The sequence below is a fragment of the Streptomyces sp. NPDC041970 genome (assembly GCF_055588985.1).
Genome location: NZ_JBVJCD010000007.1, coordinates 37286 through 94956 on the forward strand (window position 1 = coordinate 37286; position 57671 = coordinate 94956).

Here is a 57671-nt window from a genome sequence, read left to right on the forward strand (position 1 = left end):
CCCTGCTCCCACCGCCCTCCCCCCCCCCACCCCCCCCCCACCCGCCCCCCCCCCCCCCCCCCCCCCCCCCCCCCCCCCCCCCCCCCCCCCCTCGGCGGTCCTGCCGGCTACGCGTCCTGCTTGCGCAGGCGGAACGTCAGGGACAGGCCCTCGTCCTCGAACGCCGTGCCGTACGACTCGTCCGCCTCGCCCTGCGCGTAGTCCAGCGCCAGCACCTCGTCCGCGATCAGCGGCGCGTGCTCGGTCAGGGCCTCCGCCGTGGCCGGGGACGCCGAGGTCCAGCGGACGGCGATGCGGTCCGCGACGTCCAGGCCGCTGTTCTTGCGGGCCTCCTGGATCAAGCGGATCGCGTCGCGGGCCAGGCCGGCGCGGCGCAGCTCCGGGGTGATCTCCAGGTCCAGCGCGACCGTCGCGCCCGAGTCCGAGGCCACCGACCAGCCCTCGCGCGGGGTCTCGGTGACGATGACCTCGTCCGGGGCGAGGGTCACCGTCTCGCCGTCCACCTCGACCGACGCCGTGCCCGCGCGCAGCGCGAGGGAGAGCGCGGCCGCGTCGGCCTCCGCGACGGCCTTGGCCACCGCCTGCACGCCCTTGCCGAACCGCTTGCCCAGGGCCCGGAAGTTGGCCTTCGCCGTGGTGTCGACCAGCGAGCCCCCCACCTCGGAGAGCGAGGCCAGCGACGAGACGTTCAGCTCCTCGGTGATCTGCGCCCGCAGCTCGGCCGAGAGCGCCTCGAAGCCGGACGCCGCGACCAGGGCGCGGGACAGCGGCTGACGGGTCTTGACGCCCGACTCGGCGCGGGTGGCCCGGCCCAGCTCCACCAGGCGGCGCACCAGGGCCATCTGGGAGGAGAGGACCGGGTCGACCGCGGCCGGGTCCGCCTGCGGCCAGGAGGACAGGTGCACCGACTCCGGGGCGTCCGGGGTGACCGGGACGACCAGGTCCTGCCAGACCCGCTCGGTGATGAACGGGGTGAGCGGGGCCATCAGCCGGGTGACCGTCTCGACGACCTCGTGCAGCGTGCGCAGCGCCGCCTTGTCGCCCTGCCAGAAGCGGCGGCGCGAGCGGCGGACGTACCAGTTGGAGAGGTCGTCGACGAACGCCGAGAGCAGCTTGCCGGCGCGTTGGGTGTCGTACCCCTCCATCGCCTGCGTCATCTGCTCGACCAGTGCGTTGAGTTCACCGAGCAGCCAGCGGTCCAGCACCGTGCGGTCCGCCGGGGCCGGGTCGGCCGCCGAGGGGGCCCAGCCCGACGTGCGCGCGTACAGGGCCTGGAAGGCGACCGTGTTCCAGTAGGTGAGGAGCGTCTTGCGGACGACCTCCTGGATCGTGCCGTGGCCCACGCGCCGCGCCGCCCACGGGGAGCCGCCCGCCGCCATGAACCACCGCACCGCGTCCGCGCCGTGCTGGTCCATCAGCGGGATGGGCTGGAGGATGTTGCCCAGGTGCTTGGACATCTTGCGGCCGTCCTCGGCGAGGATGTGGCCGAGGCAGACCACGTTCTCGTAGGGCGACTCGTCGAAGACCAGGGTGCCGACGGCCATCAGCGTGTAGAACCAGCCGCGGGTCTGGTCGATGGCCTCCGAGATGAACTGCGCCGGGTAGCGGCTCTCGAAGATTTCCTTGTTCTTGTACGGGTAGCCCCACTGCGCGAACGGCATCGAGCCCGAGTCGTACCAGGCGTCGATGACCTCCGGGACGCGGTACGCCTCCAACTGGCAGTTCTCGTGCGTGCAGGTGAACGTGATCGCGTCGATGAACGGGCGGTGGGGGTCGAGCGAGGACTGGTCGGCGCCCGTCAGCTCCGTCAGCTCGGCGCGCGAGCCCACGCACGTGAGGTGGCCGTCCTCGCAGCGCCAGATCGGCAGCGGGGTGCCCCAGTAGCGGTTGCGGGAGAGCGCCCAGTCGACGTTGTTCTCCAGCCAGTCGCCGAAGCGGCCGTGCTTGACCGAGTCGGGGAACCAGTTGGTCTTCTCGTTCTCCGCCAGGAGCCGGTCCTTGACCGCGGTCGTGCGGATGTACCAGGACGGCTGCGCGTAGTAGAGCAGCGCGGTGTGGCAGCGCCAGCAGTGCGGGTAGCTGTGCTCGTACGGGACGTGGCGGAAGAGCCTGCCGCGCGCGTCCAGGTCGGCGGTGAGCGCCTCGTCGGCCTTCTTGAAGAAGACGCCGCCGACCAGCGGCAGGTCCTCCTCGAAGGTGCCGTCGGGACGGACCGGGTTGACGACGGGCAGGCCGTAGGAGCGGCAGACCGCGAGGTCGTCGGCGCCGAACGCGGGGGACTGGTGGACCAGGCCCGTACCGTCCTCGGTGGTGACGTACTCGGCGTTGACGACGTAGTGGGCCTCGGCCGGGAAGTCGACGAGGGCGAAGGGGCGCTCGTAGGTCCAGCGCTCCATCTCGGCGCCGGTGAACGAACGGCCGGTGGCCTCCCAGCCCTCGCCCAGCGCCTTCTCCAGCAGCGGCTCGGCGACGACGAGCTTCTCCGTGCCGTCCGTCGCGACGACGTAGCGGACCTCGGGGTGCGCGGCGACCGCCGTGTTGGAGACGAGCGTCCAGGGGGTCGTCGTCCAGACCAGGAGCGCCGCCTCGCCGGCCAGCGGGCCGGAGGTGAGCGGGAAGCGGACGAAGACCGAGGGGTCGACGACCGTCTCGTACCCCTGCGCCAGCTCGTGGTCGGACAGGCCGGTGCCGCAGCGGGGGCACCAGGGGGCGACCCGGTGGTCCTGGACCAGCAGGTCCTTGGCGAAGATCTGCTGGAGCGACCACCAGACGGAGTCGACGTACTCCGGGTCCATCGTGCGGTAGGCGTCGTCCAGGTCGACCCAGTAGCCCATGCGGGTCGTCAGCTCGGCGAAGGCGTCGGTGTGCCGGGTCACGGACTCGCGGCACTTGTCGTTGAACGCGGCGATGCCGTACGCCTCGATGTCCTGCTTGCCGCTGAAGCCCAGCTCCTTCTCGACCGCCAGCTCGACCGGCAGGCCGTGGCAGTCCCAGCCGGCCTTGCGGCCGACGTGGTAGCCCTGCATGGTGCGGAAGCGGGGGAAGACGTCCTTGAAGACGCGGGCCTCGATGTGGTGGGCGCCCGGCATCCCGTTGGCGGTGGGCGGGCCCTCGTAGAAGACCCACTCGGGGCGGCCCTCGGACTGTTCGAGGCTGCGGGCGAAGGTCTTGTTCTCGCGCCAGAAGTCGAGCACGGCGTGCTCCAGCGCGGGCAGGTCGACCTGGGCGGGTACCTGGCGGTACTGCGGCGATGTCATGGCGGCTTCCTCCGGCGGACGTCTTCTCGCTTCCGTCGGAGGGACGAGAGCCGACGGCTCCCGCGGTACCACCCTCCTTGGCCGCCGGGCGCGCCCGTGGCCCCCTCATTGGGGTCGCGATGCCGGGTCTAGTGGCCCTGTGCCCGCGGGCGTGACCCGAGGTCCAGGGTGTTCTTCCGGCGGCTCCGGGGTGATCTTCGCGACGCGCTCGCCTCCGGGCTCCCACCGTCCCCGGATCGCTGCTGGCTGCGTACGGCGCTACTCGTCCCGTCCATGCCTTTCGCTGGGCCCAGTGTACGGGCCCGTACGGGCGACGGCCGACCGGTTTACCGGCGGGGTGCGGCGTGACCCGAATGGCCAGTCGGGGTGCGCGGACTTCCCGGCGGGGCGCGCGGGCCGGATTACCCGGCGGGGAGCTGGGAACAACGGATGCAGGCGCGCCGGGGCCGGTCACGGGGAGGGGCGAAACGGCGGCGTGCCCCGTTGCCGCGGAGCTGGGGTCGATTTATCGTCCCAGCACGATTCGCGTGCAAGATCACAATATGTGAAGGGGCCGCGGCCATGGTGGCGAAGAAGACGGCGCGGGAGACCGCGGCCGAGCAGGACGGCGCCCACGAGCCACCGGCCGACCGGGCCGCCGAACCCGCGGCGGCCACGGCGAAGGCGGCCGGCGAGAAGGCGGTCGCCAAGAAGGCGGTCGCCAAGAAGGCGGTCGCCAAGAAGGCCGCCAGGAAGACGGCGGCGAAGAAGACCGCCGCGAAGAAGACGGCGGCGAAGAAGACCGCCGCGAAGAAGACGGCGGCGAGGAAGAGCGCGGCCGGCAAGGCGTCGGAACCGGCCGCGACGGCGGCCACGGAGGCGGTCGAGGCCGCCGAGCAGACGGGAGCCCACAGGGTGGTAGCCAAGAAGAGCGCGAGTCGTCCCGCAGCGGGCGCGCCGACGGTCCCGGTGCCGCCGGCCCGCACCGCCGCCCCCGACGAGCTGGCGGTGCGACCGGGGGAGGACCCCTGGACGCCCGAGGAGGTCACCGAGGCGCGGACGCTCCTGACCGGCGAGACGCTGCGACTGCGCAGCGAGCTGGAGGCCTCGGGCGCGGCGCTCGCGGGGCTCATGCGCGACTCCGGCGACGGGGCGGGCGACGACGAGGCCGACACCGGCACCAAGAACATCACCCGCGAGCACGAGCTGTCGCTGGCCGCCCACGCACAGGAGACGCTGGAGCAGACCGAGCGGGCGCTGGCCCGGCTGGAGGCGGGCACGTACGGGCTCTGCGAGGTCTGCGGCAAGCCGATCGGCAAGGCGCGGATGCAGGCGTTCCCGCGCGCCACCCTGTGCGTGGAGGACAAGCAGAAGCAGGAGCGGCGCGGCTGAACCGCACAGGTGTGTCGTACCCTCGTCCTCAGTCGGCACCTAGGTTGAGGGACTCACGTGGCAGAGGCGGAGCGCATCATCGGTACGCCGGACATTCCCGAGGCCGAGGGGACGGGCGAGAGCGGCGGCACGGCCGCCGGCGGAGGCCGGGGCGAGCGGAAGATCCTCGCGCTCGTGAGCGTCGCCGTGGTGGCCTACCTGCTGGACCTGGCCACCAAGATGATCGTGGTGGCGAAGCTGGAGCACCAGCCGCCGATCGACGTGGTCGGCGACTGGCTGCAGTTCCGCGCGATCCGGAACGCGGGCGCCGCGTTCGGGTTCGGCGAGGCGTTCACGGTGATCTTCACCGTCATCGCCGCCGGGGTGATCGTGGTCATCGTCCGGCTCGCCCGCAAGCTCTACAGCCTGCCGTGGGCCGTCGCCCTGGGCCTGCTGCTGGGCGGGGCGCTCGGCAACCTCACCGACCGCCTGTTCCGGGCCCCCGGCGTGTTCGAGGGCGCGGTGGTGGACTTCATCGCCCCCAAGCACTTCGCCGTCTTCAACCTCGCCGACTCCGCGATCGTGTGCGGCGGCGTCCTCATCGTGATCCTCTCCTTCAGGGGCCTGGACCCCGACGGCACCGTGCACAAGGACTAGCGGGCGCAAGGCATACTCGACCAGGTGAGTACGCACCCCGAGATCCGCACCCTGCCCGTACCGGACGGCCTGGAAGGCGAGCGTGTCGACGCCGCCATCTCCCGCATGTTCGGTTTCTCCCGCACCAAGGCCGCGGAGCTGGCCGCCGCCGGGAAGGTCCAGGTGGACGGTGCGGTGGCCGGGAAGTCCGAGCGGGTCCACGGGGGCGCCTGGCTGGAGGTGGAGATGCCGCAGGCGGCCCCTCCCGTCCAGGTCGTCGCCGAGCCCGTGGAGGGCATGGAGATCGTCCACGACGACGAGGACATCGTCGTCATCGTGAAGCCGGTCGGCGTCGCCGCCCACCCCAGCCCCGGCTGGACCGGCACCACCGTCATCGGCGGCCTCGCCGCCGCCGGATACCGGATCTCGACGTCCGGCGCCGCCGAGCGCCAGGGCATCGTGCACCGCCTCGACGTCGGCACCTCCGGCCTGATGGTCGTCGCCAAGTCCGAGCGCGCCTACACCCTGCTCAAGGCCCAGTTCCGCGACCGGGTCGTCGAGAAGAAGTACCACGCCCTCGTCCAGGGCCACCCGGACCCCATGAGCGGCACCATCGACGCCCCCATCGGGCGCCACCCCAACCACGACTACAAGTGGGCGGTCACCGCCGAGGGCAAGCCGTCGGTGACCCACTACGACCTCATCGAGGCCTACCGCGCCGCCAGCCTCCTGGACATCAAGCTGGAGACCGGCCGGACCCACCAGATCCGGGTCCACATGTCCGCCCACCGCCACCCCTGCGTCGGCGACCTGACGTACGGCGCGGACCCGACGCTGGCCAAGCGGCTCGGCCTGACCCGGCAGTGGCTGCACGCCGTGCGGCTGGGGTTCGAGCACCCGAACGACGGCGGCTGGGTGGAGTTCTCCAGCGGCTACCCCGCGGACCTCCAGAAGGCCCTGGACACCATCTCCGCGGAGAGCCAGTGACCCCCGCGCCCCTCCCGTACGCCACGCGCAGAGCCGTCGAGGAGAGCGACCTCCAGGCCTGCTTCCAGGTCCGCAGGGACGTCTTCGTCGGCGAGCAGCGCGTGCCCGAGGAGATCGAGTACGACGCCCGCGACGCGACCGCGGTGCACGTGCTCGCCGTCGCGGCGGACGGCACGGCGCTCGGCACGGGACGGCTGCTGCACGGCGCGGACGCGGCCGGGAAGGCGGGCGGCGACCCGGCCGTCGGCTCGCTCGGCCGCCTCGCGGTCGCCCGCGAGGCCCGCGGGCTCGGGGTCGGCGCGGCCCTGGTGCGGGCCATCGAGGACGAGGCGCGCGGGCTCGGCCTGACCGCCGTCGACCTGCACGCCCAGACGCACGCCCTCGGCTTCTACGAGCGGCTCGGATACGTCGCGTACGGCCCCGAGTTCCCCGACGCCGGCATCGCGCACCGGGCGATGCGGCGGGACCTCCGCCCCGCCTGACCGCCCGTTATAGGGGGGTAGGGGTGGAGACGCGCACCGCGCGTGGCAGGGTGGAAGCCCTGTTCGGCGGCCGACCCGGCCGAACGGAGAACGGCCCGCGCGCCTGACCGCCCCGGCGGCCGGGGGCGGCGCGGACCCCGCACGTTCCGGGGCAGCGCCCCGGACCCGTACGCTCCGGAAGGCGCCCTGGTGGATCAACTCACGCTGCTGCTCCTGCTGCTGCTCGGAGCCCTGGTCACGGTGCCGCTCGGCGCGCGGCTGGGCCTGCCCGCGCCGGTGCTGATGACCGTGGCCGGCATCGCGATGGCGTTCATGCCCTTCGTGCCGAACGTGGACATCCCGCCCGAGATCATCCTTCCCGCGCTGCTCCCGCCCCTGCTCTACGCCACCGTCCAGCGCACCTCCTGGCGGCAGTTCGCCGCCAACAAGCGCCCGATCTTCCTGCTGGCCGTGGCCCTGGTCTTCGTCACCACGGCCGCCGTCGCCGCGGTCGCCAACGCCATCGTGCCGGGGCTGCCCATCGCCGCGGCCGTCGCGCTCGGCGCGCTCGTCGCGCCCCCCGACCCCGTCGCGGCGACCGCCGTGGCCGGGTCCGTGGGGCTGCCGCGCCGGCTCGTGTCGATCCTGGAGGGCGAGGGGCTCTTCAACGACGTGACCGCCATCGTGCTCTACCACGTGGCCATCGCCGCCGCCGTCAGCGGCGCCTTCTCGCTCCCCGAGGCCTTCGGCCTGCTCGTCCTCTCCGCGGTCGTCGCGGTCGCGGTCGGCCTCGCGCTGGGCTGGCTCACCCTCAAGCTGCTGGACCTGCTGGGCGACGCCACCCTCCAGGTCGGCCTGACCCTGCTGGTGCCCTTCGTCGCCTACGTCCTCGCGGAGGAGCTGATGGGCTCCGGCGTGCTGGCCGTGCTGACCACCGCGCTCTTCCTCGCCGAACGCACCGCCGACGCCGACGACGTCCTGGGCCGGCTCACCGGCCGCTCCTTCTGGGACATCGTCGACACCCTGGTCACCGGCGTGGCCTTCGGGCTCATCGGCCTGGAGCTGCACAACGTGTTCGGCACCGCCGACGGGAGCGTGCGGGAGATGGTCGGCTGGGGGCTCGCCGTCGTCGCGGTCGTCGTCGGCGTACGGCTGCTGTGGCTGCTGCCCGCCACCTGGCTCGCCAAGCGGCTGCACAGCCGGCGGAACGTCAGCGAGGAGATCCCCACCGGCTGGCGGGAGACCGTCGTGATGTGGTGGTCCGGGATGCGCGGTGTGGCCTCGGTCGCGCTGGCGCTGGCGATCCCGCTGGAGACGGACGACGGGCGGCCTTTCCCCGGACGCGACGAGATCGTCTTCATCGCGTTCTGCGTGATCATCGCCACCCTGGTCTTCCAGGGCCTCACCCTGCCCTGGCTGGTGCGCAAGCTGAACGTCCGCGCCGACACCGAGGCCGAACGGGCGCTGGAGCGGGAGCTCGCGGTCCGGGCCGCCAAGGCCGCCAAGCAGCGGCTCAAGGAGGTCCAGGAGGTCGAGGACTTCCCCGACGACGTCCTGGAGCGGCTCCAGCGCGCCGCGTACGACATCGGGGCCCGGATCAGCCCGGACATGGTCGACGAGGAGCGGCGCGCGACGTACGCCGCACGCACCGAGCGGCTACGGGCGGTGAGCCGCGTGCAGCGCGAGATGATGTCGGCCGCCCGCCACGAGGTGCTGTCCGCGCGGAGCGAGGCCGGGTCCGACCCGGAGGTCGTGGACCGGGTGCTGCGCTACCTGGACGTCCGCTCCCTGCGCTGAGGCCCGGCCGCCTCCCGTACGCCGACGGCTCAGCCCCGGCCGGTGCGCGGGGCCTTGGCGCCGGCGAAGGCGTCGAAGCCGTTGCGGGCGGGCGGTATCTCCGCCCCCGTCAGCTCCGCCCACTGCTCGCCGGGGGGCAGCGAGGCCGGCGAGGTGGCGATCTTCGGCAGCGCGTACGGGTGGTGGTCCCGCAGCCAGCCGATCAACTGTTCGCGCACCGCGCACCGCACCGTCCACACGTCGTCCGCGTCCTTCGCCGTGACCACGGCCCGCACCTGGATCGTGGACGGCGTGGTGTCGGTGACGGCCAGCGACCAGTCCCGGCCGTCCCACGCGGCGATGTCGCCCAGGAGGTCCCGCAGCTTCTCCCGCATCGCGGCCACCGGCGCCGAGTGGTCCAGGTGGAAGAAGACCGTCCCGGTCATCTGGACCCCGCCGCGCGACCAGTTCTCGAACGGCCTGCTGGTGAAGTAGGAGACCGGCATGGTGATCCGCCGCTCGTCCCAGGTCCGTACCGCGAGGAACGTCAGCGTGATCTCCTCGACGGTGCCCCACTCGCCGTCCACCACCACGGTGTCGCCGATGCGGACCATGTCGCCGAACGCGATCTGGAGCCCGGCGAAGAGGTTGCCGAGGGTGGACTGGGCGGCGACGCCCGCGACGATGCCGAGGACGCCGGCCGAGGCCAGCATCGAGGTGCCGACCGCGCGCATCGCGGGGAACGTCAGCAGCATCGCGGCGAGCGCGACGACCGTCACGATCGCTATGACCACCCGCTGGATCAGCGTCACCTGCGTCCTGACCCGCCGCACCCGCGCCGGGTCGCGGGTCGCCGTCGCGTACCGCGCGTAACTGGCCTGCACGATCGTCGTCGCGATCCGCACCACCAGCCACGCGGACGCCCCGATCAGCACCAGGCTGAGCACCCGGCCGATCCCGGTCCGGTGCGAGGCCACCAGGTCGATCCCCGTCTGGCGGTAGCTCCCCCGCAGCAGCGCTGTGATGAGCACCACCTGCATCGGGGGGCGGCAGCGCCGCAGCAGCCCCCAGAGCGGGGTGTCGTGATGACGGCTGTCGGCCCTCCGCAGCAGCAGGTCGACCAGCCAGCCGACCAGCAGGGTGACCGCCACGGAACCGCCGACCACGGTCAGCGGGCGCAGCACGTTCTCCATCGCCTCGTCCTCCAAGCTGTGGGGCGTGAATGGCACCATGGGCCTCATGGACATCATGCTTTTCCACTCGACCTGCGGGCTCCGGCCCGCCGTGCACGCGGCGGCCGCGCGGCTGAGAGCCGCCGGCCACGAGGTGCGCGTGCCCGATCTGTTCGAGGGGCACACCTTCGACACGGTGGAGGAGGGCATGGCCCACCAGAAGGAGGTCGGCAAGGAGGAGCTGCTGCGCCGTGCCGTGCTGGCCGCCGCGCCCTATTCCGACCAGGGGCTCGTCTACGCCGGCTTCTCCTTCGGCGCGGCGACCGCGCAGACCCTCGCCCTCGGGGACGAGAAGGCGCGGGGGCTGCTGCTGTTCCACGGCACCTCGGACATCGCCGAGACCGCGACGGTGGACGAGCTCCCCGTCCAGTTGCACGTCGCGGACCCGGACCCCTTCGAGTCCCACGACTGGCTGAACGCCTGGTACCTCCAGATGCGGCGGACCGGCGCGGACGTGGAGGTCTACCGCTACCCCGGAGCCGGGCACCTGTTCACCGACCCCGACCTGCCCGACTACGACCGGGCGGCCGCCGAGCAGACCTGGAAGGTCGCGCTCGGCTTCCTGGCCACCCTCCGGGACTGACGGACCGGCGGCCGGGGGCGGCTCAGCGCACCGGGCGGTCGGCCCGCTCGACCCGCTGGGCGCCCCGGCGGGTGCGGTAGGAGCGCGCCCAGGCGGTGGTGGCGTCGGGCCGCGTCCGGTCGGAGATGACGTAGTAGTCCATCTGCGCCCGCTCCGCGGTGACGTCCAGGACCCCGTAGCCGTGCGAGTCCATGTCGACCCACCGCACATGGCGGTTGGCCGCCTGCACGGCGCCCGCCGCGACCAGGGACACGGTCTGCGGGGCGACCCGCAGGGTGTCGTCGAGGTTGTCCGAGGTCACCGACGTGACCACGAACTCCGTCGCGGCCGACGGCGACAGCGGATACGTCGCCGCCCGCACCGGCACGTCGTTGGCCCAGGCCATGTGGATGTCGCCGGTCAGGAAGACCGTGTCGGAGACGCCCCGCTCCCGCAGGTGCGCGATCAGCTCCCCGCGGTCGTCGGTGTAGCCGTCCCACTGGTCGACGTTGACCGCCAACCCCTCCTTGGGCAGCCCCAGCAGCCCGGCCAGCGGCTCCAGCAGGTGGGCGGGGAGCGAGCCGAAGGCGACCGGGGAGATCATCACCGAGGTGCCCACCAGCTTCCAGGCCGCGTCCGACCCGGCCAGGCCCGCCTTCAGCCAGTCCAACTGGGCCCGCCCGGTGATCGTGCGCTCCGGGTCGTCCACGGTCCCGTCGCCCACGGACGCCTGCCGGGAGCGGAAGCTGCGCAGGTCCAGCAGGTGCAGGTCGGCGAGCCGGCCGAAGCGCAGCCGGCGGTAGACGGTGCCCTCGGTGGAGGCGCGGACCGGCATCCACTCGAAGTACGCCCGCTTGGCCGCCGCCACCCGCTCCGCCCACGCGCCCTCCGTGCCCGGCGTGTGGTTCTCCGCCCCGCCCGACCAGGCGTCGTTGGCGATCTCGTGGTCGTCCCAGATCGCGATCACCGGGTGGGCGGCGTGCAGCGCCTGGAGGTCGGCGTCGGTCTTGTACTGCCCGTGCCGGGTGCGGTAGTCGGCCAGGCTCAGGATCTCGTGGGCGGGCTGGTGCCGGCGCGGGACGACGGGCCGCGCCGGGTACTGGCCCGCGCCGTACTCGTAGAGGTAGTCGCCCAGGTGCAGGACCGCGTCCAGATCGGGCCGGGCGGCGAGATGGCGGTACGCGGAGAACCAGCCGGCCTCCCAGTTGGCGCAGGACACCACGCCGAGGCGGAGCCGGTCCGGGTCGGCCCCGGTCGCGGGCGCGGTGCGGGTGCGGCCGACGGGGGAGAGGACGTCCGAGCCGCCCTCCGCGCCCACCGCGAAGCGGTAGTAGTACGCGGTGGCCGGGCGCAGCCCCCGGACGTCGGCCTTCACCGTGTGGTCGCCCGCCGCCGAGGCGACCGTCGTGCCGCCGGCGGTTATGCGCTCGAACGCCCGGTCCTCCGCAACCTCCCAGCGCACGGCCACGTCGGGCCCGACCCCGGAGCCGGGGACCGCCTCGGGCGAGGGGGTGACGCGCGTCCACAGCAGGACGCCGTCCGGCAGCGGGTCGCCGGAGGCGACGCCGTGCGCGAAGACGGGCGCCCGGTCCGCGCGGGCGGTGGCGAAGGAGGCCGAGGCGGCGGTGGCGAGCACGGGGACGGCTGCGGCGCTCGCGGCGGCGGCACGGACGACCGTGCGGCGGCTGGGCGCGGGAAGGTGTCGAGGGGTCACGGCCCATCACCTTACGGGCGCGTACGGCCGACGGGCGGGCGGAGTGGGGAAGTTCGCCCGCCCGTCGGCAAACCGTCGCCGGCCGGCGGCCCGCCGGTCGACGGCGGACCGCCCAGAGGCGTTACGCCTTGAGCGCCTTGTCGACGGCCGCCGTGAACTCGGCCGCCGTCATCGGGGCGTTCTCGCTGCCCTCGCCGGTGACCTTCTCGCCGTCCATCTTCAGCGTCGGCGTGCCCTGGACGCCGCTCTTGTCGAACGCCTTGGACATCTTCATCGCCCACGCGTCGTACGTGCCGTCCTCGACGGCCTTGCGGAAGGCCTCGTTGCCCTTCAGGGCGTCCACCGTCTCCGCGATCTCGAGCAGGTAGCCGTCCTCGGCGAACTTGTCGTCGCTCTCGGCGGGGTGGAACTTCGCGGAGTACAGCGCGGCCTTGTAGTCGAGGAACGCCTCGGGGCTGACGTCGAGCGCCGCGCCCAGCGCGCTGAGGGCGTTCTTGGAGCCCTCGCCGTTGTCGGTGTTGTCGATGAAGGTCGCGCCGACGTACTTGACCTTGTACTTGCCGGCCTCGACGTCCTTGGCGAGCGTCTCGCCGACGCCCTGCTCGAACGTGGCGCAGACCGGGCAGCGCGAGTCCTCGTACAGCTCCAGGGTCTTCTTGGCGCCCGGCTCGCCGATCACGACGGTGGTGCCGTCGGCGCCGGAGGTGTTCTTCGGCGCGGTGACGTTCTTGGCGTCGGCGGCCGTCTCCCAGGCGCCGGGCTTGTTGAGCTGCGTCACGCCGTAGGCGACGCCGCCGACGACGGCCAGGGCGGCGACGACCGACCCCGCGACGACGAGCTGCTTGCGGGTGCGGTCCTTCTTCGCCTGGCGCTCGCGCTCGGCGCGCAGCCGATCGCGTGCCGCCGCCTTGCTGGCCTGGGTGTTGCGCTTGCTCATGATCGTTCTCCGTGGGTCACGTGTGCGGGGTGAGGGGTGGTGCCGCGGGCGCGCCGCCGCTCAGGCAGCGGCGTACGCGGTGAGCGGCGGCGGCCCTCGGCGGCCCACGCAGTGCACGAGGAAGCGGGCGGTCGGCAGCGGGTGCGGACGCCCGGCGGCGAGGGGGCGGCGGACCGTGCGGCGGGCGCCCGCGCGGACCGCGGCGACCGCGATCAGCAGCGGCCGGAACGCCGTCAGCGCCGCCGCGCGCAGCAGCCCGGCCAGGGCCGCCTCGCCGCGTCGCAGCCAGGCCGCGGCGAGCAGCCCGAGGGCCACGTGGGCGGCGAGCAGCAGCCACGGCACGGCGGGTCCGGGCTGGGCCAGCAGGGCCGCGGCGTGGTCGCCCGCCCCGGCCACCTCGGCGAGCGGGGCGCCCACGGGGCCGATCCGGGCCGACCCCGCGCCGGCCTCGCCGCCGCAGAGGACGTCGAAGCCCACCGCGCGCAGCGGACCGGCGACCGGGCCGCCGGCCGCCCCGTAGCAGAGGTGCTGGCCCGTGGTGAAGAGCGTGTCGGCGGCCAGCTCCAGCGGGACCAGCAGGCCCGCGATCTCCCCGAAGCCGCGCTCCCGTCCGGCCAGCGCGTACGCCGCCGCGAAGACCGCGGCGGCGAGCGCGGCCACCGCGGTCAGCGGCAGCGGAACGCGGGAGAGCAGCACATGGGACGCGGTGGACAGGGTGACGACGAGCGCGGTGAAGAGCGCCGCGCGCACCGCCCTGAGCTGCGTCCCTGAGATGTCCATCGCCGGAAAGTGTGCCATGGGCCGGGGTAAGCGCCTCCTAAGAGAGCCTGAGAGCCCAGGGGGGCGTCCGGCGGATCAGGGCCGGGTCCGCGGCGCCCGGCACGGCGCCTCGCGGCGTTGCCGAAACGCCCGCATCGCTCCGCGGCGAGGGCATTCCAGCGCCTTGCACCGCACCGGACACCGCGGCCTGTCCGGCCCCGATCCGCCGGACACCCCCTAGAGGCCCGGAATGCGGCCGTTGCGGAAGAGGTCCACGAAGATCTGGTGGTCCGCGCGGGCCCTGGCCGCGTAGGCGTGGGCGAAGTCGACCAGGAGCGGGGCGAAGCCCTCCTCGTCGGCCGCGATGGCCGCGTCGATCGCCCGCTCCGTGGAGAAGGGCACCAGCGAGTGGCCGCTCTCGTCGTCCGCCGCGCTGTGCATCGTGGCGGCGGCCCGGCCCAGGTCGGCGACGACCGCCGCGATCTCGGCCATCTCGTCGATGTCGGACCAGTCCAGGTCGACCGCGTACGGCGAGACCTCGGCGACGAGCTGCCCCGCGCCGTCCAGCTCGGTCCAGCCCAGCCACGGGTCCGCGTGCGCCTGGAGGGCGCGCTGGGAGATCACGGTGCGGTGCCCCTCGTGCTGGAAGTACCCCCGCACGGCGGGGTCGGTGATGTGCCGGGAGACCGCCGGGGTCTGCGCCTGCTTGAGGTAGATCACCACATCGTTCTCCAGGGCGTCGCTGTTGCCCTCCAGGAGGATGTTGTACGAGGGGAGGCCGGCGGACCCGATGCCGATGCCCCGGCGGCCCACGACGTCCTTGACCCGGTAGGAGTCGGGCCGGGTCAGGCTGGAATCCGGCAGCGTCTCCAGATAGCCGTCGAACGCGGCCAGCACCTTGTAGCGCGTCGCGGCGTCCAGGTCGATCGCCCCGCCGGCGTCGGCGAACCGGCGTTCGAAATCGCGGATCTGGGTCATCGAGTCCAGCAGCGCGAAGCGGGTGCGCGAGCGGGCCACGCGCAGCGCGTCCAGCAGCGGGCCCTGCGCCGTGTCCAGCGTGAAGGGCGGCACCTCGTCGTTCTTCGCGCCGGTCGCCAGCGCGTGGATGCGCCGGCGGTAGGCCCCGGCGAGGATCTGGACCAGCTCGGTGATCTGCTCGTCCGACAGCGCCTTGGCGTAGCCGATCAGCGCCACGGAGGCGGCCAGGCGCTTGAGGTCCCAGGTGAAGGGGCCGACGTACGCCTCGTCGAAGTCGTTGACGTTGAAGACGAGGCGGCCGTTGGCGTCCATGTAGGTGCCGAAGTTCTCCGCGTGCAGGTCGCCGTGGATCCAGACCCGGCCGGTGCGCTCGTCCACATACGGGCCGCCGTGCCGCTCGCGCTCCAGGTCCTCGTAGAAGAGGCAGGCCGTGCCCCGGTAGAAGGCGAAGGCCGAGCCCGCCATCTTGCGGAACTTGACTTGGAAGGCGGCCGGATCGGCGGCCAGCAGCTCCCCGAAGGCGGTGTCGAAGATGGCGAGGATGTGCTCCCCGCGTCGCGCCGCGCCGGTCTGCGTCTCCGACATGTGCTGCTGCCTCCTGGTATCTGGCGGATGGGACGGGTCTATGACCGAGTGCATGACAAAGCGGACACGTCTCCCGCCCTCTCCAACGCTCGGCGGAAGCCGGTAGTGCCCGTCGGCGCCCGTCGGCGGAGGGCGTCACGTCGTAGACTTCCACGCTGTCCCCCCGCCCGTCATCGCCCGACTTCCCGGAGGCCCGACGCCGTGACAAAGCCGCCCTTCACGCACCTGCACGTCCACACCCAGTACTCGCTGCTGGACGGTGCCGCGCGGCTCAAGGACATGTTCGAGGCGGCCAACGAGATGGGCATGTCGCACATCGCGATGACCGACCACGGCAACCTCCACGGCGCCTACGACTTCTTCCACTCCGCGCAGAAGGCGGGCGTCACGCCGATCATCGGCATCGAGGCGTACGTCGCCCCGGAGTCGCGCAAGCACAAGCGCAAGGTGCAGTGGGGGCAGCCGCACCAGAAGCGCGACGACGTGTCCGGTTCCGGCGGTTACACCCACAAGACGATCTGGGCGGCGAACAAGACCGGGCTGCACAACCTCTTCCGGCTCTCCTCCGACGCGTACGCCGAGGGCTGGCTCCAGAAGTGGCCGCGGATGGACCGGGAGACCATCTCCCAGTGGTCCGAGGGCCTGATCGCCTCCACCGGCTGCCCCTCGGGCGAGGTGCAGACCCGCCTGCGGCTCGGCCAGTTCGACGAGGCGGTCCAGGCGGCCTCCGACTACAAGGACATCTTCGGCGAGGGCCGGTACTTCCTGGAGCTGATGGACCACGGCATCGAGATCGAGCGCCGGGTCCGCGACGGGCTGCTGGAGATCGGCCGGAAGCTGAACATCCCGCCGCTCGTGACGAACGACTCCCACTACACGTACGCCCACGAGGCCGCCGCCCACGACGCCCTGCTCTGCATCCAGACCGGCAAGAACCTCTCCGACCCCGACCGCTTCCGCTTCGACGGCACCGGCTACTACCTCAAGACGACGGAGGAGATGTACGCCGTCGACTCCTCCGACGCCTGGCAGGAGGGGTGCGCCAACACCCTCCTGGTCGCCCAGCAGATCGACACCTCCGGCATGTTCGAGGCGAAGAACCTCATGCCGAAGTTCGACATCCCCGAGGGCTTCACGGAGGTCACCTGGTTCCAGGAGGAGGTCCGCCGCGGCATGGAGCGCCGCTTCCCCGGCGGCATCCCGGACGACCGGCAGAAGCAGGTCGAGTACGAGATGGACATCATCATCCAGATGGGGTTCCCGGGGTACTTCCTGGTCGTCGCCGACTTCATCATGTGGGCCAAGAACAACGGCATCGCGGTGGGCCCCGGCCGCGGCAGCGCCGCCGGCTCGATCGTGGCGTACGCCATGGGCATCACCGACCTCGACCCGATCGAGCACGGGCTGATCTTCGAGCGGTTCCTCAACCCCGAGCGCGTCTCCATGCCCGACGTCGACATCGACTTCGACGAGCGCCGGCGCGTCGAGGTGATCCGGTACGTGACCGAGAAGTACGGCGCGGACAAGGTCGCCATGATCGGCACCTACGGCAAGATCAAGGCCAAGAACGCGATCAAGGACTCCGCCCGCGTCCTCGGCTACCCGTACGCCATGGGCGACCGGCTCACCAAGGCCATGCCCGCCGACGTCCTCGGCAAGGGCATCGACCTCAACGGCATCACCGACCCCAAGCACCCGCGCTACAGCGAGGCGGGCGAGATCCGGGGGATGTACGAGAACGAGCCGGACGTCCGCAAGGTCATCGACACCGCCAAGGGCGTGGAGGGCCTGGTCCGCCAGATGGGCGTCCACGCCGCCGGCGTCATCATGTCCAGCGAGCCCATCGTCGACCACGCCCCGGTCTGGGTCCGGCACACCGACGGCGTCACCATCACGCAGTGGGACTACCCGCAGTGCGAGTCGCTCGGCCTGCTGAAGATGGACTTCCTCGGCCTGCGCAACCTGACGATCATGGACGACGCCATCAAGATGGTGAAGTCCAACAAGGGCGTCGACCTGGAGATGCTCTCCCTGCCGCTGGACGACCCCAAGACGTACGAACTGCTCTGCCGGGGCGAGACCCTCGGCGTGTTCCAGTTCGACGGCGGGCCGATGCGCTCCCTGCTGCGCCAGATGCAGCCCGACAACTTCGAGGACATCTCCGCCGTCTCGGCCCTCTACCGGCCGGGCCCGATGGGCATGAACTCGCACACGAACTACGCCGAGCGCAAGAACGGCCGCCAGGAGATCACGCCGATCCACCCGGAGCTGGAGGAGCCCCTCAAGGAGGTCCTCGGGCTCACCTACGGCCTGATCGTCTACCAGGAGCAGGTCCAGAAGGCCGCCCAGATCGTCGCCGGGTACTCGCTCGGCGAGGCCGACATCCTGCGCCGCGTGATGGGCAAGAAGAAGCCCGAGGAGCTGGCGAAGAACTTCGTCCTCTTCGAGGCGGGCGCGAAGAAGAAGGGCTTCTCCGACGAGGCGATCAAGGCGCTGTGGGACGTCCTGGTGCCGTTCGCCGGATACGCGTTCAACAAGGCGCACTCCTCCGCGTACGGGCTGGTCACCTACTGGACGGCGTACCTCAAGGCGAACTACCCGGCCGAGTACATGGCGGCCCTGCTGACCTCGGTCAAGGACGACAAGGACAAGTCCGCGGTCTACCTCAACGAGTGCCGCCGCATGGGCATCAAGGTGCTGCCGCCCAACGTCAACGAGTCGCTCTCCAACTTCGCCGCCCAGGGCGACGACGTGATCCTCTTCGGCCTGACCGCCGTCCGCAACGTCGGCCAGAACGTCGTCGACTCGATCATCCGCACCCGCAAGGCGAAGGGGAAGTTCAGCAGCTTCCCCGACTTCCTGGACAAGGTCGAGGCGATCGTCTGCAACAAGCGCACCGTCGAGTCGCTGATCAAGGCCGGCGCCTTCGACGAGATGGGGCACACCCGCAAGGGCCTCGTCGCCCACCACGAACCGATGATCGACAACGTGGTGCAGGTCAAGCGCAAGGAGGCCGAGGGGCAGTTCGACCTCTTCGGCGGCATGGGCGAGGAGGAGAGCGACGAGCCGGGCTTCGGGCTCGACGTGGAGTTCTCCGACGTGGAGTGGGAGAAGTCCTACCTGCTCGCCCAGGAGCGCGAGATGCTCGGCCTGTACGTCTCCGACCACCCCCTGTTCGGGCTGGAGCACGTGCTGTCCGACAAGGCCGACGCCTCGATCTCCCAGCTCATCGGCGGGGAGCACGCGGACGGCGCGATCGTCACCGTGGGCGGCATCATCTCCGGCCTCCAGCGCAAGATGACCAAGCAGGGCAACGCCTGGGCCATCGCCACCGTGGAGGACCTGGCGGGCTCCATCGAGTGCATGTTCTTCCCCGCCACCTACCAGCTCGTCTCCACCCAGCTCGTCGAGGACACCGTCGTCTTCGTCAAGGGCCGCCTCGACAAGCGCGAGGACGTGCCCCGGCTGGTCGCCATGGAGATGCAGGTGCCCGACATCTCCAACGCGGGGACCAACGCGCCCGTCGTCCTCACCATCCCCACCGTGAAGATCACCCCGCCCATGGTGACCCGCCTCGGGGAGGTGCTGAGCCACCACCGCGGCGACACCGAGGTGCGCATCCGGCTCCAGGGCCCCCGCACGACCACGGTGCTCCGGCTCGACCGGCACCGGGTCAAGCCCGACCCGGCCCTCTTCGGGGACCTGAAGGTGCTGCTCGGCCCGGCCTGCCTGGCCGGCTGACGGCCCCCGCTCCCGGCCGCGCGGCCGGGGGACACGTACGACAGGGGCGTCCCGCACCGGCGGGGGCGCCCCTGTCGCACTCGTCGCACGTGCCTCACCGCGCGGGGTGCGCCGGGCTCGCGGTTGAGCGGCGCGACACGCGCCTCACCGCGCGCGGTCCGCGCCCCGGCGCACGCCTCAGTTGTGGCCGAAGCGCCGCTGGTGCTTGCGCGCCACGTCGGCGGGGCTGCCCTGGGCCTGCGTCTGCGACGGGGTCTGCGACTCGTACGCCGTCGACTTCGCCTGCTCCGCGCCGCGCTCGGACGCGCGGTCGTGCTGGCTGCCCTGCTTGCGGTTCTTGTTCTTGGCCATGGTGAACGCCTCCTGTGGGGAATCCTGGGGGGCCAGGACCGCTGTCAGACTCACATGGCACCGCAAAAGCCGCATGTTGGATCATTGCCGTACGTAGTGGATTCCGCGGGGGCCGCTTCCCGCGCTCCCGCCCGACGCACCGCCCCGAACGCCCTTTCCCGACCTTTCCGCCTTCCCGCCGTATTCCCCTCCCGATCCGCCACGCCGATGATCCAGTTCCGGCCGTCAAGCCCCGCGCGGTCGGGCAGACTCGAAGGAAACCCTGGGTAAGCGGACCCGGTCATCGAGGAGCGGCCCGCTGAACCGCTCCCGAATTCTGGAAGAGGGTGGAACGCGTGGACCGATGCGTCGTCCTGGTGGACGCCGGCTACTTGCTGGGCGCAGCCGCGAGCCTGCTGGCCGGGGAACCCGCCCGTTCCCGCATCACCGTCGACCACGCGGCCCTCATCCTCGGCCTGCGCGAGCGCGCCGAGGCCGACACGCAGCAACCCCTGCTGCGCATCTACTGGTTCGACGGCGCCCCGGACCGGGTGCCGCAGCCCGAGCACCGCCGGCTCCGCGTCATGCCGCGCGTGACCGTCCGACTGGGCGCGCTGACCCGCAGCGACGGGCGCTGGGCGCAGAAGGGCGTCGACGCCGCGATGCACGCCGAGCTGACCGAACTCGCCCGCAACAGGGCCTGCTCCGACGTGGTCCTGGTCACCGGGGACGGCGATCTGCTGCCCGGCCTGATGTCGGCCAAGGAGCACGGGGTCGCCGTCCACCTGTGGGCCGTCCAGGCCGCCGACGGCGACTACAACCAGTCCGAGGACCTGGTCGCCGAGGCCGACGAGCGCCGGGTCCTGGACCGCGCGTGGATCACCAAGGCCGTGCGCGCCAAGGACATCGGCGGCGTCTGCGCCCCCTCGCCCGTGCCGCGCCCCGAGATCGCCGCCATCCTCTCCGCGCCGCTGCCCGAGGCGGCCCTCGCCGCCTCCGCCGAACGGGCCTCCGAGGCCCAGGCCGCCGCCGCCCGCAACGGCGGCGCCCCCGCCGGGGACGCCGACCCCGCCACCTCGCCGGCCCCCGCCGACACGCCGCCCGCCCCCGGCCACAAGGGCGTCCCCACCCCCAAGGACCTGGCCGCCCTGCGCGCTCCCGCCGCCCACCCGGAGCGCCAGCAACCGGCCCCGCCCGGCGGAGCGACCCTGCGCTGGTCCTCCGACAAGGGCTGGGTGGAGCGCGGCGGGCCCCTCGGCGAACCGGCCGAGACCGCGTCCCTGCCCACCCTCGCCCAGGTCACCAGCGCCGAGCAGCGCTGGGCGGACCGGGAGGAGGACATCACCACGGTGGGCGGCGACCCCTTCGAGGTGGGCCAGGTCTTCGCCCGGCGCTGGATGGAGCGCCTCCCGGAGACCGTCCACCTCCAGAAGCTGTCCACCATGTACCCGCGCATCCCGCACCGCATCGACGGCGAACTCCTCCGGTACGCCGCCCGCTTCGGACTCCTGGCCCACAAGGACGACCAGATCGACGAGCACGACCGCTACGCGATCCGGGCGGGCTTCTGGCGCGAGATCGACGTGCGCGCGGCAGCCGAGCACGTGCCGGCCGCGGAGTAGCCGGCCGCGCCGGGAGGCGGCGCGGGGCGGCCCCGAGCGCGAACCGGGACGGGCGACCCCGTACCCTCGTACCTCGTGAGCACGGGCACAGCACAGGCGCAGCGGGACACCGGCACCGTGTGCGCGGTGCGCGATCTGGTGAAGACCTACCCAGCCGTCCGCGGCCGCCGGGGCGCTCCCGCCGCCCCCGAGATCCGTGCCACCGACGGGATCCGCCTCGACGTCGCGCGCGGGGAGATCTTCGGACTGCTCGGCCCCAACGGCGCCGGCAAGTCCACCCTGGTCCGCCAGCTCACCGGGCTGATGCGGCCCGACTCCGGCAGCGTCGAGGTGCTGGGCCACGACCTCGTGCGCCACCCCGAGCGGGCCTCCCGGCTGATCGGCTACCTGGGCCAGGAGTCCACCGCCCTCGACGAACTCACGGTCTCGCTGGCCGCCGAGACCACCGGGCGGCTGCGCGGCCTCGCCCTCCGCGACGCCCGCGCCGAACGCGACGCCGTCCTGGAGGAGCTGGGCCTCACCCCGCTCGCCGGGCGGCCCCTGAAGAAGCTCTCCGGCGGGCAGCGCCGCCTCGCCTGCTTCGCCGCCGCCCTGGTCGGGGACCGGCCCGTCCTGGTCCTGGACGAGCCGACCACCGGCATGGACCCGGTCGCCCGCCGCGCCGTCTGGGCCGCCGTCGACCGCCGCCGGGCCGAGCGCGGGGCCACGGTCGTCCTGGTCACCCACAACGTGATCGAGGCCGAGACCGTCCTCGACCGGGTCGCCGTCCTCGAACGCGGCCGGGTCATCGCCTGCGACACCCCCGCCGGGCTCAAGGAGCGGGTGGCCGGCGAGGTCCGGGTCGAGCTGATGTGGCGCGAGCGGGCCCCGCTGGAGGTGCCGGAGGTCGCGGCCCTGCGGCCCTCGGCCCAGGAGTCGGGGCGGCGCTGGGTGCTGCGGCTCGGCCCGGACGAGGCGCGGGCCGCGGTCGCCGCGGTGACGGGCGGCGCGGCGTTCGCCGCGCTCGACGATTTCACCCTGGCCACGCCCAGCCTGGAGGATGTCTACCTCGCGCTCGGCGGCGACGCGGCCAATGCGACCAAGGGGCTGGTGAAGGCATGAGGGACCACGCGGACACGGGCGGCGCGCGGAGCGCGGCGGGTGTCGAGGACAGGTATCGGGGGAGCGGCCGCAGGTGACGAGCATCATCCCGGCCAGGACCGCGCCCGCGCGCGTCCGGCCCGCGCCCGGCCCCTCCGGCGCCGCGGACGCCCGTACCGTCCCCGGACCGCTCGCGCCCCGCGCCCGGCTGCTGCCGTCGCTGGCCGCGGTCTACCGCGCCCAGCTCTCGCGGGCGCGCGTCGCCCGGATCCCGCTGCTCTTCGTGGCGACCTTCCAGTCCGTCGGGATCATGGTCCTGATGCGAGGGGTGGTGGACGGCGGGGCGGAGGCGCGCGCCGTGGTCGCCGGCTCCAGCGTCCTGGTCGTCGCCTTCGTCGCGCTCAACCTGCTCGCCCAGTACTTCGGCCACCTGCGGGCGGGCGGCGGGCTCGACCACTACGCCACCCTGCCCGTGCCGCCCGCGGCGGTCGTGCTCGGGGCGGCGGCCGCGTACGCCTCGTTCACCGTGCCCGGCGCGGTGTTCACGGCGGTCGCCGGCAGCGTGCTGTTCCACCTGCCGATGACCCACCTGTGGGTGCTGGCGGCCGTGATCCCGCTCTCCGGGGCCGCGCTGGCCGGGCTGGGGGCCGCGCTCGGCCTGCTCGCCCCGCGCCAGGAGCTGGCCACCCTGCTGGGCCAGCTCGGGATGTCGGCCGCCCTGCTGCTCGGGGTGCTGCCGGCCGACCGGATGCCGGAGCCGGTGCGGTGGGCGCGCGACCTGCTGCCCTCGACGTACGGGGTGGAGGCGCTGGCCCGCTCCTTCGACGCCCGGCCGGACTGGGGCCTGATCGGCCTCTTCCTCGCGGTCTGCGCCGCGGTCGGCGTCCTCTCGCTGGCCGCCGCGACGTGGGCGTACCGGCGCGCGGCCGTACGGTAGCCCCGCCCGGCGCACGCCCGCGGCATCCGGTGAGGCGGCGCCCGGGGGGGCCTGGCACGATGGCACGGTGAACGAACCGTCGACGCCGCCGCCGAACCAGCCGGACCCCCGCGACCCGTGGCCGCCGCCGGGCTCCCACGCCGCGCCCCCGGCCGGCGCGCCGGACGACCCGGACACCGCGACGGAGCTCCGCCAGGCAGCCGTCGTCGCCGTGCTGGTCGCGCTCGCGGGGATCGGGCTCGGGCTGCTGTGGCTGCAGCTCTCGCCGCGCGTCCCCCTGATCTCCGACGAGACGGCCGTCTTCCTGAAGAACAGCGAGGGCGAGGAGGCGATCGGGGCGGACGGCACGTTCGTCCTGCTGGCCCTCGCGTTCGGCGCGCTCTCGGCGGCGGCCGTCGTCTGGCGGCTGCGCCGCGGGGGCGTCCTCGTGGTCGCGGGGCTGGCGCTGGGCGCGCTGCTCGGATCGCTGCTGGCATGGCGGACCGGGGTGTGGCTGGGCCCCTCCTCCGACGTGGTGGGCCGGGCCCGCGAGGCCGGCCGCGGCGTGGCGTTCGACGCGCCGCTGGAGCTGCACGCGGTGTGGGCGGCGGTGCTGGCCTGGCCGTTCGCGGCGATGGCGGTCCATCTGCTGCTGACCGCCGCGTTCGGGCCGCGGGAGGCCGAGCCGGACTGGGCGGAGCGGTACGCCGGGTACTACGGCGGACCGGAGGCGGCCCCGCCGCCCCCGGCGGGAAGCGCCTCCTAGGGGGTGTCCGGCGGATCAGAGCCGGGTCCGCGGCGCCCGGCACGGCACCTCGCGGCGCTGCCGGAACGCCCGAATCGCTCCGCGACGAGGGCATTCCAGCGCCTTGCGACGCACCGCACCCGACAGCGCGGCCTTGTCCGGCCCTGATCCGCCGGACACCCCCTACCCGCCGCCGCTCAGGCCGCTCAGGCGGCTTTGGCGACGGGCGCGAACGCGGCGCCCGTCAGCGCCGCCAGGTCCGCGGCCGCCAGCTCGACCTCCAGGCCGCGGCGGCCCGCCGAGACGCAGATCGTGGAGTGGGTCAGCGCCGACGCGTCCAGCACCGTGCGCAGCCGCTTGCGCTGGCCCAGGGGGGAGATGCCGCCGCGCACGTACCCGGTGGCGCGCTCGGCGGCGGCCGGGTCCGCCATCGCGGCGCGCTTGCCGCCCACCGCTGCGGCCAGGGCCTTGAGGTCCAGCGAGCCGGCGACCGGGACCACCGCGACCGTCAGCTCGCCGTCCACGTCCGCCACCAGGGTCTTGAAGACGCGGTCGGGGCCGACCCCCAGGGCTTCGGCCGCCTCCTCGCCGTAGGACGGGGCGGCCGGGTCGTGGTCGTAGGCGTGGACCGTGAACGGCACGCCCGCCGCGGTCAGGGCGACCGTGGCGGGCGTGCCGCCCGCCTGCTTCTTCGGCTTCTTCGCCACCGGGCACGGTCCTCGGTCAGTTGGGGTGGGTGGGGACGCGGGTCAGGTCGGCCGCGGGCAGGGAGGGCAGATGGCGGATGACCGCGGCCTCCCTGCGCAGCAGAGCCAGCTCCTCGCGGAGCCGGGTCGCGGTGTCCGGGGCCTGGAGCAGGCGCTGCTTGGTCGGCACGTCCAGGACCGTGGCCGCCGCGACCAGGTAGGAGACGACGGACGGGTCGTCGGGCAGCTCCGCGCCGGTGGTCAGCGAGCGCTCGCTGGCCCCGGCCAGGCGCTTCTGGTACGAGCGGAAGGCCCGCAGCACGCCCTCGGCGAGCGCTCCCGCCTCGTCGCCCCGGTCCTCGCCGGGCGGCTCGTCGGCCAGCTCCTCCACCTCGGCGGTCAGATACGGGCCGCCGGCGTCCACGGAGAGCAGCCTGATCCGGGTGGTGCCGGTGGCCAGCACCTCGAAGCTGCCGTCGGCGCGCTCGCGGATCGTCGCCGCGTCGGCGACGCAGCCGACCCGGTGGAACGCCTGGATCGGGTCGGGGCCGAAGCCGTCGGCCGGGGCGCGCTCGGCGGACGGGGCGGCCGCGACGGCGTCCGGCATACCGGTGGCCGTGGGGGCCGTCTCGCGGCCGTCGCGGACCGCGACCACGGCGAAGCGGCGGGGTTCGTCCTCGTCGCTCCTGAGCAGTTCGCGCAGCATGGCGCGGTACCGCTCCTCGTGGACGCTGAGCGGCAGCACCAGTCCGGGGAACAGCACCGCGTTGAGGGGGAAGAGGGGAAGGCGTGCGGTGGTCACAACGCTCAAGCGTAATGGCCGCGGGGGCGACCGCGTCCGGCCCGGTCGCGCAAGGGGGTCAGGGAGGCCGCCCGCAGGCGCGCGCCGTCGCGCGCGTCGAGGAAGCGGCCGAGCGCGTCGTCGGACACCGACGACCACGGGAACGAGGTGGCGTAGCGGCCGATCATGGCGAACTGGTCCAGCGCCTCGTCCCAGCGGCCGCGGGCGAGCAGGACGTACGCGAGCAGGTTGCGTACCTCGGCGGGCCACGGGTCGCCGGGCCGGTAGGCCGCCGACAGCCTGATCGCGAGGTCGGCCGCGGCGTCGATCCGCTCCTCCAGTACGGGGGTGGCCCGGCCGGCCGCTCGGGCGTCCAGGAGCAGGGCGAAGGCGGCCCGGACCGGGAGGGCCTGCACCAGGGAGTCGGGCAGGGCGTCCTCGGCGGCCCGCTCGGCGAAGTCGAAGCACTCGCGGTGCGAGCCGTACCAGGCGGCGGAGAGGTAGCGCAGGGCCGCCACATGGCAGCCGTAGTGGTGCGGCGAGCGGCGCACCGCCTGCTCCCACAGCGACTCGAAGGCGGTGTGCGTGGCGTGGGAGCCGCGCGCGTGGTCCAGGGCGAGCCGCCAGGGCACCGGGTCGCGCGGGTCCGCCTCGGCCGCCGCGGTGATCATCGGGACGACCTCGTGGAGCCGTTCCGCGCGGGCGGGCGACTCCCAGGCCCGGTGCACGGCCAGCTCCGCCTTGACGAGGAGGGCGTCCGGGTCGCGGGGGGCGGCGGCGATCCAGTCGACCAGCCAGCCGTCCCGGTTGCGGGCGAAGGCGACGAGCCGGCCCAGGTAGCGGTCCCGGTTCTCCCACTCGGCGCCCTCCCGCGTGGCGGCGAGCAGGCCGGCGGCCGGCCCGTAGTCGCCCAGTGCGGCGGCGACCAGCGCGGGGGAGAGCCGCTCGTCGGGGGCGTCGAGCAGCACCGCGTCGTCCGCCAGGAGCCCGGCGGAGAGCGCCGAGCCGTGCCGGACCATGCGGGCGGTACTGAGCAGAGCGCGAAGGAGTGCCATGGTGCAGACCATTGAAAACCGCTGGTGAGAGGGGCGCCAGGGGCGTGCTGTGAAGCTTCTGTGCCGAGTGGGAGGGTTGTATCGGACCGGGTCAAGAAAGGGCAAAGGAAGGGGCTTTGGGTGGCTTGAACGCGCTCTCTCGCTCCCTCGCGCGCCCCCTGCGGCCGGGGGCCCGGAGCGGCCGGACCCCCGTCCCCGCCCGCCCGAGCGGGGTCCGGAGGGCCCGTGCGGTCACCCCCGGCGCAGCAGCCGGGACGCCCCCGCCGCCACCGTGGTGGCCAGAACCCACCCCACCAGCACCAGACCGGCCGCGGCCCACTGCCAGCCGTCCTCCATCCGCCAGTAGCCGTCCTGGCCGAGGTTGATCACCGGGATCAGCAGATCCAGCGCGTACAGGGCCGGATTCCACTGCGGATGCTCATCCGCCTTGATCGCCGTCGGGTCGTGGCGCGAGAAGGCCGCCGTGCCCGCCGCCCACAGCACCGCCATCCACACCGCGGCCCGCCCCGGCCGGTACCCGTACGCCACCATCCAGTCCTGGAGGTAGCCCCACGCCCGCGCCGCGGGCGGCAGCGTCTCGCGGCGACGGCGCTGCTTGGCCAGCAGCACCTCGCGGGCGTCCGCGTCCTCGCCGCAACTGCGCAGCACCGTCGCGAGGCGCTCGTACGGCTCGGGGACGTACTCCGGGGTCGCCGCCTGCACCCACTCCAGCCGCCGCGAGAGCGGGAAGTGGCCGTAGGGGACGAGGTTCTCGTAGACGAAGCCGCCCATCGCCAGACCGCCCGGACCCGGCCAGCTCGTCGACAGGTCGACCAGCGTGACCACCTTCGCGCCGTTCAGGACGACCCGGCCCTCCTCCGGGCGCTCCGCGTTGAACCGCAGCTCCGGAGTGACGATCCGGCGCAGCGACAGCTCCTCCTGCCGGGTCATCGCGAACCGCGCCTTGTGCAGGTCCACCGCGTCCCCGAACCGGCCGTCGTCCAGCCGCACCCCGCCCCGGCACTCGAACACCTGCGACCGGGTCCCGCGCGCCGGGGTCGGGGCGTAGACCACGCCGTACGGGGGAGTGGCGCCCTGGTTCCCCGTGTCGACGCTCACCCACGCCTCGGTCATGTACAGCGTGCGCTCCACCGTCAACTGCGGGGCGTTCAGCGCGCGGCGGTCCTGCCCGGCGCGCAGCCTGCTGCCGCGCAGGCTCAGCGAACCGCCCACCTTCGCGCCCCGCAGGCTCAGTTCGCCGCGCGTCTCGACCATCTCGGCCTGGAGGTCCTGCGCGACCGCCATCCCGTCCCCGACGAAGGCCCGCCCGTGGCGGTCGGGCCCGACGCTGAGCTGGTTGATCAGCAGGTCCGTGCCGATCTGGGCGTCGGTCAGCCGGATGCCCCGGTCGATCCGGCAGCGCGGCAGATGCAGGTCCCCCTCCGTGTGCAGCCGCGCCGCGTCCAACCGGGGCAGCGCGCAGCCGACCAGCCGCAACGTCGTGAAGTGGCACTCCGGCAGCACCACCTCCTGCTCGAAGCGGCAGCCGGTCAGCTCCACGTACGGGGAGACCCGGCCGCCCGCCAGGTCCAGCTTCCCGGTGATCCGCACCCCGCGGAGCTTCAGCGCCGCCACCCGGCCGGGCCGGGGAGGCGGCCCGCTCAGCAGCAGCCGCGCCACCGTGCGCGCGCCGACGCTGCGCTCAGGGCCCCACACGTGCGGGGAGAACGGGTCGTTGCGGGTCGTGTCGTACGTGCGTAGGTCGTAGGTGGTCCCGTTGCGGAAGGACTGCCACATGCCCAGCTCCGCTGCGCTGAGGCCGTCCGGAATGTCGCCTTCGTGCGGCTCGGTCACTGCCGCTCCCTCCGTGCACACGCCTGACCCTTGTTCTTCCCTCCTGTGTGACGGCGTGAACGCCCGCGGTCAGCAGTGACGGGCGGGACATGGCCGGGGCATGTATCAGCCAGTGATACGGGCGACCGGCGGCCGGCGGCGGTCTGCGAGAATTGCGGTGTGATCTCTCGAATCGATCTGCGCGGCGACGCCCTCCCCGAGGGCGCCGCCCTGCGCGACCTGCTGCCCCGTGCCGAGTTCGACGTGGAAGCCGCCCTGGAGACGGTGCGGCCCATCTGCGAGGACGTGCGCCATCGCGGCTCCGCGGCAGTGATCGAGTGGGGGGAGCGGCTCGACGGTGTCCGGATCGCGTCGGTCCGGGTCCCGGCCGCCGCGCTCTCCCGCGCCCTGGAGTCCCTGGACCCGGCCGTCCGCGCCGCGCTGGAGGAGTCGATCCGCCGCGCCCGCCTCGTCCACCGCGAGCAGCGCCGCACCCCGCACACCACGCGGGTCGTCCCCGGCGGCGCCGTCACCGAGAAGTGGGTGCCGGTCGAGCGCGTCGGGCTCTACGTCCCCGGCGGCCGCTCGGTCTACCCCTCCTCCGTCGTGATGAACGTCGTCCCCGCCCAGGAGGCGGGCGTCGAGGGCATCGCCGTCGCCTCCCCGCCGCAGAAGGACCACGGCGGGCTGCCGCACCCCACCATCCTCGCCGCCTGCGCCCTGCTCGGCGTCGACGAGGTGTACGCGGCGGGCGGCGCCCAGGCCGTCGCGATGTTCGCGTACGGCACCGAGGACTGCCTCCCGGTCAACCTGGTCACCGGCCCCGGCAACATCTACGTCGCCGCCGCCAAGCGCCTGCTCAAGGGCCGGATCGGGATCGACGCCGAGGCCGGGCCCACCGAGATCGCCATCCTCGCCGACGCCACCGCCGACCCGGTGCACGTGGCCGCCGACCTGATCAGCCAGGCCGAGCACGACCCGATGGCCGCCGCCGTCCTGGTCACCGACTCCGCGGAGCTGGCCGCCGCCACCGAGGCGGAGCTGGCCCGGCAGGTCGCCGCCGCCAAGCACGTCGACGACCGCATCCGGCCCGCCCTCGCCGGCCGCCAGTCCGCGATCGTCCTGGTCTCCTCCGTCGAGGACGGCCTCACGGTCGTCGACGCCTACGGGGCCGAGCACCTGGAGATCCAGACCGCCGACGCCGCCGCCGTCGCCGACCGGGTCCGCAACGCCGGCGCGATCTTCGTCGGCCCCTGGTCGCCGGTCTCGCTCGGCGACTACTGCGCCGGCTCCAACCACGTCCTGCCCACCGGCGGCTGCGCCTGCCACTCCTCGGGCCTGTCCGTGCAGTCGTTCCTGCGCGGCATCCACATCGTGGACTACACCCGCGACGCCCTCGCCGACGTCGCCCACCACGTCGTGACCCTCGCCGAGGCGGAGGACCTGCCCGCCCACGGCGCGGCCCTGAAGGCGCGGTTCGGCTGGAAGGTCCCGCAGCGATGACGAACGCCGGCGCCCTCCGCAACGCCTGGGACGACCTCCCCATCCGCGACGAACTGCGCGGCAGGACCCCCTACGGGGCGCCCCAGCTCGACGTCCCCGTACGGCTCAACACCAACGAGAACCCCTACCCGCTGCCCGAAGCGCTCGTCGACCGGATCGCCGAGCGGGTCCGCGAGGCCGCCCGCCACCTCAACCGCTACCCCGACCGGGACGCCGTCGAGCTGCGCACCGAGCTGGCCCGCTACCTCACCCGCACCGCCGGGCACGAGGTCGCGGCGGCCCACGTCTGGGCCGCCAACGGCTCCAACGAGGTCCTCCAGCAGCTCCTGCAGACCTTCGGCGGTCCGGGGCGCACCGCGCTCGGCTTCGAACCCTCCTACTCCATGCACGCCCTGATCGCGCGGGGCACCGGCACCGGCTGGATCTCCGGACCGCGCGGCGAGGACTTCACCATCGACGTGGCCGCCGCCCGCGCCGCCATCGCCGAGCACCGCCCCCACGTCGTCTTCGTCACCTCGCCCAACAACCCCACCGGCACCGCCGTGGACGCCGGCACCGTCCTCGCCCTGTACGACGCCGCGCAGGCCGCCGGGGACACGATGGTCGTCGTCGACGAGGCGTACGGCGAGTTCAGCCACCACCCCTCGCTGCTCCCGCTCATCGCCGGCCGCCGCAACCTGGTCGTCTCCCGCACCATGTCCAAGGCGTTCGGCGCGGCCGGGCTGCGCCTGGGCTACTTCGCCGCCGACCCGGCCGTCGTCGAGGCGGTCCAGTTGGTGCGGCTGCCGTACCACCTCTCCTCCATCACCCAGGCCACCGCGCTCGCGGCCCTGGAGTACACCGATACGCTGCTGGGGTACGTCGCGCAGCTCAAGAGCGAGCGCGACCGGCTGGTGGCCGAACTGCGCGCCGCCGGCTACGAGGTCACCGAGTCGGACGCCAACTTCGTCCAGTTCGGCCGCTTCGACGACAGCCACGCCGCCTGGCGGCGCATCCTCGACCGGGGCGTCCTGGTCCGGGACAACGGCGTGCCGGGTTGGCTGCGGGTCACCGCCGGAACCCCCGCCGAGAACGACGCGTTCCTCGATGCGGCACGCGAACTCAAGAAGGAGCACGACGCATGAGCCCCCGCGTAGGCCGCGTGGAACGCGCCACGAAGGAAACGTCCGTGCTGGTCGAGATCGACCTCGACGGCACCGGAAAGGTCGATGTCGCCACCGGGGTCGGCTTCTACGACCACATGCTCGACCAGCTCGGCCGCCACGGCCTGTTCGACCTCACGGTCAAGACCGAGGGCGACCTGCACATCGACAGCCACCACACCATCGAGGACACCGCCCTCGCGCTCGGCGCGGCCTTCCGGCAGGCCCTCGGCGACAAGGTCGGCATCTACCGCTTCGGCAACTGCACCGTCCCGCTGGACGAGTCCCTCGCCCAGGTCACCGTCGACCTCTCCGGCCGCCCCTACCTCGTGCACACCGAGCCCGAGAAGATGGCGCCGATGATCGGCGAGTACGACACCACCATGACCCGGCACATCCTGGAGTCGTTCGTCGCCCAGGCGCAGATCGCCCTGCACGTCCACGTGCCGTACGGGCGCAACGCCCACCACATCGTCGAGTGCCAGTTCAAGGCGCTCGCCCGCGCCCTGCGCTACGCCTGCGAGCACGACCCGCGCGCGGCCGGCATCCTGCCCTCGACGAAGGGCGCCCTGTGACCGGCCTCAACACCGTCCTGATCGTCGTCGGCCTCTTCCTGGCGGGCGGTGTCTACTCCTTCGCCAAGCAGGGGCTGCCCAGGGGCGTCGTCGTCCTGCTCGCGATCGGCTCCGCGATGTGCCTGGTGGCGGGGGTCCTGCGCATCCAGGGACTGTGGGACTGAGGGAGCGCGCCGTGACACGAGTACGAGAAGAGGGCCGCGCGGTGAGCGGGTTCAGGAAGGACGCGTCATGAGCGCGAGCAAGAAGAAGGTCGTCGTCTTCGACTACGGCTTCGGCAACGTCCGCTCCGCCGAACGGGCCCTCGCCCACGTCGGCGCGGACGTCGAGATCACCCGCGACTACGACCGGGCGATGGCCGCCGACGGGCTGCTCGTCCCCGGTGTGGGGGCGTTCTCCGCCTGCATGGAGGGGCTGAAGCGGGCCCGAGGCGACTGGATCATCGGCCGCAGGCTCTCCGGCGGCCGCCCGGTGATGGGCGTCTGCGTGGGGATGCAGATCCTCTTCGAGCGCGGCGTGGAGCACGGCGTGGAGACCGAGGGCCTGGACGAATGGCCCGGCACGGTCGGCCCGCTGAAGGCCGACGTGGTCCCGCACATGGGGTGGAACACCGTCGAGGCCCCCGAGGACTCCCGGCTCTTCGCGGGGCTCGACCCCGAGGCGCGGTACTACTTCGTGCACTCCTACGCGGCGCACGACTGGTCCCTGGAAGTGACCAACGACAAGATCCGCGCCCCCAGGGTCACCTGGGCCGCGTACGGCGAACGGTTCGTGGCCGCCGTGGAGAACGGCGCGCTGTGGGCCACCCAGTTCCACCCCGAGAAGTCCGGCGACGCCGGCGCCGACCTGCTGACCAACTGGATCGAGACGCTGTAATGCCGAAGCTTGAACTGCTCCCCGCCGTCGACGTCCGCGACGGCCAGGCCGTCCGCCTCGTCCACGGCGAGTCCGGCTCCGAGACCTCCTACGGCTCCCCGCTGGAGGCCGCCCTCGCCTGGCAGAGCGCCGGCGCCGAGTGGCTGCACCTGGTCGACCTGGACGCCGCCTTCGGCACCGGCGACAACCGCGCCCTGATCGCCGAGGTCGCCGGGGCCATGGACATCAAGGTCGAGCTGTCCGGCGGCATCCGCGACGACGCCTCGCTCGCCGCCGCCCTCGCCACCGGCTGCCGCCGCGTCAACCTCGGCACGGCCGCCCTGGAGACCCCCGAGTGGGTCGCGAAGGTCATCGCCGAGCACGGCGACAAGATCGCCGTCGGCCTCGACGTCCGCGGCACCACCCTGCGCGGCCGCGGCTGGACCCGCGACGGCGGCGACCTCTACGAGACGCTGGCGCGCCTCGACTCCGAGGGCTGCGCCCGCTACGTCGTCACCGACATCGCCAAGGACGGCACCCTCCAGGGCCCCAACCTCGGCCTGCTGCGGGACGTCTGCGCCGCCACCGACCGCCCGGTCGTCGCCTCCGGCGGAGTCTCCTCGCTCGACGACCTCCGCGCGATCTCCCTCCTCGTCCCCGAGGGCGTCGAGGGCGCGATCGTCGGCAAGGCGCTGTACGCGAAGGCCTTCACGCTGGAAGAGGCCCTCAAGGCGGTCGCCGCGTGACCGCTTCCCCCGGCGCCGTGCGCCGTATCGCCTCCGGCGCCCCGTGGGAGGAGAAGTTCGGCTACTCCCGCGCGGTCGAGCTGCCCAACGGGCTCGTCCTGGTGGCCGGCTGCACCTCCGTGGTGGACGGCCAGATCGCCGCGGGCTCCCCGTACGAGCAGGCGGTCACCGCCTTCGACGTCGCGTTCGCGGCGCTGGAGCAGGTGGGCCTCGGCCGCGAGGACGTCGTCCGCACCCGGATGTACCTGACCCACGCCCGCGACGTGGACGACGTCGGGCGCGCCCACAAGGAGCTGTTCGACGCCGTGCGCCCCGCCGCCTCCATGATCATCGTGTCCGGGTTCGTGGACCCCGGCCTCGTCGTCGAGGTCGAGGTCGAGGCGTACCGGGGAGGCGCGCGGTGAGCCTCGCCGTACGGGTCATCCCCTGCCTGGACGTGGACGCCGGCCGGGTCGTCAAGGGCGTCAACTTCCAGAACCTGCGCGACGCCGGCGACCCCGTCGAGATGGCCAAGCTGTACGACGCCGAGGGCGCCGACGAGCTGACCTTCCTCGACATCACCGCCTCCAGCGGCGACCGCGCCACGACGTACGACGTGGTCCGCCGCACCGCCGAGCAGGTCTTCATCCCGCTCACCGTCGGCGGCGGCGTCCGCACCCCGGACGACGTCGACAGGCTGCTGCGCGCCGGGGCCGACAAGGTCGGCGTCAACACCGCCGCCATCGCCCGCCCCGACCTCATCCGGGAGATCGCCGAGCGCTTCGGACGCCAGGTGCTGGTCCTCTCCGTGGACGCCCGCCGCACGCCGCGGGGGGGCTTCGAGGTCACCACGCACGGCGGCCGCAAGGGCGCCGGCATCGACGCCGTCGAGTGGGCGCACCGGGCCGCGGAGCTGGGCGCGGGCGAGATCCTGCTCAACTCGATGGACGCGGACGGCACCAAGGACGGCTACGACACCGAGATGATCGCCGCGGTACGCCGCCACGTCACCGTCCCCGTCATCGCCTCCGGCGGCGCGGGCCGGCTCGCGGACTTCGCCCCGGCCGTCGACGCGGGCGCCGACGCGGTGCTCGCCGCCTCCGTCTTCCACTTCGGCGACCTGCGGATCCCCGAGGTCAAGGAAGCCCTGCGGGAGGCCGGCCACCCGGTCCGCTGACCCGCGCGGAGGACCCCGCCCTGGTGACCGGCAGCGCGCCGGTCGTCAGGGCGTCGTGCTTCCACGGCTCTGCGAGCGCCCCGTCCGCCCCGTGCGCACACCGCACGGGGAATCGCGCAAGGAATATTGCGCAAGAAAAGTTGCACGTCTAGGGTGAGGGCCATGCCCCGCAAGGAAACCCTCCGCGTCTCCGACCTCGCCACCCTCAAGGTGTTCGGCCACCCGCTGCGCATGAGGCTCTACCGGGCCCTGTTCGTCGCCCGCCGGGCCACCGCCTCCCACCTGGCCGAACAGGTCGACGAGGCCGTCTCGCTGGTCAGCTACCACCTGCGCAGACTGGCCGACCACGGACTGATCGAACCGGCCGAGAGCGAGAGCGGGGACGGCCGCGAACGCTGGTGGCAGCCCTCCTCCCACGGCTTCAGCTTCCGCGACGAGGACTTCCGGGACGCCCCCGAGAAGGCGGCCGCCTACGCCGCCGTGGGCCGCCTCTCCCTCGACCAGCAGACCGAGCTGTACCGGGGTTTCCTGGACGCCCACCAGAGCTGGCCCGCCGAGTGGCGCGGCGCCGCCTTCCGCTCGGAGTACGTCTCCCGGCTCACCGCCGACGAACTGGACGCGCTCGGCCGGGAGATGCACGCGCTCGTCCGCCGCTACGAGGAGCTGGGCCGCGAGCGCGAGGAGTCCGGCGAGGGCGAGGACCGCGAGAACGTCGCCCTGCACCTGTACGGCTTCCCGTTCCGCGCCTGAGACCCGACGCCCCGGAAGGACCCGCACCATGACCACCGCCACGGCGGCCGAGGCCCCCGAGCGCGTCGCACACCGCGACCCCAACGTCCTGCGCTGGCTCGGCGCGTACACCGCCTCGATGATCGGCGACAGTGTCTACTTCATGGCCCTCGCCTGGGCCGCCGCCCGCACCGGCAGCGCCACCGGCGCCGGCCTGGTGCTCGCCGCCGGATCGGTGCCGCGGGCGGTGCTGCTGCTCGGCGGGGGAGTGCTCGCCGACCGGTGGGGGCCCCGCCGCGTCGTCGTCGGCAGCGACGCCGCCCGCGCGGTCGTCGTCCTCGCCCTCGCCGGCGCCCTGGTCGCCACCGCGCCGACCGCGGGGATCCTGGTGGCCGTCGCCCTGGTCTTCGGCGCGGTCGACGCCCTGTTCCTGCCCGCCGTGGGGGCGCTGCCGCCCCGCATCAGCACCGCCGGGCAGCTCGGCAGGATCCAGGGCCTGCGTGCACTCGCCGCCCGCGGCGCCAGTGTGGTCGGCGCCCCGCTGGGAGGCGTCGCCGTGGCCGCCGGCGGGCCCGCCCTGGCCTTCGCCGCCGCCGGACTGCTGTTCGCCGTGTCCCTGCCGCTGCTGATACGCCTGCGGATCGCACCGCTGCCCGAGCCGGCGAAGCCCGCCGACGGGCGGCCCGCGCCCTCCTCGACCGCGTGGCACGACCTCGTCGACGGCCTGCGCCACATCCGCCGCCACCCGCTGCTCGGCCCGCTCATGCTGGTCATGGCCGTCAGCGAGCTGGGATTCATGGGGCCGTTCAACCTCGGCCTGATCCTGCTCTCCGAGGAGCGCGGCTGGGGCGCCGCCGGCATGGGGTGGATCGTCGCCGGGTTCGCCGCCGGCGCGGCCGCGGCCGCCCTCCTCCTGGCGGTCCGGGGCCGGGCGCCCCGCGCCGGGCTCGTGCTCTGCCTGACCGTCCTCGTCGGCGCGGTGGCGGTGGCGGCCCTGGCCCACGTGCCCTCGGTGGCCCTCGCCACCGCGACCGCCGTCCTCGTCGGCCTCTTCATGGGCCTCGGCGGAGCCCTGGGCGGGGCCCTCGTCCAGACCGCGGCCGACCCGGTGTACCTGGGCCGGGTCACCTCGGTCGCCACGCTCTTCACGTACGCCGCCGCCCCGCTGAGCTACCCCGTCACCGGGGCCGCCGTCGCCCTGTGGGGCACCGGCCCGGTCTTCGGCGTCAGCGCGGCGGTGTGCGCGGCGGGCGGCGCGGCGGGGCTGGCCGTCACCGCGCTCCGCCGCGCCGAACTGCCCGGCTGACCGGCGGGACTACATCCCCAGCTCCGCCGCCCGCAGCCGCTCCACCGCCGCCTCGTCGCCCGCCGTCTCGACGTCCGCCGCCCGCTGCCGGCCGAACGCGAACAGCAGCAGCTCGGCCGGCTCCCCGGTCACCGTCACCACCGGGGCGCCCTTGCGGGCGACCACCGTCCGCCCGTCCGGGCGGCGCAGCACCAGGCCCACCGGCGCCCCGCGGCCCAGCAGGCGGGCCGTCCGCTCCAGCCGCGACCACAGCAGGTCGGCGAAGACCGGGTCCAGCTCGCGGCGCGACCAGTCGGGCTGGGCCCGGCGCACGTCCTCCGCGTGGACGAAGAACTCGACGGTGTTCGCCGCCTCGTCGACCTGCTTGAGGGAGAGGGGGGAGAACCGGGGCGGGCCGGTGCGGAGGAGCTGGACCAGCTCCCCGTACGGCTTCGCCGCGAACTCCGCCTGCACCCGCTCCAGCCGGGCCTTCAGCGCGGGGATGACCAGCCCGCCCGCCGCGTCCGCGCGGCGTTCGCGGACCACCACGTGGGCGGCCAGGTCGCGGGTCCTCCAGCCCGCGCACAGGGTCGGGGCGTCCGGACCGGCGGCCTCCAACAGATCGGCGAGCAGCAGGCGTTCACGTTTGGCATGGGTCGACATGCCCGCCAGCCTACGGCCGCCGGGCGGGGTCCGCCCCATGGACGCCCGCCCCGCGCGCCCCGCCGCCACGGCACAATGGGCCCATGACCAGCACGCCCGGCGCCACCCCGCCCGCCAGCAGCCTCGACCCCGCCATCGCCGCCCGCCTCAAGCGCGGCGCCGACGGCCTGGTCCCGGCCATCGCCCAGCAGTACGACACCGGCGAGGTGCTGATGCTCGGCTGGATGGACGACGAGGCCCTGCACCGCACCCTCACCACGGGCCGCTGCACCTACTGGTCGCGCAGCCGCCGGGAGTACTGGGCCAAGGGCGACACCTCCGGCCACGTCCAGCACGTCAGGTCCGTCGCCCTGGACTGCGACGGGGACACCGTGCTGGTCAGGGTGGACCAGACGGGCGCCGCCTGCCACACGGGCGACCGCACCTGCTTCGACGCCGACGTCCTCCCGCTGGCGGCTCCCGAGCGATCATGACCGGGTCCGGGACGCCTGTAAGGTCACCGGCCATGGATCTCGACACCTTCCGCAAGCTGGCCGTCGACCGGCGCGTCGTCCCCGTCAGCCGCCGCCTCCTCGCGGACGGCGACACCCCGGTCGGCCTGTACCGCAAGCTCGCCGCCGAACGCCCCGGCACCTTCCTGCTGGAGTCCGCGGAGAACGGCCGCACCTGGTCGCGCTACTCGTTCATCGGCGTCCGCAGCGACGCCACGCTCACCGCCCGCGACGGCGAGGCCCACTGGCTCGGCGCCCCGCCCGTCGGGGTCCCGCGCGGCGGCGACCCGCTCGACGCCCTGCGCGCCACCGTCGAGGCCCTGCACACCCCCCGCGACCTGGTCGGCGACGCGGGCCTCCCGCCGTTCACCGGCGGCATGGTCGGCTACCTCGGCTACGACGTCGTCCGCCGGCTGGAGGACATCGGCGAGCACGGCGGCGACGACCTGGGGCTGCCCGAGCTGACCATGCTGCTCACGTCGGACCTCGCCGTCCTCGACCACCAGGACGGCACCGTCCTGCTGATCGCCAACGCGATCAACCGCGACGACCGCGACACCGGGGTCGACGAGGCCCACGCCGACGCCGTCGCCCGGCTCGACGCGATGGAGCGCGACCTGCGCCGCCCCGTCGAGAGCGCCCCCGCCGTCCTGCCGCCGTCCGAGCTGCCCCCGTACACCGCCCGGTGGGGCGGCGCGGCCTACCAGGACGCCGTCGTGGACATCAAGGAGCGCATCCGCGCCGGCGAGGCGTTCCAGGTGGTCCCCTCCCAGCGCTTCGAGACGCCCTGCACCGCGAGCGCCCTGGACGTCTACCGGGTGCTGCGCGCCACCAACCCGTCCCCGTACATGTACCTCTTCCGCTTCGACGGGTTCGACGTCGTCGGCTCCAGCCCCGAGGCGCTGGTCAAGGTCGAGGACGGGCGGGCGACGGTCCACCCGATCGCCGGGACCCGCCCCCGCGGCGCGACCCCGCGCGAGGACCAGGCGCTCGCGGAGGAACTCCTCGCCGACCCCAAGGAACGCGCCGAGCACCTGATGCTCGTCGACCTCGGCCGCAACGACCTGGGGCGGGTCTGCGAGCCGGGCAGCGTCGAGGTCGTCGACTTCATGTCGATCGAGCGGTACTCCCACGTCATGCACATCGTCTCCACCGTCACCGGCCGGGTCGCCGAGGACCGCACCGCCTTCGACGTCCTGACCGCCTGCTTCCCCGCGGGCACCCTCTCGGGCGCCCCCAAGCCCCGCGCCATGCAGATCATCGAGGAGCTGGAGCCGAGCCGCCGCGGCCTGTACGGAGGCTGCGTCGGCTACCTCGACTTCGCCGGGGACTCGGACACGGCCATCGCCATCCGCACCGCCCTGCTCCGCGACGGCACCGCCCACGTGCAGGCGGGGGCGGGCGTCGTCGCCGACTCCGACCCGGCCGCGGAGGACGCCGAGTGCCGCAACAAGGCGGCCGCCGTGCTCCGCGCCGTCCATACGGCCAACCGGCTCCGCGGGCGCTGAACCGGTAGGGGATAGTGGAAGGCGTGAGCGCCGTCCCCGTACCCCAGCCCCGTGCCCGCACCGCCGACCCCGCGGCCGACTCCGCCGGCGGCCGCCGCAGCCTCGCGGCCGCCCTGCTCCTCGGCGCGGCCGGCGCGACCGTCGTCCTCCTCGCCTCCGGGCAGACCTGGGCGACCGGTGAGGCGGCCACCGGCGGCGGCGCGCTGCCGCTGACCGCCGACGGCCGGGACGTCACCGGCCTCCCGGCCGCCCTCGCCGTCGTCGGCCTCGCCGCCCTCGTCGCACTCTTCGCCGTACGCGGCGCGGGCCGCCGCGTCGTCGCCGCCCTGCTGGCCCTCAGCGGCCTGGGGGCGGCGGCCGGCGCCTGGGCCGGGGCCCTCGACGGCACCGCCCTCGACGAGGAGGCCGCCCGGACCACCGGCGACGCGGCGGCCGCCGTCGACGCCCTCCACCACACCGCCTGGCCCTACGTCACCGCCGCCGGCGGCCTGCTGATCCTGCTCGCCGGGCTGCTCGCCCTGCGCTACGGCGGCCGCTGGCCCGCGATGTCCGGACGGTACGAGCGCGACGGCGCGCCCCGCCCCCGCAAGGCCGCCGGCGCCGCGTCCGACCCGGAGCGGCCCGAGGAGCTGTGGAAGGCCCTCGACCGGGGCGAGGACCCGACGCACCCGGTCTGACCCCACGCTCACCCCCGCCCGGCGCGTACGGGACAATGGGCGTGAGCCGTCCCCTCGGGGCGACGGCCCCGACGACAGCGATACCCACAGCGCAACACCAACGAGGAGCAAACTCATGGCGGGCAGCAGCCACGGACACACCCCGGCCGCCTGGACCGGTGTCATCATCTCCTTCATCGGCTTCTGCGTCGCAGGCGTCTTCATGGTGGCGGCCAACCCGCTCGGCTTCTGGGTCGGCATCGCCGTCATCTTCGCCGGTGGGCTCGTGGGCCTCGCCATGAAGGCCGCCGGGCTCGGAATGCCCAAGGAGTCCGCCGAGATGGCGGCCGCCCGCGCTCGGGCCGGACAGGCCCAGACCTCCCACTGAGCCGGCCGCCGGCCCGCCCCGGCGACCGACACGCGGGAAGGCGCGACCCCACAGGGGCCGCGCCTTCCCGCGTGAACGGGGACAATCGCCGGGTGGACGCCTCGCCTGCCCCCGCCGCACCCCCGCCCCCGCCCGCCGGACCGCCCCCGCCCCCGCGGCCGCCGGCGACCCCCGCCGGGCGGCTGCGCGCGCTCGCCACGCCGGCGGGCGTTCTGGCCGCGGTCGCCGCGGCCTTCGCGTACGTCGGCTCGGTCGACCCCAACGAACCGGGCCACTACCCGGTCTGCCCGCTGCTCCGGGTGACCGGGGTGTTCTGCCCCGGCTGCGGCGGGCTGCGCAGCGCCCACGCCTTCATCCGCGGCGACCTCGGCACGGCCCTCTCCGCCAACGCCGTCGCCGTCGCCGGCTACGCCCTCTTCGCCGTGTTCTGGGTCCTGTGGGCGGTGCGGGCTTGGCGCGGGCGGCCCCCGCGGATCGCGGTCCCGCCCGCCCTGCGGTGGGGCGCGGGCGCCGTCCTGCTGGTCTTCACCGTCGTCCGAAACCTGCCCTTCGGCTCCGCGCTCGCCCCCTGAACGTCCGGGCTGTGGGACGGGAAGCGGCCGGATGCGGGGCGCGGGGCCTCCTGCGGATACCATCGGGGTGGCTGATCCTGTTCCCTCATCACCGTTCCGGAAGGGGGCCGCTCACGTGAGTGTGCTCGACGAGATCATCGAGGGCGTTCGCGCCGACCTCGCGGAGCGGCAGGCGCGCGTCAGCCTGGACGAGCTCAAGGAGCGCGCGGCCCGCGCCCCCCGGGCGAAGGACGGGGTCGCCGCCCTGCGCGGCGAGGGCGTGACCGTCATCTGCGAGGTCAAGCGCTCCTCCCCCTCCAAGGGGGCCCTCGCCGCCATCGCCGACCCGGCCGCGCTCGCCGCGGACTACGAGGCGGGCGGCGCGTCCGTCATCTCGGTCCTCACCGAGGAGCGCCGCTTCGGCGGCTCCCTCGCCGACCTGGAGGCCGTCCGCGCCAAGGTCGACATCCCGGTCCTGCGCAAGGACTTCATCGTCACCTCGTACCAGCTCTGGGAGGCCCGCGCCTACGGCGCCGACCTGGCCCTGCTGATCGTCGCCGCCCTCGACCAGGACGCCCTGGTCTCGCTGATCGAGCGCGCCGAGTCCATCGGGCTCACCCCGCTCGTCGAGGCGCACGACGAGGAGGAGGCGGAGCGCGCGGTGGAGGCCGGAGCGAGGATCATCGGCGTCAACGCGCGCAACCTGAAGGACCTCAAGGTCGACCGCTCCACCTTCGAGCGCGTCGCCCCCGAGATCCCCGACCACATCGTCAAGGTCGCCGAGTCCGGCGTGCGCGGCCCGCACGACCTGATCGCGTACGCCAACGCCGGGGCCGACGCGGTCCTGGTCGGCGAGTCCCTGGTGACCGGGCGCGACCCGCGCGCCGCCGTCGCCGACCTGGTCGCCGCCGGCGCCCACCCGGCGCTGCGCCACGGGCGGGGCTGACCCCGGCCGTGACCGACCGTCCCGTGTCCCGCACCCGGCCGGGCCAGCGCCCCGCCGGGGCGCCGGTCCGGGACCCGTACGCCCCGGCGGGGCGCACCTCCCGCCACCCCCGGCCCGGCCCCTGCGCGCCGCCCTTCTGGCACCGCGGCTGCCGCGCGCCCGCCCGGCGCGTGCACGGACGGCGGGTGCGCTACGTGATCGGCGACGAGCCCGGACAGGTCAACGGGATGCGATGGCGTCCGGGGCCCGCGCCCGAGCGCACCCCGTCCGACGCCCCGCAGCCGCCGCCCCGGCACGCCGCCGCCTGACGCGCCCCGGCGGCCGGCTCACCGTACGGACGACCGCACCGCCCCGACCGCCCGCCGGTCGCGGCGGCGCTCCGCCCTCGGCGCACACGGTGCACCCACCCATCGCCCTGCCAAGGAGCACGTCGCATGTCATCCGACTTCTTCGTCCCCGACCCCGAGGGTCTGACCCCCAGCGCCGAGGGCTATTTCGGCGCGTACGGCGGCAAGTTCATCCCGGAGGCGCTCGTCGCCGCCGTGGACGAGGTCGCCGTCGAGTACGACAAGGCCAAGACCGACCCGGAGTTCGCCGCCGAGCTGGACGCCCTGATGGCCCACTACACCGGGCGGCCCAGCGCGCTGACCGAGGTCCCGCGCTTCGCCGGACACGCGGGCGGGGCCCGGATCTTCCTCAAGCGCGAGGACCTGAACCACACCGGCTCGCACAAGATCAACAACGTCCTGGGCCAGGCCCTCCTCACCCGGCGGATGGGCAAGACCCGCGTCATCGCGGAGACCGGCGCCGGCCAGCACGGCGTCGCCACCGCGACCGCCTGCGCCCTGTTCGGCCTCGACTGCACCATCTACATGGGCGAGATCGACACCCGGCGCCAGGCGCTGAACGTGGCCCGGATGCGGATGCTCGGCGCCGAGGTCGTCGCCGTGAAGTCCGGCTCGCGGACCCTGAAGGACGCCATCAACGAGGCGTTCCGCGACTGGGTCGCCAACGTGGACCGCACTCACTACCTCTTCGGCACGGTCGCCGGGCCCCACCCCTTCCCGGCGATGGTCCGCGACTTCCACCGCGTCATCGGCGTCGAGGCCCGCCGCCAGATCCTGGAGCGCGCGGGCCGCCTCCCGGACGCGGCGGTCGCCTGCGTCGGCGGCGGCTCCAACGCCATCGGCCTCTTCCACGCCTTCCTCCCCGACGCCGGGGTCCGCCTGGTGGGCTGCGAGCCGGCCGGGCACGGAGTGGAGAGCGGCGAGCACGCGGCGACCCTCACCGCGGGCGAGCCGGGCATCCTGCACGGTTCGCGCTCCTACGTCCTCCAGGACGACGAGGGCCAGATCACCGAGCCGTACTCCATCTCCGCCGGACTGGACTACCCCGGCATCGGCCCGGAGCACTCCCACCTCAAGGACACCGGCCGCGGGGAGTACCGCGCCGTCACCGACGACGCGGCCATGCGGGCGCTGCTGCTGCTCTCCCGCACCGAGGGGATCATCCCGGCCATCGAGAGCGCCCACGCGCTCGCCGGCGCCCTGGAGCTGGGCCGGGAGCTGGGCGAGGACGGGTTGATCCTGGTCAACCTCTCCGGGCGCGGCGACAAGGACATGGACACCGCCGCCCGCTATTTCGGGCTGTACGACACCGACGCCGAAGTGGCCGCGGACGCGGGCGGCGACCGCGCCGAGATCGAGGGGGACGCCAAGTGAGCGGCAACATCGAGCTGTTGAACACCACCCTGGCCGCCGCGAAGGCGGAGGACCGGGCGGCGCTGATCGCCTACCTGCCGGCCGGCTTCCCCACCGTCGACGGCGCCATCGCGGCGGTCCAGGCCGCCGTGGCGGGCGGCGCGGACGTCGTCGAGGTCGGGCTCCCGCACAGCGACCCGGTCCTGGACGGCCCGGTCATCCAGACCGCCGACGACATCGCCCTGCGCGGCGGCGTCCGGATCGCCGACGTCATGCGCACGGTCCGCGAGGCGCACCGGGCCACCGGCGCGCCGATCCTGGTCATGACGTACTGGAACCCCGTCGACCGCTACGGCGTCGAGCGCTTCACCGCCGAGCTGGCCGAGGCGGGCGGCGCCGGGTGCATCCTGCCCGACCTGCCCGTCCAGGAGTCCGCGCTGTGGCGCGAGCACGCCGACAAGCACGGCCTCGCCACCGTGTTCGTCGTCGCCCCCAGCAGCCGGGACGCCCGCCTCGCCACCATCACGGCGGCCGGGAGCGGCTTCGTCTACGCCGCCTCGCTGATGGGCGTCACCGGCACCCGCGCCTCGGTCGGCGCCCAGGCCGAGAACCTGGTGGAGCGCACCCGCGCCACCACGGAGCTGCCGGTCTGCGTGGGGCTCGGCGTCTCCAACGCCGCCCAGGCGGCCGAGGTCGCCCGCTTCGCGGACGGGGTGATCGTCGGCTCGGCGTTCGTCAAGGCCCTGCTGGACGCCGACGACGAGGCCGCCGGTCTCGCGGCCGTACGCTCCCTCGCGGGCGAACTGGCCGAGGGTGTTCGAAAGCGGTGACCGCCCACGTCACCTGAACGGGTGGATTGTGGTCCGGGGAGGCGCGATGGCGCCTCCCCGGTTCGTTCTGCGGGTGTGAGCGACGAGATCCCTGAGGGAAACAGAAGTGCGCGTGAGCGTCTGGCCCAGCAGCGCGAGCGGGAGAAGGGGCGCGAGCGCCGCCGCCGCACGCTGATCGTCACCTCGGCGGTGGTCGGGGTGCTGGCGCTGGCCGCCGTGGTCGGCCTGATCGCGGCCAACGCCGGCAAGGACGGCGGCGACAGCGCCTCGGGCCCCGCCATCGCCCCGTCCGGCGCGACCGGCGAGGACGCGCTGACCCTGCCGGTCGGCGCCTCCGACGCCCCCTCCACCCTCACGATCTGGGAGGACTTCCGCTGCCCGGTCTGCGCCCAGTTCGAGAACGCGCTGCGCGACACCGTGACGGAGCTGGCCGACCAGGGCCAGATCAAGGTGGAGTACCACCTGGCCACCATCATCGACGGCAATCTCGGCGGCCGCGGATCGCTGCGCGCCGCCAACGCCGCCGCCTGCGCCCAGGACGCCGGCAGGTTCGCCCCGTACCACGACGTCCTCTTCCGCAACCAGCCCCCCGAGCCGGACGACGCCTTCGGGAAGAACAGCCGGCTGATCGAGCTGGCGGGCGAGGTCGAAGGGCTCGACACGCCGGCCTTCCGCCGGTGCGTGGAGGACGGGGAGCACGACGGCTGGGTGAAGAAGTCCGACACGGCGTTCCGCGAGGGCGGCTTCCAGGGCACGCCGACCGTCCTGCTGAACGGGGAGTCCGTCTTCCCGAGCCGGGGCGGCGAGCAGATCTCCGCGGAGAGCCTGAAGAAATGGGTCGCCCAGGCCAACAAGGGCAAGAAGCCGGGCACCGCCACGCCGTCCCCCGCCACGCCGGCCGCGTCGACCGCCCCGGCCGCTTCGACCACCCCGACCGACGGCTCCGGCGCCACGCCGACCGCCCCGTCCCCGGCCCCGCCCTCCTGACCGCGCCGGGCCCCCGTCCGACGTGGTCCCCGTTACGCAGACGTTGCCGGGCGGCTTGCCGTACCCACCGCCCGGCAGGGTAGCGTCGACCCCGTCATGAACCTTGCCTCCATTCCCAGCCCGTCGACGGGCGTGATCGATCTCGGCCCGATCCCGCTCCGCGGCTACGCGTTCTGCATCATCATCGGTGTCTTCGTCGCCGTCTGGTTCGGCAACAAGCGCTGGGTCGCCCGTGGCGGCAAAGCCGGGACCGTCGCCGACATCGCCGTCTGGGCGGTGCCCTTCGGCCTCGTCGGCGGCCGGCTCTACCACGTGGTCACCGACTACCAGCTCTACTTCAGCGACGGTGAGAACTGGGTCGACGCCTTCAAGATCTGGCAGGGCGGCCTCGGCATCTGGGGGGCCATCGCGCTGGGCGCGGTCGGCGCCTGGATCGGCTGCCGCCGCCGGGGCATCCCGCTGCCCGCCTGGGCGGACGCGCTGGCCCCCGGCATCGCCCTCGCCCAGGCCATCGGCCGCTGGGGCAACTGGTTCAACCAGGAGCTGTACGGCAAGCCGACCGACCTCCCCTGGGCGCTGGAGATCAGCGACGGCCCGAACCGGATCGCCGGGACGTACCACCCGACCTTCCTGTACGAGTCGCTGTGGTGCGTCGGCGTGGCGCTGCTGGTGGTCTGGGCCGACCGCCGCTTCCGGCTCGGCCACGGCCGGGCGTTCGCGCTGTACGTCGCGGCCTACTGCGCGGGGCGCGGCTGGATCGAGTACATGCGGGTCGACGAGGCCCACCATGTGCTGGGGCTCCGCCTGAACGTCTGGACCGCGATCGTCGTCTTCGTCCTGGCCGTCGTCTACATCGTGCTCTCCGCGCGGATGCGGCCGGGGCGCGAGGAGATCGTCGAGCCCGACCGGGAGACGGAGCCCGCCGAGCAGGACGAGCCGGCGAAGGACGCCACCGCCGAGGACGGTTCCGCCGAGGGGGCCGCCACGGAGGACGCCCCCGCGAAGGACCGCCTCACGAAGGACCCCCTCACGAAGGACGCCTCCGCGAAGGACGGACCGGACGGCGCCGGCGGCTCGGCCGCGTCGGCCGAAACCGCCGACAAGGGCTGACCGCCCGCACCACCGCAACGCACCCCCGGTCGCCGGGCGGGCCCGACGTCCAGGGCCCCTCCGGCGACCGCGTGCGTTCCGCCGCGGACCGTGGTCACGAGGTCCGGATCTCGCTCCGGCAGGGCATCGAGGCGGACGCGCCGGGCCGCTGGACGCACAGGGCCGCCGCGGCCGACGCCCAGGCCACCGCCTCGGCGACCGGCCGCCCCTCGCCGAGCGCCACGGCCAGCGTGCCGACGAAGGCGTCCTTGGCCCCGGTCGTGTCGACGGCGGTCACCTCGGGCGCCTCGAAGAGCACCGGTTCGCCGCCTCGGGCCGCGTACAGGCAGCCCCGCGCACCGAGCGTGACGATGACCTCGGGCACCTGCCGGAGCAGGATCTGCGCGGCCGCGTGCGGTTCGGCCTGCCCGGACAGCTCGGCGGCCTCGCGCTCGTCGGGGAGCAGCAGGTCGACGTGGTCGAGGAGTTCGTCGGGCAGCCGCCGCGCGGGGGAGGGGGTGAGCAGGGTCCGCACGCCCTGGGCCCTGGCCGCGCGGACGCCCTCGACGACGGCGGACAGCGGCAGCTCGAGCTGCGCCAGCAGCAGGTCGGCGGCGCAGATCGCGGCGATCTCGCCGGGCCCGAGCGAGGTCACCGTGCCGTTGGCGCCGGGGACCACCACGGCGGTCGCGGTCCCGGCGCCGTCCACCACGACGTGTGCGGTGCCGCTGGGCCCCTCGACGGTGTGCAGGAGGTCGGTGTCCACGCCCGCGTGGAGGAGCCCGTCGCGCAGCAGCGTCCCGTACGCGTCGTCGCCGACCGCGCCGATCATCGTCACCTCCCCGCCCGCGCGGGCGGCGGCGACGGCCTGGTCCGCGCCCCGGCCGCCGGGGACCGCGCGGAACTCCTCCCCGGTGGCGGTCGCGCCGCGTTCCGGGACGCGGGCGGTGCGGACGACGAGGTCCATCCGGGTGCTGCCGAGGACCGCGATGCGGGTCATGGGCGCTGAGCCTCCTGGTGGGCGAGGGCGTCGGAGCCGGTCCGTTCGGGGCCGGGCCCGGAGGTGGCGGGGCGCCGGGGCGGCCCCTGCCCCCATCTGTGCCACGTCGAGGACGGCGAGAGGCGTGATCGGCGGGAAAAGGCGACAAACGGGCCACCCGGAGGATGGGGGCAGGAAGCTGAGGCTTGCCTGTCTTCGCAGGTCAGAGCGGTGATAGGGCAGGCTTGCCTTGCTGGCGGGGCTCGCCCGACCGGCGTAGTTTGGACTTCGTCGAAAACTGTACTGAGTGGGAAATCGGCGGGGTGACGGCCCGTCGGGGGACGAGGGAGAGCAGAGCCGTGGCCATCATCGAGACCGACGCCGTACTCCACGAGGCGCACCGGGACAACCACACCCACCGGGACGTGAACGGGGGCTGGCTGCGGCCCGCCGTCTTCGGCGCGATGGACGGGCTGGTCTCCAACCTCGCCCTGATGACCGGCGTGGCCGGCGGCGCGGTCTCCCAGCAGGCCATCGTGATCACCGGCCTCGCGGGGCTGGCGGCCGGCGCGTTCTCCATGGCGGCCGGCGAGTACACCTCCGTCGCCTCGCAGCGCGAACTGGTCGAGGCCGAGCTGGCCGTCGAACGGCGGGAGCTGCGCAAGCACCCCGACGACGAGATGGCCGAGCTGGCCGCCCTCTACGCCTCCCGCGGCGTCGACGCCGAGCTGGCCGCCGAGGTCGCCCGCCAGTTGTCGCGCGACCCGGAGCAGGCGCTGGAGATCCACGCCCGCGAGGAGCTGGGCATCGACCCCAGCGACCTGCCCTCCCCGCTGGTGGCCGCCGGCTCGTCGTTCGCGGCCTTCGCGCTCGGCGCGCTGCTGCCCGTCCTGCCCTACCTCCTGGGCGCGAGCGCCCTGTGGCCCGCCGTGCTGCTCGCCCTGGCCGGCCTCTTCGCCTGCGGCGCGGTCGTGGCGCGGGTGACGGCGCGCACCTGGTGGTTCAGCGGACTGCGCCAGCTCGCCCTGGGCGGCGCCGCCGCGGCGATGACGTACGGGCTGGGCGCCCTGTTCGGCGTGGCGGTCGGGTGACGCCGGCGCGCGGCGCGGACCGGGTCATGCGAACGGCGTAACGCCGCGGAAACCCGTGTGACGTACGTCCCGGCGGCTCCCCCTGGGCCGATCGGGGCCAACGGGCCTAAAATGCGTCTCTATGCAAGGCTATGCATACATAGCCGTTACTCGGTGGTTTCATTTGCTCCGCCGCCGGGCATGAGCCGTAGGCACCGCGGGCAACGACGCCTGTTCTCTGCGACTTCCTCCCGGTCCCGGCCCTCGCGGCCGCGCCCCGCCCCCGGCCGTCCGGTCGCCCCCGATCACGGCGGTGTCCGCATGTTGGAACACGCCTTCCGCTTCTTGAGAAGCGCCCCATCATGTAGCCTGCACCAAATTTCGCAGAGGGCCAACGTCGTCCCTCGGCACTGAACATGCCACGACGACGACGGGAGAGCCGATGCGTATCGACGCCTGGTCGCCCATGGACGGTCGCCCCGCCCAGCAGGGGATGTACGACCCCCGTAACGAACACGACGCCTGTGGTGTCGGGTTCGTGGCCACTTTGACCGGTGTGGCCAGCCATGAGCTGGTCGAGCAGGCGCTGACCGTACTGCGCAATCTCGAACACCGCGGCGCCACCGGCTCCGAGCCCGACTCCGGCGACGGCGCCGGCATCCTCTGCCAGGTCCCGGACGCCTTCCTCCGCGCGGAGACCTCCTTCCCGCTCCCCGACGCCGGCTCCTACGCCGTCGGCACCGCCTTCCTCCCCGCAGGCGACTCCACCGCGGCCGTCGCCCGCATCGAGGACATCGCCGCCGAGGAGGGCCTGACGGTCCTCGGCTGGCGCGACGTGCCGGTCGCCCCGGCGCTGCTCGGCAGCGGCGCCCGCGCCACCATGCCCGTCTTCCGCCAGCTCTTCGTCTCCGACGGCGAGAGCAGCGGCATCGTCCTGGACCGCAAGGCGTTCGTGCTGCGCAAGCGCGCCGAGCGCGAGGCCGGGGTCTACTTCCCCTCGCTCTCCGCCCGCACCATCGTCTACAAGGGGATGCTCACCACCGGGCAACTGGAGCCGTTCTTCCCCGACCTCTCCGACCGCCGCTTCGCCACCGCGGTCGCGCTGGTCCACTCGCGCTTCTCGACCAACACCTTCCCGAGCTGGCCGCTGGCCCACCCCTACCGCTTCGTCGCGCACAACGGCGAGATCAACACGGTCAAGGGCAACCGCAACTGGATGAAGGCCCGCGAGTCCCAGCTCGCCTCCAGCCTCTTCGGACCGGCGCAGCTCGACCGGATCTTCCCCGTCTGCACCCCGGACGCCTCCGACTCCGCCTCCTTCGACGAGGTCCTGGAACTGCTCCACCTCGGCGGCCGCTCGCTGCCGCACTCGGTGCTGATGATGGTCCCCGAGGCGTGGGAGAACCACGCCTCCATGGACCCGGCCCGGCGCGCCTTCTACCAGTACCACGCCACGATGATGGAGCCCTGGGACGGCCCGGCGTGCGTCACCTTCACCGACGGCGTCCAGGTCGGCGCGGTCCTCGACCGCAACGGCCTGCGCCCCGGCCGCTACTGGGTCACCGACGACGGGCTCGTCGTCCTCTCCTCCGAGGTCGGCGTCCTGGACATCGACCCCGCCAGGGTCGTCCGCAAGGGCCGCCTCCAGCCCGGCCGGATGTTCCTCGTGGACACCGCCGAGCACCGCATCGTCGAGGACGACGAGATCAAGGCGTCCCTCGCCGCCGAGCAGCCGTACGAGGAGTGGCTGGAGACCGGCGTGATCGGCCTGGGCGACCTGCCCGACCGCGAGCACATCGTGCACACCCACGCCTCGGTCACCCGCCGCCAGCAGACCTTCGGCTACACCGAGGAGGAGCTGCGCGTCATCCTCGCGCCGATGGCCCGCACCGGCGGCGAACCGCTCGGCTCCATGGGCACCGACTCGCCGATCGCCGCGCTGTCCGAGCGCCCCCGGCTGCTCTTCGACTACTTCACCCAGCTCTTCGCCCAGGTCACCAACCCGCCGCTGGACGCCATCCGCGAGGAGCTCGTCACCTCGCTGCGCTCCTCGCTCGGCCCCCAGGGCAACATCCTGGAGCCGACCGCCGCGGCCTGCCGCAGCGTCACGCTGCCCTTTCCGGTGATCGACAACGACGAGCTGGCCAAGCTGATACACATCAACGCCGACGGCGACATGCCGGGCATGAAGGCCGCCACCCTCGCCGGCCTCTACCGGGTCGGCGGCGGCGCCGAGGCGCTGGCCGCGCGGATCGAGGAGATCTGCGCCGAGGTCGACACCGCCATCGAGGACGGCGCCCGCCTGGTCGTCCTCTCCGACCGGCACTCCGACGCCGAGCACGCGCCGATCCCCTCGCTGCTGCTCACCTCCGCCGTCCACCACCACCTCATCCGCACCAAGCAGCGCACCCAGGTGGGCCTGCTGGTCGAGGCCGGGGACGTCCGCGAGGTCCACCACGTCGCCCTGCTGATCGGCTACGGCGCCGCAGCGGTCAACCCGTACCTCGCCATGGAGTCCGTCGAGGACCTGGTCCGCGCCGGCACCTTCATCGAGGGCGTCGAGCCCGAGCAGGCCATCCGCAACCTGATCCACGCCCTGGGCAAGGGCGTGCTGAAGGTGATGTCCAAGATGGGCATCTCCACCGTCGCCTCCTACCGCGGCGCCCAGGTCTTCGAGGCCGTCGGCCTCGACGAGGCCTTCGTCGCCACGTACTTCAACGGCACCCCCACCAAGATCGGCGGCGCCGGCCTGGAGGTCATCGCCCAGGAGGTCGCCGCCCGGCACGCCAAGGGCTACCCCGCCTCCGGCATCGCGGCCTCGCACCGCGCGCTGGAGATCGGCGGCGAGTACCAGTGGCGGCGCGAGGGCGAACCCCACCTGTTCGACCCGGAGACCGTCTTCCGCCTCCAGCACTCCACCCGCAACCGGCGCTACGACATCTTCAAGCAGTACACCGACCGGGTGAACGAGCAGTCCGAGCGCCTGATGACGCTCCGCGGCCTCTTCGGCTTCGCCCCGGACCGCACCCCGGTCCCCCTCGACGAGGTCGAGCCCGCCTCCGAGATCGTCAAGCGCTTCTCCACCGGCGCCATGTCCTACGGCTCGATCTCCCGCGAGGCGCACGAGACGCTCGCCATCGCGATGAACCAGCTCGGCGGCAAGTCCAACACCGGCGAGGGCGGCGAGGACCCCGACCGCCTCTACGACCCGGCGCGCCGCTCCTCCATCAAGCAGGTCGCCTCCGGCCGCTTCGGGGTGACCAGCGAGTACCTGGTCAACGCCGACGACATCCAGATCAAGATGGCCCAGGGCGCCAAGCCCGGCGAGGGCGGCCAACTGCCCGGCCACAAGGTCTACCCGTGGGTCGCGAGGACGCGGCACTCGACGCCGGGCGTCGGCCTCATCTCCCCGCCCCCGCACCACGACATCTACTCCATCGAGGACCTCGCCCAACTGATCCACGACCTGAAGAACGCCAACCCGCGGGCCCGCATCCACGTGAAGCTGGTCTCCGAGGTCGGCGTCGGCACGGTCGCCGCCGGCGTCTCCAAGGCCCACGCGGACGTCGTCCTGATCTCCGGCCACGACGGCGGAACGGGCGCCTCCCCGCTCACCTCCCTCAAGCACGCGGGCGGCCCCTGGGAGCTGGGCCTCGCCGAGACCCAGCAGACCCTGCTCCTCAACGGCCTGCGCGACCGCATCGTCGTGCAGACCGACGGCCAGCTCAAGACCGGCCGCGACGTGGTCATCGCCGCGCTGCTGGGCGCCGAGGAGTTCGGTTTCGCGACCGCGCCGCTCGTCGTCTCCGGCTGCGTCATGATGCGCGTCTGCCACCTGGACACCTGCCCGGTCGGCATCGCCACCCAGAACCCGGTGCTGCGCGAGCGCTTCTCCGGCAAGGCCGAGTACATCGTCAACTTCTTCGAGTTCATCGCCGAAGAGGTCCGCGAGATCCTCGCCGAGCTGGGCTTCCGCACCCTCGAAGAGGCCGTCGGCCACGCCGAGCTGCTGGAGACCGACCGGGCCGTCACCCACTGGAAGGCCCAGGGCCTCGACCTCGCCCCGATCTTCCACGTGCCCGCGCTGCCCGAGGGCGCGCCGCGCCACCGCGTCGTCGAGCAGGACCACCAACTGGCCAAGGCCCTGGACAACGAGCTGATCAAGCTGGCCGCCGACGCGCTGGCGGCCGACAGCGCCGAGGCCGCCCAGCCGGTCCGGGCCCAGATCGCGATCCGCAACATCAACCGGACCGTCGGCACCATGCTCGGCCACGAGGTGACCAAGAAGTTCGGCGGCGCCGGACTGCCCGACGACACCATCGACATCACCTTCACCGGCTCCGCCGGCCAGTCCTTCGGCGCGTTCGTCCCGCGCGGCGTGACGCTGCGCCTGGAGGGCGACGCCAACGACTACGTCGGCAAGGGCCTCTCCGGCGGCCGGGTGATCGTCCGCCCGGACCGGGGCGCCGACCACCTCGCCGAGTACTCCACCATCGCCGGCAACACCATCGGCTACGGCGCGACCGGTGGCGAGATCTTCCTGCGCGGCCGCACCGGCGAACGCTTCTGCGTCCGCAACTCCGGCGCGCTGGTCGTCTCCGAGGGCGTGGGCGACCACGGCTGCGAGTACATGACCGGCGGCCACGCCGTCGTCCTCGGCGAGACCGGGCGCAACTTCGCCGCGGGCATGTCCGGCGGTGTCGCGTACGTCATCGACCTGGACCGCGACAACGTCAACGCGGGCAACCTCGGCGCGATCGAGGAGCCGGCCGACGCCGACAGGCAGTGGCTGCACGACGTCGTGCGCCGCCACCAGGAGGAGACCGGCTCCACCGTCGCCGCGAAGCTCCTCGCCGAGTGGGACACCGCCGTGACCCGCTTCAGCAAGATCATCCCGTCCACGTACAAGGCAGTGCTCGCCGCCAAGGACGCCGCTGAGCTCGCCGGCCTCTCCGAGCAGGAGACCACCGAGAAGATGATGGAGGCGGCTACCCATGGCTGACCCCAAGGGCTTCCTGACCACCGGACGCGAGGTCGCGCGGACCCGTCCCGTGGCCGAGCGCGTCAAGGACTGGAACGAGGTCTACGTCCCCGGCTCGCTGCTCCCGATCATCAGCAAGCAGGCCGGCCGCTGCATGGACTGCGGCATCCCGTTCTGCCACAACGGCTGCCCGCTCGGAAACCTCATCCCCGAGTGGAACGACTACGCCTACCGCGAGGACTGGACCGCCGCGTCCGAGCGGCTGCACGCCACGAACAACTTCCCCGAGTTCACCGGGCGGCTCTGCCCGGCCCCGTGCGAGTCGGCGTGCGTGCTCGGCATCAACCAGCCCGCCGTCACCATCAAGAACGTCGAGGTCTCCATCATCGACAAGGCGTGGGACAGCGGCGACGTCACCCCGCAGCCGCCCGAGCGCCTCTCCGGCAAGACCGTGGCGGTCATCGGCTCCGGACCCGCCGGGCTCGCCGCCGCCCAGCAGTTGACCCGCGCCGGTCACACGGTCGCCGTCTACGAGCGCGCGGACCGCATCGGCGGCCTCCTGCGGTACGGCATCCCCGCCTTCAAGATGGAGAAGTCGCACATCAACCGCCGCATCGAGCAGATGCGCCTGGAAGGCACCAAGTTCCGCACGGAGGTGGAGGTCGGCAAGGACATCGACGCCGCCAAGCTCCGCCGCCGCTACGACGCGGTCGTCATCGCGGCCGGCGCCACCGTCTCCCGCGACCTGCCGGTCCCCGGCCGCGAGCTGGGCGGCATCCACTTCGCGATGGAGTACCTGCCGCTCGCCAACAAGGTGCAGGAGGGGGACCTGACGGTCTCCCCGATCTCCGCCGAGGGCAAGCACGTCGTCGTCATCGGCGGCGGCGACACCGGGGCGGACTGCGTCGGCACCGCCCACCGCCAGGGCGCGGCCTCCGTCACCCAGTTGGAGATCATGCCCAAGCCGGGCGAGGAGCGGAACGCCGACCAGCCGTGGCCGACCTTCCCCATGCTCTACAAGGTCACCTCCGCGCACGAGGAGGGCGGCGAGCGGGTCTACTCCGTCTCCACCACCCATTTCGAGGGCGACGAGAACGGCGACGTCGCGGCCCTCCACCTGGTCGAGGTCGCGTTCAAGGACGGTAAGCTGGAGCAGAAGCCCGGCACGGAGCGGCGCATCCCCGCGCAGCTCGTCACCCTCGCCATGGGCTTCACCGGAACCGACCAGTCCAACGGCCTGGTCCAGCAGTTCGGCCTGGAGCTCGACCAGCGCGGCAACGTCGCCCGCGACGAGCACTACGCGACCAACGTGGACGGCGTCTTCGTCGCCGGTGACGCCGGACGCGGCCAGTCGCTGATCGTCTGGGCCATCGCCGAGGGCCGCTCCGCCGCCCGCGGCGTGGACCGCTACCTGACCGGGTCCAGCGCCCTGCCGGCGCCGATCCGCCCGACGGACCGGTCCCTGCTGGTCTGACCCCGTCCGGGACCCTCCGGGCCACACGGCCCGCTGCGCGTCCCCCACCACACGTCCCGTACAACGGCGTACGGAACTGAACGCGGCGCCCGCCTGTCCCCGACCGGACCCGGCGGGCGCCGTGGCGCGTCCGGGGCCGCGCTCCCGCCGGGCGGCGGCCGGCCCGTACCCGGACGTGTGAGCGCGCGGCCAATACCGACAGGAGATGTCGGGTATCCGGTGTTCCATGGCGTCCATGACCTCTCTCACCCCCGAGGCCGGCGCCCTGTCCTGGGCCGGCTTCGCCGCCGCCGAACCCGCCTTCGCCGACACCGTGCTCCAGCGCTTCCGGCTCTACCGGCACCACGTCCTCGCCACCCTGCGCAAGGACGGCTCGCCGCGGGTCTCCGGCCTGGAGGCGGACTTCCGCTTCGGCGAACTGCTGCTCGGCATGATGCCCAACTCCCGCAAGCTCCTGGACCTGCGGGGCGACGGGCGCTTCTCGCTCCACGCCAATCCGGGGCCCGACGCGGAGATGGCCGACGGCGACGTCCGCGTCAGCGGCCGGGCCGTGGAGATCACCGACCCCGCGTTCCTGGCCCGCTTCGTCGCGGAGGCGAGCCCCCCGGAACCGTTCCACCTCTTCCGCGCGGAGCTGACCGAGGCCGTCCGCACCGGGCTGGACGGCGAGGCGATCGTCATCCGGTTCTGGCGGCCCGGACACCCCCTGCGCGCCCTGCGCCGCACCGGCGACGCCGCCCCGCCGACCGAGGCGGACCCCTCGGGCCGAGCGCTGCCGGCCGACGGGAGCTGAGGCCGCCCCGCACCCGCCGTACACCGCCCGTACCCCCTCCCGTCAGCCACCTTTCCTCTCCGGCGGCACGGACCGGCCTGCCGCCGGAGCGCGAGACGTGCTACGGTGGTCCCGTTGCAGTTTTGGTACCCATGAACTTTATGTGCGCCTGACGGGAATGCTTCCTCAGGCGCATAATTGTTTTCCGGCTTTCTCCGGATGGGGCTCAATGCGGCGACTTGGAATTCGTGAAGTGCGGATTTCCGGCACTGCACCTCTTTTAGGAGAATGACATGGCTACTGGAACCGTGAAGTGGTTCAACTCGGAAAAGGGCTTCGGCTTCATCGAGCAGGACGGCGGCGGCGCCGACGTCTTCGCCCACTACTCGAACATCGCCACCTCGGGCTTCCGTGAGCTCCAGGAGGGCCAGAAGGTCTCCTTCGACGTCACGCAGGGCCAGAAGGGCCCGCAGGCGGAGAACATCGTCCCGGCCTGATCGCCGGACGCGTACCTCGCTGACCGGGGCCCGCACCTTGACGGTGCGGGCCCCGGTTTGTGCTGTCCGAGCGACAACCCGTCTAGTGCGCACATCCTGGGGGCGCACCGAGAACGGCCGGGCCGGCACATCGCACCACACCCATTCGGCAGTCGCCCAGGAATCCCCCCAGGAGGGCAATTCCCCATGACCCGTTCCGAACGCCAGGACCGCACCCCCCGCAGCCGCCCCGTCCGGGGCCGAGGCCAGGGCGCGGCCCCGGCAGCGTCGAACAACCGCGGCGGCGCCCGCGGCAAGGCCCCGGCCCGCCGGCCCGCCGCTCAGGGCGGCGAGTTCGCCCTGCCGGAGACCATCACCCCGGCGCTGCCCGCCGTCGAGGCCTTCGCCGACCTGGACATGCCCGCCGCGCTGTTGAAGACCCTCGCGGCGCAGGGCGTCACCGAGCCGTTCCCGATCCAGGGCGCGACCCTGCCGAACTCGCTGGCCGGCCGGGACATCCTCGGCCGCGGCCGCACCGGCTCCGGCAAGACGCTCGCCTTCGGCCTGGCCCTGCTGGCCCGCACCGCCGGACGCCGCAGCGCGCCGCACGCCCCGCTGGCCCTCGTGCTCGTCCCGACGCGCGAGCTGGCCCAGCAGGTCACCGACGCGCTCACCCCGTACGCGACCTCGGTGAACCTGCGGCTCACCACCGTCGTCGGCGGCATGTCGATCACCAAGCAGTCCACCGCCCTGCGGCGCGGCGCCGAAGTGCTCGTCGCCACCCCCGGCCGGCTCAAGGACCTCATCGAGCGCGGCGACTGCCGGCTCGACGAAGTCGCCATCACCGTCCTCGACGAGGCCGACCAGATGGCCGACATGGGCTTCATGCCGCAGGTCGTCGCGCTGCTCAAGCAGGTCGAGGCGGACGGCCAGCGGATGCTGTTCTCCGCGACGCTGGACAAGAACATCGACCGGCTCGTGAAGATGTTCCTCACCGACCCGGTCGTGCACTCCGTCGACCCGTCCGCCGGCGCCGTCACCACGATGGAGCACCACGTGCTCCACGTCCTGGACGAGACCGACAAGAAGGCCGTCGCCACGAAGATCGCCGCCCGCGAGGGCCGGGTGATCATGTTCGTCGACACCAAGCGCGCCGCCGACCGCTTCGCCAAGCGGCTGCTGGCCAGCGGCGTACGGGCGGCCGCCCTGCACGGCGGGCGCTCGCAGCCCCAGCGCAACCGGACCCTGGACCAGTTCAAGACCGGCCAGGTCACCGCGCTCGTCGCGACGAACGTGGCGGCGCGCGGCATCCACGTCGACGACCTCGACCTGGTCGTCAACGTGGACCCGCCGACCGACCACAAGGACTACCTCCACCGCGGCGGGCGCACGGCGCGCGCCGGCGAGTCCGGCAGCGTCGTGACGCTGGTGCTCCCCGAGGAGAAGCGGGAGATGACCCGGCTGATGCAGGACGCGGGCATCGCGCCGCGCACCACCCGCGTCACCTCCGGCGACGCGGAGCTGACCCGGATCACCGGGGCGCGCGAGCCGTCGGGCGTCGCGATCGTCATCGAGGTCCCGCAGCCCACCCCGCCCAAGCAGCGGACCCGCTCGGCCGGCGCGGCGGGCGGCTCCGGCAACGGGGGCGCGGTGCGCTCCGGCAGCCGGGGACGCGGACGGCGCGGCGGAACGGGCGCTGCCGGCGGCGGCGCTCAGGGCGGCGGCGAGGCGCGCGGCGCGGGACGCTCCGGCGGGCCCGGCGCACGCGGCGGAGCCGCCCGCTCGGGCGGCGAGTCGCGTGGCACGGGACGCGGCGGCGCGGGCACGCGGGGGCGTCGGGCCGCGTGACCGCGTAGCCGTTCAGCGTTCCGGGGGCACGGGGCCGGGGTGCGGCGGGGTGAGGCCTTCCGAGGCCCGCCCCGCCGCACCCCGGCCCCTTTCGCCGTCCTGGGACGGGCGCGGGCCGCGCACCGGGTCCGCGTCCCCGCCCGGCGCTCAGGCCGGGGCGTGGCCGCCGAGGACCAGCTCCACGTCGTCTCCCACGCGGGCGCACGCGCGGACCAGCCAGGTGCGGTCGCCGATGGACGTGCCCGCGCCGGTGGTGTGCGCCGGCACGT

At 73.7% G+C, this 57671-nt stretch carries 52 protein-coding genes (1 of these 52 cut by a window edge); 38 read left to right on the plus strand and 14 right to left on the minus strand.

Annotated elements, in window-relative coordinates:
* Positions 1-107 precede the first annotated feature (107 nt).
* The gene (gene ileS / locus ACZ6EJ_RS05950; protein WP_469264909.1) at positions 108-3257 is read right to left on the minus strand and encodes an isoleucine--tRNA ligase; all 3150 of its coding nucleotides are present in this window, start codon (positions 3255-3257) and stop codon (positions 108-110) included.
* A gap of 561 nt (positions 3258-3818) precedes the next feature.
* Between ileS and ACZ6EJ_RS05955 the strand changes: the two genes are divergently transcribed.
* The 5 genes from ACZ6EJ_RS05955 (at position 3819) to ACZ6EJ_RS05975 (ending at position 8488) form a co-directional block, all read left to right on the plus strand.
* Positions 3819-4628, plus strand: a complete 810-nt coding sequence (locus ACZ6EJ_RS05955) for a TraR/DksA family transcriptional regulator (protein ID WP_469264910.1) — start codon at positions 3819-3821, stop codon at positions 4626-4628.
* Positions 4629-4685: 57 nt separating this feature from the next.
* Entirely contained in the window at positions 4686-5264 is a 579-nt protein-coding gene (gene lspA / locus ACZ6EJ_RS05960; protein ID WP_469264911.1) for a signal peptidase II, read from the plus strand.
* A gap of 24 nt (positions 5265-5288) precedes the next feature.
* Entirely contained in the window at positions 5289-6230 is a 942-nt protein-coding gene (locus ACZ6EJ_RS05965) for an RluA family pseudouridine synthase (protein ID WP_469264912.1), read from the plus strand.
* On the plus strand, positions 6227-6712 hold the full coding sequence (locus ACZ6EJ_RS05970; RefSeq protein ID WP_469264913.1) for a GNAT family N-acetyltransferase: 486 nt from the start codon (positions 6227-6229) through the stop codon (positions 6710-6712). The genes ACZ6EJ_RS05965 and ACZ6EJ_RS05970 overlap by 4 nt, the downstream gene beginning before the upstream one ends.
* A 189-nt stretch (positions 6713-6901) precedes the next feature.
* The gene (locus tag ACZ6EJ_RS05975) at positions 6902-8488 is read left to right on the plus strand and encodes a Na+/H+ antiporter (protein WP_469264914.1); all 1587 of its coding nucleotides are present in this window, start codon (positions 6902-6904) and stop codon (positions 8486-8488) included.
* A gap of 29 nt (positions 8489-8517) precedes the next feature.
* Here ACZ6EJ_RS05975 and ACZ6EJ_RS05980 read toward each other — a convergent pair whose 3' ends face one another.
* Entirely contained in the window at positions 8518-9660 is a 1143-nt protein-coding gene (locus ACZ6EJ_RS05980) for a mechanosensitive ion channel family protein (RefSeq protein ID WP_469265003.1), read from the minus strand.
* Positions 9661-9697: 37 nt separating this feature from the next.
* Between ACZ6EJ_RS05980 and ACZ6EJ_RS05985 the strand changes: the two genes are divergently transcribed.
* Positions 9698-10282, plus strand: a complete 585-nt coding sequence (locus ACZ6EJ_RS05985; RefSeq protein ID WP_469265004.1) for a dienelactone hydrolase family protein — start codon at positions 9698-9700, stop codon at positions 10280-10282.
* 22 nt (positions 10283-10304) lie between these two features.
* Here the strand turns inward: ACZ6EJ_RS05985 and ACZ6EJ_RS05990 are convergent, their stop codons facing one another.
* From ACZ6EJ_RS05990 to ACZ6EJ_RS06005, 4 genes are all read right to left on the minus strand, one after another.
* Positions 10305-11975, minus strand: a complete 1671-nt coding sequence (locus tag ACZ6EJ_RS05990) for an alkaline phosphatase D family protein (protein WP_469264915.1) — start codon at positions 11973-11975, stop codon at positions 10305-10307.
* 121 nt (positions 11976-12096) lie between these two features.
* A complete protein-coding gene (locus ACZ6EJ_RS05995) occupies positions 12097-12912 on the minus strand; it encodes a DsbA family protein (RefSeq protein WP_469264916.1) in 816 nt (271 codons plus the stop codon).
* Between the two features lie 60 nt (positions 12913-12972).
* Positions 12973-13692 (minus strand): hypothetical protein, encoded by a 720-nt coding sequence (locus tag ACZ6EJ_RS06000; RefSeq protein WP_469264917.1) that lies wholly within the window; start codon positions 13690-13692, stop codon positions 12973-12975.
* A 216-nt stretch (positions 13693-13908) separates the two neighbouring features.
* Entirely contained in the window at positions 13909-15234 is a 1326-nt protein-coding gene (locus tag ACZ6EJ_RS06005) for a DUF2252 domain-containing protein (protein WP_469264918.1), read from the minus strand.
* A 201-nt stretch (positions 15235-15435) separates the two neighbouring features.
* Here ACZ6EJ_RS06005 and dnaE point away from each other — a divergent pair, with 201 nt between their 5' ends.
* Positions 15436-18975, plus strand: coding sequence for a DNA polymerase III subunit alpha (gene dnaE / locus ACZ6EJ_RS06010; protein ID WP_469264919.1), 3540 nt, complete (start codon positions 15436-15438; stop codon positions 18973-18975).
* A gap of 177 nt (positions 18976-19152) precedes the next feature.
* Here the strand turns inward: dnaE and ACZ6EJ_RS06015 are convergent, their stop codons facing one another.
* Positions 19153-19326 (minus strand): hypothetical protein, encoded by a 174-nt coding sequence (locus tag ACZ6EJ_RS06015; RefSeq protein ID WP_469264920.1) that lies wholly within the window; start codon positions 19324-19326, stop codon positions 19153-19155.
* A gap of 326 nt (positions 19327-19652) precedes the next feature.
* On the opposite strand from ACZ6EJ_RS06015, the gene ACZ6EJ_RS06020 reads away from it, so the two are divergent.
* From ACZ6EJ_RS06020 to ACZ6EJ_RS06035, 4 genes are all read left to right on the plus strand, one after another.
* Positions 19653-20927 carry an NYN domain-containing protein gene (locus ACZ6EJ_RS06020; RefSeq protein ID WP_469264921.1) on the plus strand — a complete coding sequence of 425 codons (1275 nt, stop codon included), beginning with the start codon at positions 19653-19655 and terminating at the stop codon, positions 20925-20927.
* 117 nt (positions 20928-21044) lie between these two features.
* Positions 21045-22028 (plus strand): ABC transporter ATP-binding protein, encoded by a 984-nt coding sequence (locus ACZ6EJ_RS06025; RefSeq protein WP_469265005.1) that lies wholly within the window; start codon positions 21045-21047, stop codon positions 22026-22028.
* 73 nt (positions 22029-22101) lie between these two features.
* Entirely contained in the window at positions 22102-22944 is an 843-nt protein-coding gene (locus ACZ6EJ_RS06030) for an ABC transporter permease (RefSeq protein ID WP_469264922.1), read from the plus strand.
* A gap of 67 nt (positions 22945-23011) precedes the next feature.
* A complete protein-coding gene (locus ACZ6EJ_RS06035) occupies positions 23012-23689 on the plus strand; it encodes an ABC transporter permease (RefSeq protein ID WP_469264923.1) in 678 nt (225 codons plus the stop codon).
* Positions 23690-23874: 185 nt separating this feature from the next.
* Here ACZ6EJ_RS06035 and ybaK read toward each other — a convergent pair whose 3' ends face one another.
* From ybaK to ACZ6EJ_RS06055, 4 genes are all read right to left on the minus strand, one after another.
* Positions 23875-24375 carry a Cys-tRNA(Pro) deacylase gene (gene ybaK, locus ACZ6EJ_RS06040; RefSeq protein ID WP_469264924.1) on the minus strand — a complete coding sequence of 167 codons (501 nt, stop codon included), beginning with the start codon at positions 24373-24375 and terminating at the stop codon, positions 23875-23877.
* 16 nt (positions 24376-24391) lie between these two features.
* A complete protein-coding gene (locus tag ACZ6EJ_RS06045) occupies positions 24392-25156 on the minus strand; it encodes an LON peptidase substrate-binding domain-containing protein (RefSeq protein ID WP_469264925.1) in 765 nt (254 codons plus the stop codon).
* Between the two features lie 5 nt (positions 25157-25161).
* The gene (locus ACZ6EJ_RS06050) at positions 25162-26202 is read right to left on the minus strand and encodes a hypothetical protein (RefSeq protein WP_469264926.1); all 1041 of its coding nucleotides are present in this window, start codon (positions 26200-26202) and stop codon (positions 25162-25164) included.
* A gap of 219 nt (positions 26203-26421) precedes the next feature.
* Positions 26422-28023, minus strand: a complete 1602-nt coding sequence (locus ACZ6EJ_RS06055) for an oxidoreductase (RefSeq protein WP_469264927.1) — start codon at positions 28021-28023, stop codon at positions 26422-26424.
* Between the two features lie 159 nt (positions 28024-28182).
* Between ACZ6EJ_RS06055 and hisD the strand changes: the two genes are divergently transcribed.
* The 10 genes from hisD (at position 28183) to ACZ6EJ_RS06105 (ending at position 36014) form a co-directional block, all read left to right on the plus strand.
* Positions 28183-29505, plus strand: coding sequence for a histidinol dehydrogenase (gene hisD / locus ACZ6EJ_RS06060; protein WP_469264928.1), 1323 nt, complete (start codon positions 28183-28185; stop codon positions 29503-29505).
* On the plus strand, positions 29502-30629 hold the full coding sequence (locus ACZ6EJ_RS06065; protein ID WP_469264929.1) for a histidinol-phosphate transaminase: 1128 nt from the start codon (positions 29502-29504) through the stop codon (positions 30627-30629). Before hisD ends, ACZ6EJ_RS06065 begins: the two co-directional genes overlap by 4 nt.
* Positions 30626-31222, plus strand: coding sequence for an imidazoleglycerol-phosphate dehydratase HisB (gene hisB, locus ACZ6EJ_RS06070; protein WP_366822089.1), 597 nt, complete (start codon positions 30626-30628; stop codon positions 31220-31222). The genes ACZ6EJ_RS06065 and hisB overlap by 4 nt, the downstream gene beginning before the upstream one ends.
* A complete protein-coding gene (locus tag ACZ6EJ_RS06075) occupies positions 31219-31386 on the plus strand; it encodes a hypothetical protein (RefSeq protein WP_469264930.1) in 168 nt (55 codons plus the stop codon). Before hisB ends, ACZ6EJ_RS06075 begins: the two co-directional genes overlap by 4 nt.
* A gap of 67 nt (positions 31387-31453) precedes the next feature.
* A complete protein-coding gene (gene hisH, locus ACZ6EJ_RS06080; protein ID WP_469264931.1) occupies positions 31454-32098 on the plus strand; it encodes an imidazole glycerol phosphate synthase subunit HisH in 645 nt (214 codons plus the stop codon).
* Positions 32098-32823, plus strand: coding sequence for a bifunctional 1-(5-phosphoribosyl)-5-((5-phosphoribosylamino)methylideneamino)imidazole-4-carboxamide isomerase/phosphoribosylanthranilate isomerase PriA (gene priA, locus ACZ6EJ_RS06085; protein WP_073769309.1), 726 nt, complete (start codon positions 32098-32100; stop codon positions 32821-32823). Before hisH ends, priA begins: the two co-directional genes overlap by 1 nt.
* Complete coding sequence (locus ACZ6EJ_RS06090) at positions 32820-33227, plus strand: RidA family protein (RefSeq protein WP_469264932.1); 408 nt, start codon at positions 32820-32822, stop codon at positions 33225-33227. The genes priA and ACZ6EJ_RS06090 overlap by 4 nt, the downstream gene beginning before the upstream one ends.
* Positions 33224-33979 (plus strand): imidazole glycerol phosphate synthase subunit HisF, encoded by a 756-nt coding sequence (hisF, locus tag ACZ6EJ_RS06095; RefSeq protein ID WP_469264933.1) that lies wholly within the window; start codon positions 33224-33226, stop codon positions 33977-33979. Before ACZ6EJ_RS06090 ends, hisF begins: the two co-directional genes overlap by 4 nt.
* 162 nt (positions 33980-34141) lie before the next feature.
* Positions 34142-34729 carry a helix-turn-helix domain-containing protein gene (locus ACZ6EJ_RS06100; RefSeq protein WP_469264934.1) on the plus strand — a complete coding sequence of 196 codons (588 nt, stop codon included), beginning with the start codon at positions 34142-34144 and terminating at the stop codon, positions 34727-34729.
* A 28-nt stretch (positions 34730-34757) separates the two neighbouring features.
* On the plus strand, positions 34758-36014 hold the full coding sequence (locus tag ACZ6EJ_RS06105; protein WP_469264935.1) for an MFS transporter: 1257 nt from the start codon (positions 34758-34760) through the stop codon (positions 36012-36014).
* 9 nt (positions 36015-36023) lie between these two features.
* On the opposite strand, the gene ACZ6EJ_RS06110 is transcribed toward ACZ6EJ_RS06105, so the two are convergent.
* Positions 36024-36656: a TIGR03085 family metal-binding protein gene (locus tag ACZ6EJ_RS06110; RefSeq protein ID WP_469264936.1), complete on the minus strand. Its 633-nt coding sequence runs from the start codon at positions 36654-36656 to the stop codon at positions 36024-36026.
* Between the two features lie 83 nt (positions 36657-36739).
* Between ACZ6EJ_RS06110 and hisI the strand changes: the two genes are divergently transcribed.
* From hisI to lgt, 11 genes are all read left to right on the plus strand, one after another.
* Positions 36740-37129, plus strand: coding sequence for a phosphoribosyl-AMP cyclohydrolase (gene hisI, locus ACZ6EJ_RS06115; protein WP_469264937.1), 390 nt, complete (start codon positions 36740-36742; stop codon positions 37127-37129).
* Between the two features lie 32 nt (positions 37130-37161).
* Positions 37162-38655, plus strand: a complete 1494-nt coding sequence (locus ACZ6EJ_RS06120; protein WP_469264938.1) for an anthranilate synthase component I — start codon at positions 37162-37164, stop codon at positions 38653-38655.
* A 14-nt stretch (positions 38656-38669) separates the two neighbouring features.
* On the plus strand, positions 38670-39332 hold the full coding sequence (locus ACZ6EJ_RS06125; RefSeq protein WP_469264939.1) for a TIGR02234 family membrane protein: 663 nt from the start codon (positions 38670-38672) through the stop codon (positions 39330-39332).
* A 115-nt stretch (positions 39333-39447) separates the two neighbouring features.
* Positions 39448-39699: an HGxxPAAW family protein gene (locus tag ACZ6EJ_RS06130; protein WP_469264940.1), complete on the plus strand. Its 252-nt coding sequence runs from the start codon at positions 39448-39450 to the stop codon at positions 39697-39699.
* Positions 39700-39791: 92 nt separating this feature from the next.
* On the plus strand, positions 39792-40271 hold the full coding sequence (locus ACZ6EJ_RS06135; protein WP_469264941.1) for a DUF2752 domain-containing protein: 480 nt from the start codon (positions 39792-39794) through the stop codon (positions 40269-40271).
* Positions 40272-40386: 115 nt separating this feature from the next.
* Positions 40387-41196, plus strand: coding sequence for an indole-3-glycerol phosphate synthase TrpC (trpC, locus tag ACZ6EJ_RS06140; RefSeq protein WP_469264942.1), 810 nt, complete (start codon positions 40387-40389; stop codon positions 41194-41196).
* An 8-nt stretch (positions 41197-41204) separates the two neighbouring features.
* Entirely contained in the window at positions 41205-41504 is a 300-nt protein-coding gene (gene trpM, locus ACZ6EJ_RS06145) for a tryptophan biosynthesis modulator TrpM (RefSeq protein WP_469264943.1), read from the plus strand.
* A gap of 126 nt (positions 41505-41630) precedes the next feature.
* Positions 41631-42917, plus strand: a complete 1287-nt coding sequence (gene trpB, locus ACZ6EJ_RS06150) for a tryptophan synthase subunit beta (protein ID WP_469264944.1) — start codon at positions 41631-41633, stop codon at positions 42915-42917.
* Entirely contained in the window at positions 42914-43726 is an 813-nt protein-coding gene (gene trpA / locus ACZ6EJ_RS06155) for a tryptophan synthase subunit alpha (protein ID WP_469264945.1), read from the plus strand. The genes trpB and trpA overlap by 4 nt, the downstream gene beginning before the upstream one ends.
* A 75-nt stretch (positions 43727-43801) precedes the next feature.
* Positions 43802-44713 carry a DsbA family protein gene (locus ACZ6EJ_RS06160; RefSeq protein WP_469264946.1) on the plus strand — a complete coding sequence of 304 codons (912 nt, stop codon included), beginning with the start codon at positions 43802-43804 and terminating at the stop codon, positions 44711-44713.
* A 96-nt stretch (positions 44714-44809) separates the two neighbouring features.
* Positions 44810-45823, plus strand: a complete 1014-nt coding sequence (gene lgt, locus ACZ6EJ_RS06165; RefSeq protein ID WP_469264947.1) for a prolipoprotein diacylglyceryl transferase — start codon at positions 44810-44812, stop codon at positions 45821-45823.
* Between the two features lie 94 nt (positions 45824-45917).
* Here lgt and ACZ6EJ_RS06170 read toward each other — a convergent pair whose 3' ends face one another.
* Positions 45918-46802 carry a ribokinase gene (locus ACZ6EJ_RS06170; RefSeq protein WP_469264948.1) on the minus strand — a complete coding sequence of 295 codons (885 nt, stop codon included), beginning with the start codon at positions 46800-46802 and terminating at the stop codon, positions 45918-45920.
* Positions 46803-47140: 338 nt separating this feature from the next.
* On the opposite strand from ACZ6EJ_RS06170, the gene ACZ6EJ_RS06175 reads away from it, so the two are divergent.
* The 6 genes from ACZ6EJ_RS06175 to ACZ6EJ_RS06200 all read left to right on the plus strand — a co-directional run bounded on the left by ACZ6EJ_RS06175 (position 47141) and on the right by ACZ6EJ_RS06200 (position 57402).
* Complete coding sequence (locus ACZ6EJ_RS06175; protein WP_469264949.1) at positions 47141-47872, plus strand: VIT1/CCC1 transporter family protein; 732 nt, start codon at positions 47141-47143, stop codon at positions 47870-47872.
* A 421-nt stretch (positions 47873-48293) separates the two neighbouring features.
* A complete protein-coding gene (gltB, locus tag ACZ6EJ_RS06180; protein WP_469264950.1) occupies positions 48294-52853 on the plus strand; it encodes a glutamate synthase large subunit in 4560 nt (1519 codons plus the stop codon).
* On the plus strand, positions 52846-54306 hold the full coding sequence (locus tag ACZ6EJ_RS06185) for a glutamate synthase subunit beta (protein ID WP_469264951.1): 1461 nt from the start codon (positions 52846-52848) through the stop codon (positions 54304-54306). The genes gltB and ACZ6EJ_RS06185 overlap by 8 nt, the downstream gene beginning before the upstream one ends.
* A 226-nt stretch (positions 54307-54532) precedes the next feature.
* Positions 54533-55099: a pyridoxamine 5'-phosphate oxidase family protein gene (locus tag ACZ6EJ_RS06190; protein ID WP_469264952.1), complete on the plus strand. Its 567-nt coding sequence runs from the start codon at positions 54533-54535 to the stop codon at positions 55097-55099.
* 272 nt (positions 55100-55371) lie between these two features.
* A complete protein-coding gene (locus ACZ6EJ_RS06195) occupies positions 55372-55575 on the plus strand; it encodes a cold-shock protein (protein ID WP_003969786.1) in 204 nt (67 codons plus the stop codon).
* A gap of 186 nt (positions 55576-55761) precedes the next feature.
* Positions 55762-57402: a DEAD/DEAH box helicase gene (locus ACZ6EJ_RS06200; RefSeq protein ID WP_469264953.1), complete on the plus strand. Its 1641-nt coding sequence runs from the start codon at positions 55762-55764 to the stop codon at positions 57400-57402.
* 147 nt (positions 57403-57549) lie between these two features.
* Here ACZ6EJ_RS06200 and ACZ6EJ_RS06205 read toward each other — a convergent pair whose 3' ends face one another.
* On the minus strand, positions 57550-57671 hold the 3' portion of the coding sequence (locus ACZ6EJ_RS06205; RefSeq protein ID WP_469264954.1) for a hypothetical protein. The gene runs 220 nt beyond the window's last position; 122 of the gene's 342 nt are visible here — the last part of the coding sequence; its start codon lies beyond the right edge, outside the window; the stop codon is at positions 57550-57552.

Excerpts from the sequence above, each read along its gene's own strand:
- ACZ6EJ_RS06100 (WP_469264934.1), top strand. The coding sequence starts at position 34,142 with ATGCCCCGCAAGGAAACCCTCCGCGTCTCCGACCTCGCCACCCTCAAG.
- ACZ6EJ_RS06110 (WP_469264936.1), bottom strand. The coding sequence starts at position 36,656 with ATGTCGACCCATGCCAAACGTGAACGCCTGCTGCTCGCCGATCTGTTG.
- lgt (WP_469264947.1), top strand. The coding sequence starts at position 44,810 with ATGAACCTTGCCTCCATTCCCAGCCCGTCGACGGGCGTGATCGATCTC.
- ACZ6EJ_RS05995 (WP_469264916.1), bottom strand. The coding sequence starts at position 12,912 with ATGAGCAAGCGCAACACCCAGGCCAGCAAGGCGGCGGCACGCGATCGG.
- ACZ6EJ_RS06170 (WP_469264948.1), bottom strand. The coding sequence starts at position 46,802 with ATGACCCGCATCGCGGTCCTCGGCAGCACCCGGATGGACCTCGTCGTC.
- trpB (WP_469264944.1), top strand. The coding sequence starts at position 41,631 with ATGTCATCCGACTTCTTCGTCCCCGACCCCGAGGGTCTGACCCCCAGC.
- ACZ6EJ_RS06130 (WP_469264940.1), top strand. The coding sequence starts at position 39,448 with ATGGCGGGCAGCAGCCACGGACACACCCCGGCCGCCTGGACCGGTGTC.
- hisH (WP_469264931.1), top strand. The coding sequence starts at position 31,454 with ATGAGCGCGAGCAAGAAGAAGGTCGTCGTCTTCGACTACGGCTTCGGC.
- ileS (WP_469264909.1), bottom strand. The coding sequence starts at position 3,257 with ATGACATCGCCGCAGTACCGCCAGGTACCCGCCCAGGTCGACCTGCCC.
- ACZ6EJ_RS06005 (WP_469264918.1), bottom strand. The coding sequence starts at position 15,234 with ATGTCGGAGACGCAGACCGGCGCGGCGCGACGCGGGGAGCACATCCTC.
- ACZ6EJ_RS06195 (WP_003969786.1), top strand. The coding sequence starts at position 55,372 with ATGGCTACTGGAACCGTGAAGTGGTTCAACTCGGAAAAGGGCTTCGGC.
- hisI (WP_469264937.1), top strand. The coding sequence starts at position 36,740 with ATGACCAGCACGCCCGGCGCCACCCCGCCCGCCAGCAGCCTCGACCCC.
- priA (WP_073769309.1), top strand. The coding sequence starts at position 32,098 with ATGCCGAAGCTTGAACTGCTCCCCGCCGTCGACGTCCGCGACGGCCAG.
- ACZ6EJ_RS05955 (WP_469264910.1), top strand. The coding sequence starts at position 3,819 with ATGGTGGCGAAGAAGACGGCGCGGGAGACCGCGGCCGAGCAGGACGGC.
- ACZ6EJ_RS06050 (WP_469264926.1), bottom strand. The coding sequence starts at position 26,202 with ATGGTCTGCACCATGGCACTCCTTCGCGCTCTGCTCAGTACCGCCCGC.
- ACZ6EJ_RS06015 (WP_469264920.1), bottom strand. The coding sequence starts at position 19,326 with ATGGCCAAGAACAAGAACCGCAAGCAGGGCAGCCAGCACGACCGCGCG.
- ACZ6EJ_RS06105 (WP_469264935.1), top strand. The coding sequence starts at position 34,758 with ATGACCACCGCCACGGCGGCCGAGGCCCCCGAGCGCGTCGCACACCGC.
- ACZ6EJ_RS06000 (WP_469264917.1), bottom strand. The coding sequence starts at position 13,692 with ATGGACATCTCAGGGACGCAGCTCAGGGCGGTGCGCGCGGCGCTCTTC.
- hisB (WP_366822089.1), top strand. The coding sequence starts at position 30,626 with ATGAGCCCCCGCGTAGGCCGCGTGGAACGCGCCACGAAGGAAACGTCC.
- ACZ6EJ_RS06120 (WP_469264938.1), top strand. The coding sequence starts at position 37,162 with ATGGATCTCGACACCTTCCGCAAGCTGGCCGTCGACCGGCGCGTCGTC.
- ACZ6EJ_RS06065 (WP_469264929.1), top strand. The coding sequence starts at position 29,502 with ATGACGAACGCCGGCGCCCTCCGCAACGCCTGGGACGACCTCCCCATC.
- ACZ6EJ_RS06190 (WP_469264952.1), top strand. The coding sequence starts at position 54,533 with ATGGCGTCCATGACCTCTCTCACCCCCGAGGCCGGCGCCCTGTCCTGG.
- ACZ6EJ_RS06185 (WP_469264951.1), top strand. The coding sequence starts at position 52,846 with ATGGCTGACCCCAAGGGCTTCCTGACCACCGGACGCGAGGTCGCGCGG.
- ACZ6EJ_RS05980 (WP_469265003.1), bottom strand. The coding sequence starts at position 9,660 with ATGGAGAACGTGCTGCGCCCGCTGACCGTGGTCGGCGGTTCCGTGGCG.
- gltB (WP_469264950.1), top strand. The coding sequence starts at position 48,294 with ATGCGTATCGACGCCTGGTCGCCCATGGACGGTCGCCCCGCCCAGCAG.
- ACZ6EJ_RS05985 (WP_469265004.1), top strand. The coding sequence starts at position 9,698 with ATGGGCCTCATGGACATCATGCTTTTCCACTCGACCTGCGGGCTCCGG.
- ACZ6EJ_RS06200 (WP_469264953.1), top strand. The coding sequence starts at position 55,762 with ATGACCCGTTCCGAACGCCAGGACCGCACCCCCCGCAGCCGCCCCGTC.